This window comes from Shewanella decolorationis S12 (genome assembly GCF_000485795.1).
GTDB lineage: Bacteria > Pseudomonadota > Gammaproteobacteria > Enterobacterales > Shewanellaceae > Shewanella > Shewanella decolorationis.
The window spans coordinates 1-57,511 of sequence record NZ_AXZL01000072.1 but is presented as its reverse complement, the minus strand read 5'-3'; the positions used below and the strand labels follow the sequence as shown (position 1 = coordinate 57,511).

The 57,511-nt window shown below is 47.5% G+C and carries 55 protein-coding genes, 3 tRNA genes and 1 pseudogene (1 of these 59 cut by a window edge); 25 read left to right on the top strand and 34 right to left on the bottom strand.

Annotated features, from left to right (window positions below; translation table 11 throughout):
- Both SHD_RS21655 and ispB read right to left on the bottom strand, forming a co-directional pair.
- The gene (locus SHD_RS21655; RefSeq protein WP_152526558.1) for an IS3 family transposase occupies positions 1–240 on the bottom strand; it reaches 977 nt to the left of the window's first position. Within the gene, positions 1–240 belong to an annotated coding region that runs on past the window's edge; the region does not span the whole gene.
- A gap of 111 nt (positions 241–351) precedes the next feature.
- The gene (gene ispB / locus SHD_RS15400; RefSeq protein ID WP_039978538.1) at positions 352–1,323 is read right to left on the bottom strand and encodes an octaprenyl diphosphate synthase; all 972 of its coding nucleotides are present in this window, start codon (positions 1,321–1,323) and stop codon (positions 352–354) included.
- Positions 1,324–1,596: 273 nt separating this feature from the next.
- Between ispB and rplU the strand changes: the two genes are divergently transcribed.
- The 7 genes from rplU to SHD_RS15365 all read left to right on the top strand — a co-directional run bounded on the left by rplU (position 1,597) and on the right by SHD_RS15365 (position 5,938).
- A complete protein-coding gene (gene rplU, locus SHD_RS15395) occupies positions 1,597–1,908 on the top strand; it encodes a 50S ribosomal protein L21 (RefSeq protein WP_011073451.1) in 312 nt (103 codons plus the stop codon).
- A gap of 14 nt (positions 1,909–1,922) precedes the next feature.
- A complete protein-coding gene (rpmA, locus tag SHD_RS15390; RefSeq protein WP_007650346.1) occupies positions 1,923–2,177 on the top strand; it encodes a 50S ribosomal protein L27 in 255 nt (84 codons plus the stop codon).
- Positions 2,178–2,388: 211 nt separating this feature from the next.
- Positions 2,389–3,555, top strand: a complete 1,167-nt coding sequence (gene cgtA, locus SHD_RS15385) for an Obg family GTPase CgtA (protein WP_023267951.1) — start codon at positions 2,389–2,391, stop codon at positions 3,553–3,555.
- A gap of 27 nt (positions 3,556–3,582) precedes the next feature.
- Positions 3,583–4,344 carry a threonine/serine exporter family protein gene (locus SHD_RS15380; protein ID WP_023267950.1) on the top strand — a complete coding sequence of 254 codons (762 nt, stop codon included), beginning with the start codon at positions 3,583–3,585 and terminating at the stop codon, positions 4,342–4,344.
- Positions 4,341–4,814: a threonine/serine exporter family protein gene (locus SHD_RS15375; RefSeq protein WP_011621694.1), complete on the top strand. Its 474-nt coding sequence runs from the start codon at positions 4,341–4,343 to the stop codon at positions 4,812–4,814. Before SHD_RS15380 ends, SHD_RS15375 begins: the two co-directional genes overlap by 4 nt.
- A gap of 22 nt (positions 4,815–4,836) precedes the next feature.
- Positions 4,837–5,319, top strand: coding sequence for a type 3 dihydrofolate reductase (gene folA / locus SHD_RS15370; RefSeq protein WP_023267949.1), 483 nt, complete (start codon positions 4,837–4,839; stop codon positions 5,317–5,319).
- 202 nt (positions 5,320–5,521) lie between these two features.
- Complete coding sequence (locus SHD_RS15365; RefSeq protein WP_023267948.1) at positions 5,522–5,938, top strand: DUF3718 domain-containing protein; 417 nt, start codon at positions 5,522–5,524, stop codon at positions 5,936–5,938.
- A 97-nt stretch (positions 5,939–6,035) separates the two neighbouring features.
- On the opposite strand, the pseudogene SHD_RS22300 reads toward SHD_RS15365, so the two are convergent.
- The 8 genes and pseudogenes from SHD_RS22300 to lptD all read right to left on the bottom strand — a co-directional run.
- A pseudogene (locus SHD_RS22300) lies at positions 6,036–6,215 on the bottom strand (hypothetical protein); the annotation flags it as partial.
- A gap of 103 nt (positions 6,216–6,318) precedes the next feature.
- Complete coding sequence (locus tag SHD_RS15360) at positions 6,319–8,340, bottom strand: methyl-accepting chemotaxis protein (protein ID WP_023267947.1); 2,022 nt, start codon at positions 8,338–8,340, stop codon at positions 6,319–6,321.
- Positions 8,341–8,438: 98 nt separating this feature from the next.
- Positions 8,439–9,263 (bottom strand): symmetrical bis(5'-nucleosyl)-tetraphosphatase, encoded by an 825-nt coding sequence (locus SHD_RS15355; RefSeq protein ID WP_023267946.1) that lies wholly within the window; start codon positions 9,261–9,263, stop codon positions 8,439–8,441.
- Positions 9,264–9,284: 21 nt separating this feature from the next.
- On the bottom strand, positions 9,285–9,665 hold the full coding sequence (apaG, locus tag SHD_RS15350; RefSeq protein WP_023267945.1) for a Co2+/Mg2+ efflux protein ApaG: 381 nt from the start codon (positions 9,663–9,665) through the stop codon (positions 9,285–9,287).
- Positions 9,666–9,720: 55 nt separating this feature from the next.
- The gene (rsmA, locus tag SHD_RS15345) at positions 9,721–10,527 is read right to left on the bottom strand and encodes a 16S rRNA (adenine(1518)-N(6)/adenine(1519)-N(6))-dimethyltransferase RsmA (protein ID WP_011627022.1); all 807 of its coding nucleotides are present in this window, start codon (positions 10,525–10,527) and stop codon (positions 9,721–9,723) included.
- A 14-nt stretch (positions 10,528–10,541) separates the two neighbouring features.
- Entirely contained in the window at positions 10,542–11,528 is a 987-nt protein-coding gene (pdxA, locus tag SHD_RS15340) for a 4-hydroxythreonine-4-phosphate dehydrogenase PdxA (RefSeq protein ID WP_023267944.1), read from the bottom strand.
- A gap of 6 nt (positions 11,529–11,534) precedes the next feature.
- Positions 11,535–12,839, bottom strand: coding sequence for a peptidylprolyl isomerase SurA (gene surA, locus SHD_RS15335; RefSeq protein WP_023267943.1), 1,305 nt, complete (start codon positions 12,837–12,839; stop codon positions 11,535–11,537).
- Between the two features lie 219 nt (positions 12,840–13,058).
- Positions 13,059–15,356, bottom strand: coding sequence for an LPS assembly protein LptD (lptD, locus tag SHD_RS15330; RefSeq protein ID WP_023267942.1), 2,298 nt, complete (start codon positions 15,354–15,356; stop codon positions 13,059–13,061).
- A gap of 115 nt (positions 15,357–15,471) precedes the next feature.
- On the opposite strand from lptD, the gene SHD_RS15325 reads away from it, so the two are divergent.
- The 5 genes from SHD_RS15325 to SHD_RS15305 all read left to right on the top strand — a co-directional run bounded on the left by SHD_RS15325 (position 15,472) and on the right by SHD_RS15305 (position 19,806).
- Positions 15,472–16,563, top strand: a complete 1,092-nt coding sequence (locus tag SHD_RS15325; protein WP_023267941.1) for an aminoglycoside phosphotransferase family protein — start codon at positions 15,472–15,474, stop codon at positions 16,561–16,563.
- Positions 16,560–17,228 carry an N-acetylmuramate alpha-1-phosphate uridylyltransferase MurU gene (gene murU / locus SHD_RS15320; protein WP_023267940.1) on the top strand — a complete coding sequence of 223 codons (669 nt, stop codon included), beginning with the start codon at positions 16,560–16,562 and terminating at the stop codon, positions 17,226–17,228. The genes SHD_RS15325 and murU overlap by 4 nt, the downstream gene beginning before the upstream one ends.
- Before the next feature lie 89 nt (positions 17,229–17,317).
- Positions 17,318–18,106, top strand: coding sequence for a co-chaperone DjlA (gene djlA, locus SHD_RS15315; protein WP_023267939.1), 789 nt, complete (start codon positions 17,318–17,320; stop codon positions 18,104–18,106).
- Between the two features lie 55 nt (positions 18,107–18,161).
- On the top strand, positions 18,162–18,806 hold the full coding sequence (locus tag SHD_RS15310) for an outer membrane beta-barrel protein (protein ID WP_023267938.1): 645 nt from the start codon (positions 18,162–18,164) through the stop codon (positions 18,804–18,806).
- 46 nt (positions 18,807–18,852) lie between these two features.
- A complete protein-coding gene (locus tag SHD_RS15305; RefSeq protein ID WP_023267937.1) occupies positions 18,853–19,806 on the top strand; it encodes a D-2-hydroxyacid dehydrogenase in 954 nt (317 codons plus the stop codon).
- A gap of 395 nt (positions 19,807–20,201) precedes the next feature.
- On the opposite strand, the gene SHD_RS15300 is transcribed toward SHD_RS15305, so the two are convergent.
- The 5 genes from SHD_RS15300 to purT form a co-directional block, all read right to left on the bottom strand.
- Positions 20,202–21,236 (bottom strand): transposase, encoded by a 1,035-nt coding sequence (locus SHD_RS15300; protein WP_023267936.1) that lies wholly within the window; start codon positions 21,234–21,236, stop codon positions 20,202–20,204.
- A gap of 857 nt (positions 21,237–22,093) precedes the next feature.
- Complete coding sequence (locus SHD_RS15295; protein ID WP_039978521.1) at positions 22,094–22,540, bottom strand: hypothetical protein; 447 nt, start codon at positions 22,538–22,540, stop codon at positions 22,094–22,096.
- Positions 22,541–22,725: 185 nt separating this feature from the next.
- Entirely contained in the window at positions 22,726–25,023 is a 2,298-nt protein-coding gene (locus tag SHD_RS15290; protein ID WP_023267934.1) for a tetratricopeptide repeat protein, read from the bottom strand.
- Entirely contained in the window at positions 25,013–26,470 is a 1,458-nt protein-coding gene (locus tag SHD_RS15285; RefSeq protein WP_023267933.1) for a DUF3142 domain-containing protein, read from the bottom strand. The genes SHD_RS15290 and SHD_RS15285 overlap by 11 nt, the downstream gene beginning before the upstream one ends.
- A 238-nt stretch (positions 26,471–26,708) precedes the next feature.
- Positions 26,709–27,884 carry a formate-dependent phosphoribosylglycinamide formyltransferase gene (gene purT / locus SHD_RS15280; RefSeq protein WP_023267932.1) on the bottom strand — a complete coding sequence of 392 codons (1,176 nt, stop codon included), beginning with the start codon at positions 27,882–27,884 and terminating at the stop codon, positions 26,709–26,711.
- Positions 27,885–28,101: 217 nt separating this feature from the next.
- Between purT and SHD_RS15275 the strand changes: the two genes are divergently transcribed.
- The 4 genes from SHD_RS15275 (at position 28,102) to SHD_RS15260 (ending at position 32,374) form a co-directional block, all read left to right on the top strand.
- On the top strand, positions 28,102–29,589 hold the full coding sequence (locus tag SHD_RS15275) for an AAA family ATPase (protein WP_023267931.1): 1,488 nt from the start codon (positions 28,102–28,104) through the stop codon (positions 29,587–29,589).
- 229 nt (positions 29,590–29,818) lie between these two features.
- Positions 29,819–30,274, top strand: a complete 456-nt coding sequence (locus SHD_RS15270; RefSeq protein WP_039978520.1) for a hypothetical protein — start codon at positions 29,819–29,821, stop codon at positions 30,272–30,274.
- Positions 30,275–30,810: 536 nt separating this feature from the next.
- Positions 30,811–31,227: a DUF3302 domain-containing protein gene (locus SHD_RS15265; RefSeq protein ID WP_039978519.1), complete on the top strand. Its 417-nt coding sequence runs from the start codon at positions 30,811–30,813 to the stop codon at positions 31,225–31,227.
- Position 31,228: 1 nt separating this feature from the next.
- On the top strand, positions 31,229–32,374 hold the full coding sequence (locus tag SHD_RS15260) for an HlyD family secretion protein (protein WP_023267928.1): 1,146 nt from the start codon (positions 31,229–31,231) through the stop codon (positions 32,372–32,374).
- 123 nt (positions 32,375–32,497) lie between these two features.
- Here the strand turns inward: SHD_RS15260 and SHD_RS15255 are convergent, their stop codons facing one another.
- The 4 genes from SHD_RS15255 to cysP form a co-directional block, all read right to left on the bottom strand.
- Complete coding sequence (locus SHD_RS15255; RefSeq protein WP_023267927.1) at positions 32,498–33,628, bottom strand: sulfate/molybdate ABC transporter ATP-binding protein; 1,131 nt, start codon at positions 33,626–33,628, stop codon at positions 32,498–32,500.
- A complete protein-coding gene (gene cysW, locus SHD_RS15250) occupies positions 33,625–34,494 on the bottom strand; it encodes a sulfate ABC transporter permease subunit CysW (RefSeq protein WP_011627003.1) in 870 nt (289 codons plus the stop codon). The genes SHD_RS15255 and cysW overlap by 4 nt, the downstream gene beginning before the upstream one ends.
- Before the next feature lie 9 nt (positions 34,495–34,503).
- Positions 34,504–35,349, bottom strand: coding sequence for a sulfate/thiosulfate ABC transporter permease CysT (gene cysT, locus SHD_RS15245; RefSeq protein WP_023267926.1), 846 nt, complete (start codon positions 35,347–35,349; stop codon positions 34,504–34,506).
- Positions 35,350–35,532: 183 nt separating this feature from the next.
- Positions 35,533–36,540: a thiosulfate ABC transporter substrate-binding protein CysP gene (gene cysP / locus SHD_RS15240; protein ID WP_023267925.1), complete on the bottom strand. Its 1,008-nt coding sequence runs from the start codon at positions 36,538–36,540 to the stop codon at positions 35,533–35,535.
- Between the two features lie 206 nt (positions 36,541–36,746).
- Between cysP and cysM the strand changes: the two genes are divergently transcribed.
- A complete protein-coding gene (gene cysM / locus SHD_RS15235) occupies positions 36,747–37,625 on the top strand; it encodes a cysteine synthase CysM (RefSeq protein WP_039978518.1) in 879 nt (292 codons plus the stop codon).
- A 135-nt stretch (positions 37,626–37,760) separates the two neighbouring features.
- Here the strand turns inward: cysM and SHD_RS15230 are convergent, their stop codons facing one another.
- Positions 37,761–38,297, bottom strand: coding sequence for a DUF4136 domain-containing protein (locus SHD_RS15230; protein ID WP_023267923.1), 537 nt, complete (start codon positions 38,295–38,297; stop codon positions 37,761–37,763).
- A 157-nt stretch (positions 38,298–38,454) separates the two neighbouring features.
- Here SHD_RS15230 and SHD_RS15225 point away from each other — a divergent pair, with 157 nt between their 5' ends.
- The gene (locus SHD_RS15225) at positions 38,455–38,763 is read left to right on the top strand and encodes a DUF1289 domain-containing protein (RefSeq protein ID WP_023267922.1); all 309 of its coding nucleotides are present in this window, start codon (positions 38,455–38,457) and stop codon (positions 38,761–38,763) included.
- 28 nt (positions 38,764–38,791) lie between these two features.
- Here the strand turns inward: SHD_RS15225 and SHD_RS15220 are convergent, their stop codons facing one another.
- The 5 genes from SHD_RS15220 to SHD_RS15200 all read right to left on the bottom strand — a co-directional run bounded on the left by SHD_RS15220 (position 38,792) and on the right by SHD_RS15200 (position 42,648).
- Positions 38,792–40,060 carry an ATP-binding protein gene (locus SHD_RS15220; RefSeq protein WP_039978517.1) on the bottom strand — a complete coding sequence of 423 codons (1,269 nt, stop codon included), beginning with the start codon at positions 40,058–40,060 and terminating at the stop codon, positions 38,792–38,794.
- 8 nt (positions 40,061–40,068) lie between these two features.
- The gene (locus SHD_RS15215; RefSeq protein WP_011718006.1) at positions 40,069–40,782 is read right to left on the bottom strand and encodes a winged helix-turn-helix domain-containing protein; all 714 of its coding nucleotides are present in this window, start codon (positions 40,780–40,782) and stop codon (positions 40,069–40,071) included.
- Positions 40,782–41,174, bottom strand: coding sequence for a DUF3019 domain-containing protein (locus SHD_RS15210; RefSeq protein WP_161629215.1), 393 nt, complete (start codon positions 41,172–41,174; stop codon positions 40,782–40,784). Before SHD_RS15210 ends, SHD_RS15215 begins: the two co-directional genes overlap by 1 nt.
- Positions 41,175–41,200: 26 nt before the next feature.
- The gene (locus tag SHD_RS15205) at positions 41,201–42,064 is read right to left on the bottom strand and encodes a MipA/OmpV family protein (protein ID WP_039978515.1); all 864 of its coding nucleotides are present in this window, start codon (positions 42,062–42,064) and stop codon (positions 41,201–41,203) included.
- Between the two features lie 347 nt (positions 42,065–42,411).
- Positions 42,412–42,648 (bottom strand): hypothetical protein, encoded by a 237-nt coding sequence (locus SHD_RS15200; RefSeq protein WP_011718003.1) that lies wholly within the window; start codon positions 42,646–42,648, stop codon positions 42,412–42,414.
- A gap of 733 nt (positions 42,649–43,381) precedes the next feature.
- Here SHD_RS15200 and SHD_RS15195 point away from each other — a divergent pair.
- Positions 43,382–43,951 (top strand): acetate uptake transporter, encoded by a 570-nt coding sequence (locus SHD_RS15195; protein WP_011718002.1) that lies wholly within the window; start codon positions 43,382–43,384, stop codon positions 43,949–43,951.
- A gap of 80 nt (positions 43,952–44,031) precedes the next feature.
- On the opposite strand, the gene SHD_RS15190 is transcribed toward SHD_RS15195, so the two are convergent.
- The 3 genes from SHD_RS15190 to SHD_RS15180 form a co-directional block, all read right to left on the bottom strand.
- Positions 44,032–44,502 carry a YcxB family protein gene (locus SHD_RS15190; RefSeq protein ID WP_023267918.1) on the bottom strand — a complete coding sequence of 157 codons (471 nt, stop codon included), beginning with the start codon at positions 44,500–44,502 and terminating at the stop codon, positions 44,032–44,034.
- Between the two features lie 144 nt (positions 44,503–44,646).
- Positions 44,647–45,063 (bottom strand): VOC family protein, encoded by a 417-nt coding sequence (locus tag SHD_RS15185; protein WP_023267917.1) that lies wholly within the window; start codon positions 45,061–45,063, stop codon positions 44,647–44,649.
- A 50-nt stretch (positions 45,064–45,113) separates the two neighbouring features.
- Positions 45,114–45,728, bottom strand: coding sequence for an NADPH-dependent FMN reductase (locus SHD_RS15180; RefSeq protein WP_023267916.1), 615 nt, complete (start codon positions 45,726–45,728; stop codon positions 45,114–45,116).
- A 146-nt stretch (positions 45,729–45,874) separates the two neighbouring features.
- On the opposite strand from SHD_RS15180, the gene SHD_RS15175 reads away from it, so the two are divergent.
- Together SHD_RS15175 and SHD_RS15170 are read left to right on the top strand one after the other, a co-directional pair.
- Entirely contained in the window at positions 45,875–46,495 is a 621-nt protein-coding gene (locus SHD_RS15175; RefSeq protein WP_023267915.1) for a helix-turn-helix transcriptional regulator, read from the top strand.
- A 14-nt stretch (positions 46,496–46,509) separates the two neighbouring features.
- Positions 46,510–47,223, top strand: coding sequence for a pseudouridine synthase (locus tag SHD_RS15170; RefSeq protein WP_023267914.1), 714 nt, complete (start codon positions 46,510–46,512; stop codon positions 47,221–47,223).
- 341 nt (positions 47,224–47,564) lie between these two features.
- On the opposite strand, the gene SHD_RS15165 is transcribed toward SHD_RS15170, so the two are convergent.
- From SHD_RS15165 to SHD_RS15140, 5 genes are all read right to left on the bottom strand, one after another.
- A complete protein-coding gene (locus SHD_RS15165) occupies positions 47,565–49,190 on the bottom strand; it encodes a methyl-accepting chemotaxis protein (protein WP_023267913.1) in 1,626 nt (541 codons plus the stop codon).
- Between the two features lie 163 nt (positions 49,191–49,353).
- Positions 49,354–49,440: transfer RNA gene (locus SHD_RS15160), tRNA-Leu, on the bottom strand.
- A 44-nt stretch (positions 49,441–49,484) separates the two neighbouring features.
- Positions 49,485–49,571: transfer RNA gene (locus tag SHD_RS15155), tRNA-Leu, on the bottom strand.
- A 55-nt stretch (positions 49,572–49,626) separates the two neighbouring features.
- Positions 49,627–49,702: transfer RNA gene (locus tag SHD_RS15150), tRNA-Phe, on the bottom strand.
- 219 nt (positions 49,703–49,921) lie between these two features.
- The gene (locus tag SHD_RS15140) at positions 49,922–50,683 is read right to left on the bottom strand and encodes an outer membrane protein assembly factor BamD (RefSeq protein ID WP_039978513.1); all 762 of its coding nucleotides are present in this window, start codon (positions 50,681–50,683) and stop codon (positions 49,922–49,924) included.
- A 122-nt stretch (positions 50,684–50,805) separates the two neighbouring features.
- Between SHD_RS15140 and rluD the strand changes: the two genes are divergently transcribed.
- The 3 genes from rluD (at position 50,806) to clpB (ending at position 55,260) form a co-directional block, all read left to right on the top strand.
- A complete protein-coding gene (rluD, locus tag SHD_RS15135; protein WP_011623739.1) occupies positions 50,806–51,777 on the top strand; it encodes a 23S rRNA pseudouridine(1911/1915/1917) synthase RluD in 972 nt (323 codons plus the stop codon).
- Between the two features lie 3 nt (positions 51,778–51,780).
- Positions 51,781–52,569 carry a peptidoglycan editing factor PgeF gene (gene pgeF, locus SHD_RS15130; RefSeq protein ID WP_023267911.1) on the top strand — a complete coding sequence of 263 codons (789 nt, stop codon included), beginning with the start codon at positions 51,781–51,783 and terminating at the stop codon, positions 52,567–52,569.
- Positions 52,570–52,686: 117 nt separating this feature from the next.
- The gene (clpB, locus tag SHD_RS15125) at positions 52,687–55,260 is read left to right on the top strand and encodes an ATP-dependent chaperone ClpB (protein ID WP_023267910.1); all 2,574 of its coding nucleotides are present in this window, start codon (positions 52,687–52,689) and stop codon (positions 55,258–55,260) included.
- A gap of 182 nt (positions 55,261–55,442) precedes the next feature.
- Here clpB and SHD_RS15120 read toward each other — a convergent pair whose 3' ends face one another.
- Positions 55,443–55,907: a DUF4124 domain-containing protein gene (locus SHD_RS15120; RefSeq protein WP_039978512.1), complete on the bottom strand. Its 465-nt coding sequence runs from the start codon at positions 55,905–55,907 to the stop codon at positions 55,443–55,445.
- A gap of 91 nt (positions 55,908–55,998) precedes the next feature.
- On the opposite strand from SHD_RS15120, the gene pssA reads away from it, so the two are divergent.
- Entirely contained in the window at positions 55,999–56,817 is an 819-nt protein-coding gene (pssA, locus tag SHD_RS15115) for a CDP-diacylglycerol--serine O-phosphatidyltransferase (RefSeq protein WP_023267908.1), read from the top strand.
- Positions 56,818–57,511: the final 694 nt, after the last annotated feature.

Sequence of the window (57,511 nt, the reverse complement as noted above, 5' to 3'; positions counted from 1 at the left end):
GGGAGTGAGCGTGGTGGGTTCAGTCATCAACTGTCCTCGCCTTGATGTAGAGGGTGTCCCTTGGGACCAATCCAGTTTGCCATGCTTGCGTAACCACACTAGCACGGTAGAACAACCTTGAATACCGTACTTGTCTTGAGCCTGCTTATAGGTCAGTTCGCCTTTTTCCACTTGGTCGACAACTGCCAATTTAAAAGCGAGGGAATAATCGCGTTGAGTTCGTTTAATTGTTGAAGTCATTACACTCTCCAAAATGAGTTTGAAAAGTGTCAACGCTATTTAGGACTGGTCAACGTTAAAAATAAAAAGGCCTTGCTAAGCAAGGCCTTTTTATTGGTTTATCGCTGCCAATTAGTGGTTGCGGTCAACAGAGATTTTTGCCAGCGAAATTAATGCGGTTTTGAAGTCACTGTCGGGTAATACCGCCAATGCTGCAATCGCCTTGTTGGATTCTTCAATGGCTTTTTGCTGAGTGTAAGTGAGCGCGCCGCAGTGATGCAGAGCTGCAACAATTTTCTCAATGGCGTGGGTGCCATCACCTTGCTCAATCGCTTGACGAATGAGTTGCTGTTCTTCTTCTGTGCCATGGGCAATGGCATAAATCAGCGGTAAGGTTGGCTTACCTTCGGCGAGGTCATCACCGATGTTTTTACCTAACTCTTCACTGTCGGCGGTGTAGTCGAGCAAATCGTCGGTGAGCTGGAAGGCTGTACCTAAAAACTTACCATAGTCGCCCAATGCGGCTTCTTGCTCGGGTGTGGCGCCGGCTAATACGGCGGCCAGTAACGTGGCGGCTTCGAATAGCTTAGCGGTCTTACAATAAATCACCCGCATATAGCTTTCTTCGGTAGTATCTGGGTCATTACAGTTCATTAGCTGTAATACTTCGCCCTCAGCCAATACGTTGGTGGTGTCGGCTAATACACGTAATACGCGCATGCTGTCGAGTTCGGTCATCATTTGGAATGAGCGGGTATAAAGAAAATCACCCACTAATACACTGGCGCTGTTACCAAAAAGAGCATTGGCGGTTTCGCGGCCGCGTCTGAGGGTCGATTCATCGACCACATCATCGTGCAATAATGAAGCGGTATGAATAAATTCAATAATCGCGGCAAGCTTAAGGTGGGCTTCACCTTGGTAGTCGACGGCGCGTGCTGCGAGGACGGACAGTAAAGGACGAAGACGTTTACCACCACCATTAATAATGTAGAAACCTAACTGGTTTATCAGGGCGACATCTGACTCCAGCTGTTTATAGATCAGCTGATTGACTGCTTGCATATCAGTGTCAGCCAGTTGACGAATAGCGTTTAAATCCATAATAGACTCTGGTTGTGGGGCCATTACGTACCCGGCCTCTATTTTAGGCTCACGTGTTATATAGAATGAATTTTACCTAAAATTCCGACATATGACAGTACTCACACTACTAATGTGCGAGTTATTCCGGCCTTTTTTTATTCTTTCCTAATTAGGGCTTGCCAGATAAGGATTCTTCGCGTAAACTCCGCGCCCATTGTCAATAAAGTTTTTGTAGCACCCTGCCTCCCATAGTGTGAGCCAGCGTGTTAGAAATATCGGAGTAAAATAGCTATGTACGCTGTTTTTCAAAGTGGTGGTAAACAACACCGTGTAGCCCCAGGGCACACAGTTCGTTTAGAAAAATTAGAAGTTGCTACTGGTTCAACTGTTGAATTCGATCAAGTACTACTGATCGCTGACGGTGAAAAAGTGCACGTTGGTGCTCCTTTAGTAGCTGGCGGTAAAGTCGTTGCTGAAGTAGTAAGTCATGGTCGTGGCGAGAAAGTAACTATCGTTAAGTTCCGTCGTCGTAAGCACCACGACAAGAAGTTGGGCCACCGTCAGTGGTTCACCGAAGTTAAAATTACTGCTATCAACGCATAATAGGAGTCTAACTCATGGCACATAAAAAAGCTGGCGGTTCTACTCGTAACGGCCGTGATTCAGAAAGTAAACGTCTTGGTGTTAAGCGCTTTGGCGGTGAATCAGTTCTAGCTGGTAACATTATCGTTCGTCAACGTGGTACTAAATTCCACGCTGGTGTAAACGTGGGTATTGGTCGTGACCACACTCTGTTTGCTCTGACTGACGGTAAAGTAAAATTCGAAGTTAAAGGTCCTAATAACCGTAAGTTTATTAGCATCGAAGCTTAATTTTCGAGTCTAGCTTATACTGTAAAGCCCCGCCATTGGTGGGGCTTTCTGTTTTTATGCTTCTATTTACCTGCGTTTCTGGTGAGTTTGGTAAATCTTTATCAAATTGAGGGCGTTGGCTGGTAAGATTGGGAGCAAGTATCTCGAGTTTTTTGGCGACCGATGAAGTTAAACGGTATAATTCCTTCATTCAGTGATGCCAGGAGTAAGTATGAAGTTTGTCGATGAGGCAGTAATTAGGGTCGAAGCAGGCGACGGCGGTAGCGGTTGTGTGAGTTTCAGACGCGAAAAATATATCCCTGATGGTGGTCCTGATGGCGGTGATGGTGGCGATGGTGGCAGTGTCTATCTACAGGCCGATGAAAACCATAACACCCTGATTGAATACCGATTTGAACGTTTTCACATGGCTGAGCGCGGTGAAAACGGCCGTGGCCGTGACTGTACCGGCCATAGTGGTAAAGATTTGATTTTAAAAGTGCCTGTGGGTACGCGTGCCATTGATGATGAAACCGAAGAAGTCCTCGGCGATTTAACCACCCATGGCCAAAAGCTATTAGTGGCTAAAGGCGGATTCCACGGCTTAGGCAACACGCGCTTTAAGAGCAGTACTAACCGTGCGCCACGTCAAAAGACCTTAGGTACTCCGGGTGAAGTCCGTAGCCTGAAATTAGAGCTGCTGTTATTAGCCGACGTTGGCTTGCTGGGTATGCCTAACGCGGGTAAGTCGACCTTTATTCGTGCCGTATCACGTGCAACGCCAAAGGTTGCTGATTACCCCTTCACGACGTTAGTGCCTAACCTCGGTGTGGTTAACCCTCGCCCTGGTCAAAGCTTTGTGATCGCCGATATTCCTGGTTTGATCGAAGGCGCGGCAGAAGGCGCAGGTCTGGGTATTCGCTTCTTAAAGCACTTAGAACGTTGCCGTATTCTGTTACATATCATCGATATCGAGCCCATTGATGGCACAGATCCTGTGGATTCTGCCCGTGCGATCGTCGGTGAACTTGAAAAATATTCGCCAAAATTGGCGAGCAAGCCACGTTGGTTAGTCTTTAACAAGGCCGATTTGCTGCTCGAAGATGAGCTGAAAGAGAAAGTGGATCGCGTAGTTAAGGAACTAGGTTGGGAAGGTGAGGTTTATACCATTTCTGCCTATAGCCGCGATGGTACTAAAGAATTAGCGACCAAGCTGCTGGACTTCATCCAAAGTCTTCCACCGGAAGATAAAGATGCGAACCCAGATGCAGAGGTTGAGTTCAAGTGGGACAATTATCATCAAGCCAACATTGATGCGATCAATGAAGACTATGACGATGAATTCGACGATGACTTTGATGATGACGACTACGATGTAGAAGTGATCTACCAAAGATAATATCCCTATCTAAGTTTTGAGAGTCCCGTGTACGCAGATACTCAAAATGACATTACTCGGCAGGTTGTGCGTGTCGCACAACTGCTACTGGCCTACGGTGCTGAATCTGATTTAGTTGAAGAAATCAGTCAGCGCCTGGGTCAGGCCTTAGGATTGGCAAGTGTTGAGCTTTCCATCTCCTCTAATTCCCTCGTGTTAACCAGTTTAGTGCATGGTCGTTGTATCACGACGACGCGTCGGATCCGCGAGCATGGCATCAATATGACCATAGTCTGCGAGTTGCAGCGTATCTGTTTATTGACGGAAAAAGGGCTCTATGGTCCCAACGAAGTGCGTAAACGCCTAGCGCGGATTGAACCTAAGACCTACCCACCATATTTGGTTGTATTGATGATAGGTCTGTCCTGTGCAAGTTTCTGTCATCTATTTAATGGTGATGTCGCCGCATCAATCATCACTTTTTTTGCCTCAGCAGTCGGGATGTCGGTGCGCCTTGCGATCGCCAAGCGGCATTTTAATTTGCTGGTTAATTTTGCGGTGACGGCATTTGTCACCAGCTTATTGGCGCAGACGGGTTATGTGTTTAACTTGAGTGAGACTCCGCAGGCGGCCATGGCGGCCAGTGTGTTGATGCTGGTGCCGGGTTTTCCGATGATCAATGCGATTTCTGATATGGTCAAAGGCCATATGAACGTGGGGATTTCTCGCTGGGGTCATGCCACCTTGCTTACAGTGTCATCCGTTATTGGTATCACCATTGCGATGCAGCTAGGGGGGATCTTCCTATGATCGCCTTGTTGTGGACGCTATTACACGATGCCTTTTTCTCAGCAATTCCCGCTGTAGGCTTTGCCATGGTGTTTAACGTGCCGAAACGTTTCTTACCCTACTGCGCGCTTGCTGGCGCCATAGGGCACAGCTCACGCACGTTAATGCTGCAATTTGGCTTGCCTATCGAATGGGCAACCTTTGCCGCCGCGGCTCTAGTGGGGACTATCACTATCGGCTTTGCCAAGCGTCACCTCGCGCCGCCCTTGATGTATGCCGTTGCGGCGATTATCCCGATGATCCCTGGGACCTACGCTTTTAATACCGTAATAGCCCTAGTGCAATTAACGGCGCAGTCGCAGGTTAGCCAAGAGCTGACCGGACAAGTGATCAGTAACGGCTTAAAAACCGTGTTTATTTTAGGCGCGCTGTCGGTGGGCCTTGCTTTACCAAGTCTGCTGTATTTTAGAACCCGCCCTGTTATTCAATAAAAACAATACCAAAGGAGTGCCCATGCGCATTGCTATGATAGCCGCGATGGCAAACAATCGAGTTATTGGAAAAGACAATAAAATGCCATGGCATCTGCCCGAAGATTTACGCCACTTTAAAGCTATGACCTTAGGTAAACCTGTGGTAATGGGGCGTAAAACCTTCGAGTCCATCGGTCGCCCTTTACCTGGACGCCACAATATTGTGATTTCTCGCCAAGCGGATTTACAGATTGAAGGCGTGACCTGCGTGACCTCGTTCGAAGACGCTAAACTGGCTGCCGGTGATTGTGAAGAGTTGGTCGTTATCGGCGGTGGACAATTGTATCAGCAATTATTACCTCAAGCTGACAGGCTATACCTCACTCAAATTAATCTGGATGTTGAAGGAGATACCTTTTTCCCCTCATGGGATAGCGATAAATGGCTAGAAACAGAATCCTTAACTAGTATAAATGCTGATGGGTTAGAATATCGCTTTATCAATTTGACAAAAAAATGTTAAATTACGTTGTTCTGTTGTGTACCCTGTGCGTATGGATTGTCAATATGTCTAAGGTATTAGATCCGATAGGCCTGACTTAGTTGAGATAGCGGTATTTTACGGCTTTTTTACTGATGACTCCTAGGAGGCCGATATCTGCTAGAGATAGACGCAAACCATACAAAACATAATAAAACTATAAGAAAGTATTAAGGAGTATCGGATGCGTCTTATGCCCGTAGCTTTGGCTGCACTCATTGGATTTAGCTATGTTTCTGTGCCTACCACGGCGAAAGCTGCTGAAGCAGATCCACTGGTCGCAAGTATTTGTGATTACGTAAAAGCCAATGATAAAAACCGTCTACGTAAAAAACTAAAAGAAAGCCGTGTTAAATTACGCCAAGTGTACAGTGGGATTAGCTGTGATGGTCAAAGCTTATTGCGTACTGCCTATGCAGCAAATGCGAATGATGCGGGTGAGTTTGTGGCCAAGCGTTTATCTGTCAATGAACTCAGCGTACCAGAAGCCGATGGCATGACGATTCAAGCATGGGCTGAAGCGAATGGCCATGGCGCGAGTCCTATCACTGCTGCGGTGAAAGAGCGTTTAGGCGCAGCGGCTGGCGGTGAAGAAGAGTAATCATCTATTCCATCATTTTTAGTGTGTTTTTACACAGTAAAAGAATGATGCTTAAAATGCCGAACTGAGTTCGGCATTTTTTATAGGCGTCGTTTAGTTAGTTTTTGCCAAATATCCTGTATTGATATTGAGTTGGATGTTGATTGCCGAGTTCCTGTGTATTGCCACTGCTACCTGCTTTAATACCAATCGGATTAAATATCTGTTCATTCAGCGGGAGTTAAACGGGCTTTAGACAAGGCGAAGGCTTGAAGGCATAGTGGCGCTCTGTTGAAAGTCATAACTGCGGGATAGCTTAAAAGCCAAGCGAAAGCACAGGCATAAGCGCAAGCCAAAGAAAAGGGCCGCTATTGCGACCCTGTTTATACTTACGTGTTTGCTTACACTCTAAATTCACCAACAGAAGCTTGCAGCTCTTCGGCGAGCTTAGCGACTTGATGACTCGATTGCGCGGTTTGATCGGCGCCAATCGCAGTTTCTTCAGAAATTGCGGCAATATGCTCAAGCTTCTCAGATACTTGCTGGCTAACCAGATTTTGTTCCTGTGCAGCATGGGCAATGTGCGTGCCCGCATCGTAAGCTTTATGTACCGATTGGCTGATGGTCTCTAGGGCGAGATTAGCTTGCTCTGTCTTATCGACACAGGCATTGGCCTGGGCACGGCCCATATCCATGGCTGCTACGGCTTGCTGAGCCCCCTGTTGCAGCACCTCAATCATTTGCTGGATCTCGCGCGTCGAGACTTGGGTTCTAGATGCTAGGCTGCGCACTTCGTCTGCCACAACCGCGAAGCCTCGGCCTTGTTCACCAGCGCGTGCCGCTTCGATAGCCGCGTTTAATGCCAGTAGGTTAGTCTGCTCAGCAATACCGCGGATCACATCGAGAATTGAGCCGATAGATGCACTATCCGATTGTACCTTGTTGATCACTTGGCCAGCCTTAGCGACTTCGTCTGCGAGGGCTAAAATGGTGCGCTTATTCTCTTCGGCAATAGTGCGCATATGCTTGGCTTCTTGATCGGCCTGCTTGATCTGCGCCAGTGCATCATCTGCGCTCATCGAGACTTGTTGTGCACTAGAGCTTAATTCTGTTGTTGCCGTAGCGACTTGATCTACCTGATTCTTTTGCTCTTGAATCCCGGTCGTAGTTTGCGCAGTGATAGCCGATGTTTGTTCTGCTGCGGCGGCTAGCTGATTTGAACGATCTAAAATCCCAACGATTAAGCCGCGTAAGCTATCAACTAAACGATTGCAGTTTTTGGCGAGTTCGGCAAATTCATCGTGACCAGAGTCATCTAACTTATGGGTTAAATTGCCCGATGCGAGCACATTCAAAGCATTATTGACTTGGTTGAGTGAACGTTTTAAGGGCGTAACTACCGCAAAACTGATGATAACTGCGGCAACAATGGCAATCAGTACAACTATCATTGTGCGGATACTCGCGGCATCAATCTTGGCAATTGTCTCTTGGCTCATATTGGCCGCAACTGACTCGATGTTATCACTCACATCTTCCATATTGCGGTCGATAACTTTGACATCTTTCTCTATTATCGCCAATTGATTAGAGGCTGATAGGGCATGATTTAATTGGCTAGCTTTAAGTAGGACCATAGAATCTGGACCTTCGAGCAACGCGAGTACCTTTTTAATGTCCTCATTGACTGATGTTAAGGTATCCGCATCCACAATACCCTGCGCATGACGGTTAACGTATTCGAGCTTATTTTTGCTTTCACTAAGGATGTAATCGAGTTCCTTGGAAATGAGTTCGTGTTTACTCATTTCTTCGTTTGTCACCAAATCCGCAATAGTGGTGATGATATTTCCCATGCTGCTATCAATTGCGCTGGCTGAAGCAGCAAGACTCTGGGCATCAGGATTTTGACTATTCTCTAAATCGATAATATCGAGCAGTACCGATGAAGCATCATCAGCGGCATTTTCAAGTTTCTTCTTTAGGTTAATAAGCTGTTCTTGCTTGCTGAGGGCGGCTTCTCGTTCAGTGAGCATCGCGAGGCTGTCACGTTCAAAGGTTGAGAAACTACCGCTTAACTGGGAAATCAATGATGCTAAGTTGTCTTGTTTTTGAACTAGTTGATTGAGGTTGGTTATCTCATTTTTAAACTGAGTACCATGGTCGTTAAATACTTTTCGGATATCGGGAATAAGTTTGGATTTAGGGGCATGGTAGGCGATTAATACTTGACGTTGCTGTTCACTTAAGGATTCAGTCAAATGGTTGGTTGCCTTTAAGGCTGGAAGACTCAGCTCTTGCATCATTGCCGAACTATCTTTAAGGCTAATGTTCGTCAGGTACGAGGTAAATCCTAACAACACAAGTAAAAGCGTCACTATGCTAAACCCGCCAATGACTCGGGTGGCTACATTAACTTTCATAGGATACTCCGGTTATTATTATATTATTCCGAATGAAAAGATGATTAAAATTCAGGGCTTAGATGTACTGTCGTTTATCGACCAAACTCCGTGTTAGTTTAACTCTTTTTTAACCTTTTTTGGGTAATTTTTTGGTCTTTTTCAAGATGCCATAGGGTTAGATGTTCCCCCCAGCAACAGCCCGTATCTAATGCCTTTAGCTTAGGATCATTAACTTTACCCATCAATGCCGCCCAATGACCAAACACTAAGGTGTGACTTTCACGTAGCGCAGAAGTGAATTCAAACCAAGGCCGTAGCTGTGGATTAGTGCAATCCTCTGGCGGCTGTTTGCAGTCAAAGTCTAAATGACCATCGACATACAGATAGCGCATGCGGGTCAAAGCATTGATACAAAAGCGTAGGCGATTGATCCCTATAGCGCTTGGCTCCCAACGCTCGGCGGTATCGCTGTACATTTGGCTTATCAGCGCTTCGAGGTAATCGCTCTGTTTGAGGGCGTTGCTGACAAGTAAAGATTCTTGCCTTAATACCTCCAACGACCATTGTGGCGGCACACCGGCATGGGTCATGATGACTTTGTGCTCTGGTAATTCTCGCATTAACGGCTGTTGTCTGAGCCAGTCTATTAAACTCGTTATATCGGGCGCATTTAACAGTGGCGCGAGGTTATCGCTGGGTTTATCCCGCTTGAGTTTGCCGTGGAGGGCGAGTAAATGCAGATCGTGATTACCGAGGACGGTTTTGCCCGCATCACCTAAGGATTGAAAAAAACGCAGTGTAGCTAATGAATCTGGGCCTCTGGCGATCAGATCGCCAACCGCCCAGAGTTCATCGCGGGATGGATTAAAGTCGACTTTAGCAAGTAATCGTTGAAGTTCGGCAAAACAGCCTTGGACATCACCAACAAAATAATGGGCCACAATATCCTTTCTATAATTAAATCAATGTAATAAACCTGGGAGTGCTAAGCGGAAGGGCTTAATCGTTGCCTTAAAGTGCTCGCCTGATTCGCTGACCATACCATAAGTGCCATACATAATGCCAAGGGGGGTATCGAGCACTGTGCCGCTGGTATATTGGTAAGCGGTATTAGGGGGAATGGTTGGGGTTTCGCCGACAACACCTGCGCCTTGCACTTCACTGATTTTGCCGTTGGCGTCGGTAATAATCCAGTGGCGAGTTTCGAGCTTTGCGGCTTGCTCACCGAGGTTGATGATGGTGATAGTGTAGCTAAAGAGGTATTTCTGTTCCTCGGGTGAGGACTGTTGTTCAATGTATTCGGTTTTGACTTCGACTCGGATTGAGTCATCCAATGCGCTCATGCTGCTCCCTTTAATAAGATAGGGCACCCTAAAGTGCCCATCAAACTGATATTGCTTAAGCCTGCTTATCACACACCATATTCGCCATGGCGACATATTGCTCAACACTGATTTGCTCAGGGCGCAGGTTAGGGTCTATGCCTAGTTGTTCAAACTCTTCATCGCTTAACACTTGCTTAAGGTTGTTACGCAGTGTTTTACGGCGCATGTTAAAGGCTGTGGTGCACAGCTGGCGCAGTACATTCACATCCTTACAGGGGAATGGTTTTTCGGCATAGGGTAGCAAACGAACCACGGCAGAATCTACCTTTGGCGGTGGCGCAAAGCTATGGGGCGGCACTTCGAGCACGGGAACCACTTGGCAGAAGTACTGTGCCATCACAGTTAAGCGGCCATAGGCCTTGTTGCCAGGGCTTGCCGATAAACGCAGCACCACTTCTTTTTGCAGCATAAAGTGCATGGTTTCAATCTGCTCGGCAAATTCGAACAGATGAAACATCAAAGGGGTAGAAATGTTATAGGGTAAGTTACCAAATACTTTGAGTTTTTTACCCGGTACCACCAACTGGCTAAAGTCGAACTGCAGCGCATCGCCTTGGTGAATCGTGAGCTTATCCTTAAGTACAGGGTGATTCTGCAAGCGCTCAACCAGATCGCGGTCTAACTCGACAACGGTCAGATTATCTATCGCCGTGGCGACAGGTTCGGTTAAGGCGCCAAGGCCGGGGCCGATTTCGACCATCACATGGTCATTATCAGGGGCGATCGCACCCACAATGCGGTTAATCACATTGTCGTCGGTTAAGAAGTTTTGTCCGAAACGCTTTCTGGCCGTGTGGCCTAAATGTACTTTGCTACTCATTAATATCTAATCGTTTAGTTTTTTGAGGATAACTCAATGGCTTTATTCAAGGCGCAGACAAAACTGCCAATATCGGCTTTGCCAGTTCCCGCAAGATCGAGCGCCGTACCATGGTCAACCGAGGTACGGATATAAGGTAAACCTAAGGTAATGTTTACCGATTTGCCAAATCCCTGTGACTTTAGAACGGGTAAGCCTTGGTCATGGTACATGGCCAACACGACATCCGCGTCCTGTAAATATTTAGGTTGGAACAGGGTATCGGCGGGTAGAGGGCCGACAATGTTCATTTGATACTCTTCACGCAGTTCGTTCAGTGCCGGAATAATCACATCGATTTCTTCCCGGCCAAGATGGCCGTCTTCACCCGCGTGTGGGTTTAATCCACAGACATAAATTTTAGGGGAAGCAATGGCAAACTTACTGATAAGATCAGCGTGTAAAATCTTGATAATATGATGCAAACGCTGGCGCGTAATGGCTTTTGCTACATAGGCCAGAGGGATATGGGTGGTCACCAGTGCCACCTGTAAGCCTTGAGTCGCTAACATCATGACCACATCGGGGCAGTTGGCCTGATGGGCAAAAAACTCGGTATGGCCGCTAAAGGAAATCCCCGCTTGGTTGATGATCCCTTTATGGACTGGGCCAGTAACTACGGCATCAAACTCGCCGCTCATGTTTTTCTCACCCGCATAACGCAGCGTTTCAACTACATAGGCACTGTTTTGCTCATCGAGCTGGCCGCAAACGGCGTCGGTCACCAGTTTGAAAGGCGCGATGGTAAGTGTACCGGCCTCTTGGGGCCTTGGGGCTTGATCGGGCAAATAAGGGCGGAAAGTAACATGCAGGCCGAGTCGTTTAGCTCGGCTAGCTAATAATTCGGGATCCGCACAAACGACTAACTCAGCAGGCCAAGCCTGCTGAGCGAGTTGCACGACTAAATCGGGGCCGATACCCGCAGGTTCTCCGGGGGTGACGGCAATACGTTTAGTGGTCAATTTACCTTAACCTCGGTTTGACTCAGGCTGAAAGACTTCAATGTATGCGTCGGCACGCATTTCGTCTAGCCAGTTTTGCAGTTCTTCATTAAATTTGCGACGGAAGATCAGTTGGTGTGCACGGTTAGTATTAAATTGATCCGTGGCATCGGTTTTTCTGCGCTCTTCCAGCTGCGCGATATGCCAGCCGTGCGTAGTACGGAAAGGCTCACTGATTTGATCTTGGCTTAAGCTATTAAGAGTTTGCGCAAACTCAGGCACATAAATGCTTGGCTCTGCCCAACCCAGTTCACCGCCTTTAGTGGCTGAACCTGGATCTTCAGAGTATTGGCGCGCTAAATCTTCAAACTTGGCTTCGCCAGAGCGAATTTGCTTTAAGAACTGCTCTAACATGGCCTTAGCGCGGTCTTCCGACAGAATTGGCGATGGCTTGAGCAGGATATGACGCGCTCTGACTTCTTCAATTTCTTTGGTTTGTAAACCACGGGCATCCATGATCTTGATGATGTGGAAACCTGCGCCACTCTTGATTGGGCCGATAATATCGCCTTTCTTCGCGCCATTGATCACTTCGGCAAACAGCGTTGGCATCTCGTTGATGTTCATGTAATCCCAGATACCGCCTTCCAGTGCCTTAGGACCCGATGAAGAGGCGATGGCGGTGCGGCGGAAATCCTCACCACTCTTTAAGCGTTCGAGTACCGCGTTTGCGCGCTTGCTGGAGGCTTCCAGTTGTTCACTGCTTGGGTTGTTCGGTACGTCAATCAGGATATGGCCGATTTGGTATTCGACGTCCTTCATACCTTGCTCTTGGATCAGTTTTACCAGGCCGGTGATTTCCTGTGGTGACACTTGGATACGGCGTTGTACTTGGATACGTTGGATTTCACCTAGGGTGATTTCTTCACGCAGTTGCTCGCGGTACTGGCTGAAGCTTAAGCCTTCGCTCTCGATTTTTTGCTGCATTTGCGCCACGGTCATTTTTTGCTCGCGGGCAATGTTTTCAATTGCTTGGTCTAACTGTAAGTCACCGATATGCAGACCGATACGATCCGCCATCTGCAACTGTAAACGAGTGAGGATGAGTCGCTCGATAACCTGAGTACGCAGTGCACTGTCGGATGGCAACGATTGATTCGCGGCTCTCGCATTGGCTTTGACAGTGTCAATCATATTGGTGATTTCACTTTCGAGCACAATACCGTCGTTGATTTGAACGGCAACACGGTCGATAGGCTGAGGAGCGGCCATAGTAGGCTGGCTGATAGCGAGTGCAAATAAAGCAAAAATCAGATGTTTACTGGGTTTCATCCACAAAATCCTTGGCACGTTCTAAGGTCAAATTCGACGGCTTATTTAAGTTAACTTTACCATTTATATCGAAATTACAGTGAGTTGCCTAAATGTTCTTTTGTTAGTAACTCTAAAAGCGTGCGTTCCTAAACTCTTTTTGGGGGAGCGCACGGCTTTCATTAACCTGTTTGGACTCTCAGTCCTTGTTGAGGTTCAGCAATCTACCACAAATCTTTGCTAATTCCTCAGGTAAAGCGGTTTTCTGTAGTTAAACAGACCATCATTGAGCATATCTGATACGCCTAATGGGCCTGAACCACCGAGTCCTTTGATGACTAAATTCAAGTAAACGCCGCTTTCAAATTGCTCACGGTCATTGATTGCGGCCGAACCAATATTGTCATCGTAGTTGGTTTTAATGCGATAGTGATAACTGAGACGAATAGCATAACAGCATGATTCATATTGGAAACCTGTATAGGTTTCAACGCTGCGACTCTCGTTAAGGTCGTAGTACCAGTTACCGACAAAATACAGACTGTCGTTAATCGGCCATGCTCCACGCACACCCGCTTGGGAAATATTTACCAGATCGTTGGTGTTGGAGTTCAGCAGATCCGGTACATAACGATAACTGAGTTGTAAGAGCTTATTGACCTCAGGACGGAAGTCTAAGGTAACTTCGGTTTTCTTGTTATCACTGGTATTGGTATCGTACTGAATCGCAGCGCCTAAATACCAATCATGGCTTAAGCGAGTATCTAATTCGGCAGCTAATACTGATGTAGATTGATTTTGCTCGAAAATATTGTCTTCGTAACCTAGCTTACTGTCCTGTAGATAGAAGATTTGCCCAAGGCTGAACTTAGTCGCCTCTTGGTTGTGATCATCAAATAAACGGGTTGTGACACCAAGAGTAACTTGGTTAGCATCGGCGATACGGTCAAGGCCGGAGAAGCGGCGGTCACGGAACAGACCGAAGTAGTCGTCCTGTAACTGGGCGGTATCGTAAATGCCGATGCCACGCTGATCTTCATAACCGACGTATAAATATTGGAACTGAGGTTCGAGCGTCTGGCGGTAGTTTTGATCGAACAATTCGGTAAAACGCTCGAAGTTGATCTGACCATTAATTCGCACCTGCGGAATGGTGCGGCTGACAGTGTCGTCTAATTCATCGAATCCACTGTTGTTTTTTTCTTGCCAGTAGTTGGTCTGCATCAGTTTAACTTGGCTGGTTAACGAACCCGAAGGGCCATGGATTGGCAATGTTAAGCTAGGCGCCATATGCAAACGAGTAGCGGTATTGACATTGTCATCTTGGTGGGCAAAGTTTGTTAGCTCTGAATTGAAGCCAAAGTCCAAGTTATTCCAAAAGTCGGCGGCGCGGTAGTTAAAGTTTACCTGCGGCATCACTTGATAAGGTTTTTCGTCCTCACCGAGCACTTTAATATCTTGCACCCGGGTGCTGATATCCCAATCTCGTTCGAAGTAGCTGACTTCACCAATCCGCGATAATTGGTTATCGGTCGCGCGGTTGACATCAGATTTTAAGTCATTGAAATAGTTGTTATCTGACACCTCGGTAAAGTTAGCGAGTACCCGCCAGTTTTTATCGATGGCGCCTTGATGTTGCCAGTTATAAAGGTAACGGCTTGGGCTGCCGCTGATCATCTGATCGTTGCCCAGATATTCTAAATTCAAGCGGCCATTTTGAGCCTCACCCGCGAGATAACGAAACTCTGTCTTGGTGAATAAACCACGGTTAGACATATAGTTAGGTGTAAAGGTGAGATCGTATTCCGGCGCGATATTCCAATAATAGGGCGCGGAAACTTCAAAACCGTTAGTGGTGCTGGTGCTAAAGCTTGGGTAGAGGAAGCCGGTTTTACGTTTATCGGAAACTGGCACCGTCATATAAGGAATGTAGAACACCGGAATGTCGGCAACTCTTAGCTTAGCATTCCAAATCTCGCCCCATTCTTCTTCGCTGTTAATCTTAATTTTTTCTGCTTCGAGCAGCCAAGAAACATTGTCTGGCGGGCAAGTCGTGAAGTTAGTGTTGGTTAAGATCAGGTTGTTGTTGATGGTGATTTGCAGCTTTTCGGCATCACCGTGAACCTGTTGACCATGCAACCAATACTGTGCACCCTTTAGGGTCGCGCGATTGCTGCGCATTTGTGCCTGAAGTGAGTCGGCGGTAACAGTAAAATTACTGTCTTGGAAAACCAGGTTACCATTGGCATCAAACTGCTCGGTCGCTTGGTCGAGAATTGCCTCATCGGCGGCAATGTGCCTGTCGCCCTGGCTGAAGACTACATCACCGGTAAAAATGGCTTGTTTGCCCATCTCGGCGTTTGAACTGTCCGAAACGATACGAATTTTCTCTTTGTCAGCTGCACTCAGGCCGGGTTCAGATACGATACGAGGTACTGGCGGTTCAATGACGCATTGTGACGCTGAGGCTGTGGGAGATTCGTCTGCCAGGACAACTTGCGGTAACAGGCTCAAGGCCAGAAAGTAACGGATCTGCATCTTAGGTCAATAATAATGATTTCTTTGTCTGGACAAGTATCGACGGGGAAAGTTGCAAACTACAAGTGCAACGCAGCAAATAAATCTCTCAATTTCTTAGCTGTTTCCAAATTATATGCCAGCTATAATAAAGCAATTTTTCTATAAGAGCCATGAAATGACCTTATCCGACTCGAGATTTATTTCCCTTAATCAGTGGCTGAACTGTTATTTTTCCTATGATGTGACTCCAATTCTGATTTCCGGTGACGCCAGTTTTAGGCGCTATTTCCGGGTCACGGACCGCGATGCAAGCTACATTGTTGCCGATTCGCCGCCTACCTTAGTGCCTATCGCACCTTTTATCGCCCTTGCCAGTGCCTATGCGGCGGCGGGACTGACAGTTCCAAAAGTCATCGCCTCAGATGCCGAACAAGGCTTTATGCTACTGAGCGATCTTGGGGATACTCAGTTATTATCAGTGCTGACCGATGCGAATGTCGCGGACTATTACCGCTGCGCCTTGGCATTGTTGCCTCAGGTGGCCTCAGTGGTTGAAAGCCTTGACCCTGTTACTGGCACTACACAGCCATTGCCTTTGTACGATGAGGCGTTTGTGCGCCGTGAGTTGGGGATCTTTACCGAGTGGTTGTTAGAAAGACATTTACAGCTCGAACTTAGCGACGAGGAACGCTCACTGGTAGAGAAGAGCTTTGACCTCTTGGTGGAAAATGCCCTCGCGCAACCCAAAGTGGGCATGCACCGAGATTACCACAGCCGCAACTTGATGCTAAAAGAGGGCGAGTTGTGCGTGATTGATTTCCAAGATGCGGTGCTCGGGCCTGTAACCTACGATGCTGTGTCTTTACTGCGGGATTGCTATGTGCGTTGGCCGCCAACCATGGTGCAGGAATTAATGCAGCAGCATTATCATCAAGTGCTTGAGTTGGGGCAAATTCCCGCACAAACATCCTTTCCCCAGTATCAAACTTGGTTTGATTTAATGGGGCTGCAGCGCCATATCAAGGCCGCAGGGATTTTTGCGCGTTTACACTATAGGGATAACAAGCCCGCCTATATGGCCGATATTCCGTTAACCTTGTCGTACATTGTTGATATCGCCAGCCTTTATCCTGCGCTCACACCATTTTCCGCTTGGGTTCAATCGCGCATAGTGCCTGCGTTTACGCCCAAGGGAAAAGAGACTAAGCAGGGAGACAAGCAATGAAGGCGATGATCCTGGCGGCTGGCAGGGGAGAGCGTTTACGCCCTTTGACCGACAAGCTGCCCAAACCTTTAGTGCCCGTCTTAGGTAAACCGCTGATTGTGTACCATATTGAGAAGTTGGCCGCGGCGGGGATTGTCGATATTGTGATTAACCACGCTTGGCTTGGGCATAAGTTGGTCGAAACTTTAGGCGATGGTCATGCCTTTGGGGTCAAAATCCAATATAGCGCCGAAGCTACGGCCCTCGAAACCGGAGGCGGAATAAAACAGGCCTTATCTTTGCTGACTGACGGCGACTCGGATGCGCCGTTTTTAGTGCTCAATGGCGATGTATTTATCGATGCCTTGCCGACGATTGTCCCCTTAGCGGATACTGCTTTGGCGCATTTATGGTTGGTGCCGAATCCCGAGCAACATCCAAACGGTGACTTTGCCTTAGAGCAGGGTCTTGTACGTGAGCAGGGTGAGCAAAAATACACTTTCTCTGGGATGGGTTTATATCGCCCATCATTATTTAACGGCACGCCAGATGGTGCCTTTGCCCTTGGGCCTTTGCTGCGGGCTAAAATGGCCGATGGCTTGATCACTGGTGCACACTTTAATGGACTCTGGTGCGATGTCGGGACGATTGCACGTCTGCAAGCATTAGAGTCAGTGCTGGCGTAATGGCATATCGCCTAACGTTTAGCGCCCTGAGTGAACGGTTTCACTCGCCATGTCGATTGACTGAATAAATTATCAAATTGGGAATTAAGATGCGCCTTTGGGGTAAGTTTTTTGGATTTGTTATCGGGTTTATGTTTGGCCGTATTTTCGGTGCGCTACTGGGTTTATGGCTTGGGCATCTCTACGACAAACGCGCCGGTGGTGGTGCCAGTTTTAGTCAGATTTTAGGTCAGGCCAAGAATCGACAGGGGATATTCTTTAACACTACCTTCGCGGTGATGGGCCATGTGGCCAAGGCGTCGGGTCGTGTGACTGAAACCGATATCCGTATCGCGACTATGTTGATGGATCAGATGTGCTTAACAGGTGAAGCCCGTAAAGAGGCGCAGCAGGCGTTCCGTGAGGGTAAAGAGCCAGACTTTGACCTGCGTAGCAGCCTGCAAGCCTTTCGCGCCGTGACCCAAGGTCGCCAAGAGCTGGTGCAAATGTTTATCGAGATCCAAATTCAAACCGCCTTATCGGACGGTGAGCTCGATCCCGCTGAGCATGCAATCCTGATGACGGTGGCCCAAGAGTTAGGTTATGGTCGTGGGCAACTCGATGAATTACTTAAACGTTGGCAAGCGGAATACCGTTTCCACCAAACCTCTAATGGAAATAAAACCTCGATTACCGACGCCTACCATTTGCTCGGTATTAATGCCGAGGCGACGGATCAAGAGGTCAAGCGGGCCTATCGCAAGTTGATGAATGAACATCATCCCGATAAGTTAATCGCTAAGGGGTTACCACCCGAGATGATGGAAATTGCCAATCGTAAGGCGCAGGATATCCAAGCTGCGTACGACAGGGTGAAATCGGAGCGCGGCATGCGCTAACGCTTCGGTTAACGTTGTCGACGCAAGGAATAATAACGACAGATAAGGGATTAAGATGAAATACGTTAACCGATTAACTGTGATAGCTGGTTTATTACCTCTAACCCTCGCATTACCAACCTATGCCGAACCCGAGCTGTTTGTCGCCCCCTACGGTGGTTACAGCTTTGGCGGCAGCTCGTTCGATATCAATGAACTCGATGCTAACAAGGCTGAAACCAATAATAAGCAGAGTGTGGGTATCGAAGAGGCGAGCCATTACGGCATCATGTTAGGGATTGGTACTAACGATCCCGGCAATATTTACCTGCTCTACAGTCGCCAATCCTCCGAACTGAAAAGCGGCGGCCTGTTTACCCCAGACTTAGTCGCCTCCTTAGATGTGGACTATATCCACCTTGGCGGTACTTTATTCTTCCCAAGTGGCGATTTTCAGCCCTACATTACCGCCAGTGCCGGGGTAACTCGGATGATGCCCGATGATTGGTCAACGGAAACCCGCTTCTCCATGGGCATTGGTGGCGGCGCCGAATATCGCATGACGCAAAACTTCGCGCTGTTTGCTGACTTGCGAGGCTACGCGACCTTTATCGACAGTGACACCTCGCTTTTTTGTAATGAAGACCAATGCCTATGGCATGTAACGTCGGATGTGATGTGGCAAGTGCAAGCTAATCTTGGGGTCAAACTCAGTTTTTAATTCTCCAGCTTTATGGGCAAGGCGCAAACGCAGTTAAGAGGTAAAGATGAAAATAGTCGTACTCGATGGTGAAACCTTAAATCCTGGGGATTTAACTTGGCAAGCGGTCAGCGCATTAGGGGACTTTAGTTGTTTTGCCCGCACGCCTTCGGCCGAGATTATCCCCCGCGCTCAGGATGCCGAGATAGTGCTCACCAACAAGACGCCCCTCGATGCCAACACCTTAGCCCAACTGCCTAAGCTTAAATATATCGGCGTGCTCGCTACGGGTACCAACGTGGTGGATCTTGCCGCCGCAAAAGAGTTAGGCATAGTGGTCACCAACGTGCCCGCCTATGGCCCCGATGCCGTCGCGCAAATGGTGTTTGCCCATATTTTACATCACACGCAAGCCGTTGCGGCGCACCATCAAGCCGTTGCCGCAGGGCAATGGAGCAATTGCAGTGACTTTTGTTTCACCTTAATGCCGCTGCAATCCCTCAAAGGCAAAACCTTAGGCTTGATTGGTTATGGGGATATTGGCCAGCAGGTCGCTAAACTCGCCTTAGCTTTCGGTATGAAGGTGTTAGTCAATACCCGCACCGAACCCAGCAATTTACCCCAAGGCGTGAGTTGGACATCCCGTGATACGGTATTTAAAGAGTCCGATATTCTCTCGCTTCATTGTCCTCTCACTCCTGAAACGACCGAACTAATTAATGCCCAAACCCTCGAATTAATGAAGCCGCAGGCGCTACTGATCAACACCGCGCGCGGCGGCTTAATCGATGAGGCTGCGTTGGCGGCGGCATTAACGCAGGGCAAAGTCTTTGCCGGCGTCGATGTTCTCTCAACCGAACCACCGAGTGCGGATAATCCGCTACTCACTGCGCCGAATATCAGTATCAGCCCCCACAATGCCTGGGCAACCAAAGAAGCACGGCAGAACTTACTTAATATCGCGACGGCAAATCTCTGCGCCTATTTAGCTGGCGATAGAGTGAATTGGGTGAATCCATAAGGCTTGTGGGTTTGGCGGCTTTGATAAGAGATAATGCGTTTATTCCAAAGTCACTCCGTTGTGTGCTGAAGAGTGCAATACATGGAGTGGATAGTGCCGTTAACGGCATAAAATTGGGGGGAGACGATATTTAAGTGCTGAGTTATAGGTGAGCCATGGTATTCGCTCACCGACACGCAGCGAGTCCGTCCGTGGATGCTCGACCGCCCCGTCCATGGGGCGGACGGTCGTCTCGCAAATCGCCCATGGCTCACCTGTTTAGCATCGGCGTCGCATGTGAGTATTAACAAAGAAATACACCGCATGTTTTGGGACAAAAGCGTGCTATGTTTTGCGCGAAATTATCTCCATTTCGGATAAACAAAAATAATCCCAAACGCTGAGTCGTAACTAACTTAAGGATGTAACGCTTGGCTTGATGCTTTTCCTTTACACCATTTGCCGCTGTTATGCTGTTTTTTAAACGCGCACATGCTATCCCATCGACCACTTATGCCACTGTATTGACGTCGAAACTCTTTGGCTGATGTGAGCCACGCATCGGGCGCAATGCCTAATTCATTGAGTAGTTTCGGCCGTTGATTATCGATATAGCCTTTCTTATCAAGGCGGATGGCGCGGCCTGTCCAATCAATCAGTTCGAGATAATCGGCAAAATGAAACGGAATGCCCGCTTGCTCATTTAGGTGAGCTGCGCCATCGAATTGGACCAGAGCCTTGTGGGGAATATGAGCTTGATTAGTTGCGGAGTCAGTTTGTGGCGTTGAGATGGCTAATAAACGATTGGGTGAATCTAGCGAGTTAATTCGCTCCTGAATCGATGTAAAATCAGAGGATTGCAAAGAATCGGCAATGCCTGCTCGAATGGGGTTTAAATCGACATACATCATACACGCGAGCAGGGCTTGCTCATCTAGCAGCGCTTGCGACTTAAATCGGCCTTCCCAAAAGGCGCCCTTGCACTCATCCTCACGATTAGCCTTACGGGCAATTTCTTCGTTTAAACAACGCATAAACCAAGAAATACTGCTTAATCGTTCATGCCACTCGGTAATTAAGCCATCGAGCAACATGCGTTCACCTTCGATTAATGCATCACCATTCATATACTTAGTCGCGACTGCATGGCCTTTAGTGATTTGGCACCAACGGCTGATAATGTCTTTTTGCGTTAAGGATTTGGCCTTATCGACATCTATTTTAAGCACTAAATGATAGTGATTGCTCATCACCGCGTAAGCGCAAATATCCACACAAAATATCGCAGACAAGGCTTTGATTTTATCAACAATCCAGCCACGTCGATGCTCGTAACTACGTCCAGTGAGCTTATCCTCACCGCACAAAAAAGCCCTTCTAACACAGCGATTTATCACATGATAGAAGGGCGTTGCATTAGCATCAATTAGCTGTCTTCTGGCCGAAGTCATAGCAAACTCCACACAGACAAAATCAGGATAATTTAAAGCCTAGTAGAAGGGGCTGAAAAACACAAAAAGATATGGCTGTCCTTGCTATTTTTTTGCTATTTTTTTGCAGAACCTGCTGAATATCGCAACAGCAAATCTCAGCGCCTATTTAGCTGGCGAGCGAGTTAATTGTGTGAATCCCTAAGGTTTGTGGGTTAGAACGTTTCTTTTGATAAGAGATAATGCGTTTATTCCAAAGCTACTCTGTTGTGTGATGAAGAGTGTAATACATGGAGTGGATAGTGACGTTAAAGGGATAAATCTTGGAAATTTAACTCTTTAAGTGCTGAGTTATAGGTGAGTCATGGTATTCGCTCACCGACACGCAGCGAGTCCATCCTTGGATGCTCGACACCGCCCGTCTGATGTGAATGGATTCACAAATGCCGCGATGGCATGGATGCCAAAGAGCGGCCATGGGGCGGACGGTCGTCTCGCAAATCGCCCATGGCGCACGGTGATGCGATGAGTCTTGATTGCTCATTCTTATGGAGAACCCATTTTCACAGAGAATCTGAAGCTCTCTCAAAGAATCAACGTATATGTAGTCTTTTTCAAATCGACTCATGCTAGCTACGTATTTCCCGTCTTCATGTTTGTGGGGAGTGAGAACTATGCCTTCTTCTTTCCCTCGGGATACGATGTACTCCATTCAATTATTCCTATATTTACTTCTTACGTATAACTCTGGATGCCTAACGCCTTGCTTTGGGGCTGCCGAAGCGTAGCGTAGGCAGCCCCAGCGCGTAGCGCGACAACAGCCATTTGTTATGCATTGTTTGACGTATAATGACTCGCCATTGCACTTTGATAGTTCGTTATAACTTACCTATTTCTTTACGCCAAATAGCTCGCTCTTGTGCTTCGGTTAATTTCAATTTGGCGAAATACCTCGTCACAATAAAGGCAATAGGAATGGTGGATAAGGCAATAGCTTCATAGTTGTATAAAGTCATTACAGCAAAGCCATTGGTCAATAGTCCTATTACACCTATCATGTTTGCATATTTACTCTCATAGATTTTCCCAAACTTGCAGGCTAAATAACCAATCACTGCCGCAGGAACAAATAGCATCCAATAAAAGACTAGCCCATTCCAAACAAAGAGAATAAGCAAGGCTAAACCTAAGAAAACACCCAGTATTGCGCCGAAAAAGGCCTTTTTCGGTGATTGGTTTTTTACTAGTTCCTCATATGCGAGCTTTGCCTGCTCATCTATAAATTTACGATAAGATTCACTCTCAGCCTTTTCCTTGCGCGCCAATTTTTCTCTCCTTACAGATGTGTTAAAACTAATTACTAGGGCCATTTTGTTTAAAAATAACGGCTTTGTTGTGTATCGGAGCCATCATAGAGACTAACAACAAAATTTTAGTTTTATGCCCAAACTACCTGAATCCAGCCTCTTCGGGTTGTTTGGGCATATTTAACTTTTCATCTCAGTTGATTTTAGCTTTGATGGTTTTTTGCTCGGCGAGATCGTCTGCGTAGACCAATAAATCCGATCAAGGCTGCAGTGATAACCAGTGAGCCATAGGCCACGGGCTTTTTCAGTTTGTGGTAAATCGCATTCCACTTGGCGATTTGGTTGGCTTTTTCCCGTTCGACGGCGCGGTCAAAATCTGGGGTTTCACATTGCGTACCAAAATTCTCCGCCCAAGGCACAAAGGGACCATTGGCGACGTATTTTTTATAGTAGCGGCGGGCGAGTTCATCATCGCGATATAACACCCAACCTGTGGCTTGGCACAATAGCGCAGCATAGGCTTGGCTGTTGTGGGGCACGAGATCGGCTGCTTTGTTTGCCAACTCGGCGGCTTGGTAACGATAGTGGAAGCGTTTATCGGGAATCGCTTGGCTGGCACTGATGCGTTGCTGCTCTTTATCGCTGAGCTTATCCGCAGCATACCAATCCCTTAGGTCGAACATTCCTGCATATATCGAATAATCCGGTGCTAATTCAAAGCCTAAGATTTCCATCCCTTGATGACGCGCGAGTTCGGCGGCAGACCAATAGGCGCGGGCGCTCTCAATGCCCTTGCTACTCTTGGCTGCGGTCAGCGCCTTGCCATACTCCTGCACGTTGGCGTTGAGTGTGGGATTACTGAAATAAACAGGCGCCTCGGCAATCGCGCCTTCACGCAGTAAGCGGCGACCCAGTAAGTAACGCAGGCGGTTGTTGATTGGCTCGACACTGTCGTACCAATCGCTGTCCTTGGGATACTCGAAAGTCATTACCGGCACATGCTCATCGATAAACAGCTTAAGCTCGGCGGTAGTGAGCACGCGCTCGGCCACATAGGCGATATCCTGCCAATACTCATCACCACTGGCGAACAGTTGGCTGAGGGCGTCGATATATTCGCCCCGCTCAAGGGATAACACGCCCTGCTCGGCGCGAATACGGCAATAGGTGGCTTGCTGGGCATCGGCGTCGATGGCCTGTTGTTGAGTATCCTTAGCATTTAAGTGCTCAGTACCTGAAGTCGCATCGGTTGGAAAATGATGCACTGCTTGGGCATAGGCCTTAGCCGCTTGGGCTTGGTCCCCCTTTTGCAGCATAAGCTTCGCTGTGAGCCACCAAGTTAAGCCGCTCGGTTTGGCGAGTGCCAGCATGCGCTCGGCGCTGGCATAGTCACCCAATTGGTAGTAAATCGCCGCTAACTTATCGCCTTGGCTCAGTATTACACCATCGGTTGGGAATACGGTGAGGATTTCGGCAACCTTTTGGCCCATGTCCATCAGTTGTCCGTCGAAGGCGAAATCATTGGCACTGCTCTGCCAGTAAGCAATGAGCAATTGTTGCACACTCGGCTGCTGTAATAATGGTTTTAGCTCATTGATATTTTTAGACATTAAGCTGCGGCTTAACATCAGCAACGAGTCATAACCGCTACTGTCACCCTGCACCGACTGGGTGGCATAGAGTTCAATAACCTTATCTAAGGTGGCAGGATTTAAGGCTACATCTATTTTAGGCGGCTCATATTCCCCACGAGAGACTTCAATTTGAGCTTGGCCTTGATGTAGCAGAATATAAGCCTGCTCGCCAAGGCCGGCTAAGCTTAAGCGCAGCGGATCGGCGGCCCCTTGGGTCACCTCAGTTTGTAGTTGCTGCAAGTAAGCATTGGCTTGAACAAAATGGCTATTATCGCTGGCGGTTTTGCTCTTTATCAGCTCGATACGAGACAAGCTATACAGTGCCCACAGGCTGCGACCCGCGCGCTCACTCTCAGGTAGGGCGATGACTTTTTTAAAGTAATCGCTGGCTTTATCGTACTCTTTGGCATCAAACGCCATGGCGCCAAGGCTGTACCAGGTTAAGGCGGGCGCTAATGTCTCTTTTAACTGGGCGGCGATTTGCTCGGCCTCTGCCACGCTTTGCGCATCACGCAGACTATTGACTAACGCGAGCTGCGCCTCGGATAACTCGCTGTTTTCATAGGCGCGAGTCTGGGAAAGATAGCGACTATGCACCTCATCCCAGAGGTATTCCTGCGCAGCAGGCGCATCTTGAAACTGCCAAGCCAGTGGTTTTGCTAAACCGCTAAGTTGCTGGCTAAAACTGGTTTGCGGTAAATAGCTTAGGTTGTACTGCCTGTCTTGGGTTAATTGCAGCGGAAAGTCTGGCCCGCAGGCTAATAGCGCAGGGGAGAAGAAACTTAAGCCAATCAGGCTGGTTTGTTTTAATTTGGTTTTCCAGCGCGGAATAGCCTTCGCTGGCAATGAATTTGACTTATGGCGCATAAATTCCCTGTAAATATAATGACTCACAACGTGCCCAACCGATAACTCTACGCCCGTTTGGGCTTAGCTCGACCGCTGAGATTAAATTCGGCGCAAACTGCGAGGAGGCAGGCTCTGCTGCGCGTTCCGTTGAGGTGGCTTGCGGTAACTGCCACACTAATGTCCCTTGGGTTAATTTGGCTTGATAACCGTTTTGCGCATCATACCCGCTGCACGCCTGCGCCGCTAGGGACAACTGGCCCGGCAACTCGCCCGCAATATTGCCCTTATTGACTAACACTAATTGAAATAAGCTGGTTTTTGGTGCCTCACTAGGTGAGAGCCTGGGCTCAGTGTTTAAGATTTCTAGCTCAATCTGCGGGGCGAGTGCTTGCAGCTTGGCGACCGCAATCAGGGTCGAGAGTGGCCAAACCCGCTTATCGCCTTCGAGGGGTAATCGAAACCAAATCATTCCCTTAAGCTTGGGGTCGGTAAAGTTGTGCAGTTTTTTAACGAAGGACTGCAACACCTGTGGATCGGCCATCAGCTCTTGGCGCGCAAGATGCTGCGAAGATGCGGTATTTGCCGAAGGCATTCGCATTGGCACTTCACTCTCTACCCGATAACCCGATGCTGTGCTATACACCGCCGAGCCGTAGGATGGCAGGGCGATAAGATAGGGGACCTTAGCTAACTGTGACAGCTGCTCGACCCATTGCCAACCTTGCGCGGGGTCGAACAGCCCTAAACGTGGGTCACTGACACTGTGAATTTGCAGTACCAGCTCATCGATATTATCAAATAGCGGCGGAAACGCCGGGCTGCTCAACCAAGCGGGCAATGAGGTAATGCTGAGTTTAAGCGTGTGGGGTAATTGGCTTTTTAACTCACGTAAAAAAGCGTTATAGGCAGCGAGTTTACTGCTGGCGCTATCGTGGTCGATTTCAATTCCCGCAAGCTTGGTGCCCTTTGCCTGCCAGTCTTGAATGAGCGCGAGAATTTTTTGGAGAGCTTCGCGATTATTTAGGCGCGTTAGTTGGCCATCTAATCTTATTACCGCCACTTTAGGGCGTGGATCGGCCTGTAACCATTCATGGTTGACCCGCACTTCGAACCAGATATCCGTGCCATTGGGTTTGGGATGGGCTTGTAATGCCAAGATGCGCACGCCATTAAATGTGCTTTGGCTTTCGACCAAGGCGCTTTGATTGGCATCGCGCCATTGCCGCTGCCAGACATACACTTCTTGGCTTAATTCACGCTGGGCGACGGTGTCTGCCTTGCTGCTCGATGTATCTTGATTTGCTGGCTGACAGGCGCCAAGGGACACTGAGCCAAAGGATAACGCCAGTAACAGGGAAAAAGTGCGATGTATCGCTTGCAAGGATTTTGAGCGCTTGAGCTCAAAGTGCTTGGACTGAAAGCGCTTAGAGTGAAAGAGAGTGGAATAACGACTGCGTAAATCCATGGGATCAGAGTAAAAGCCTAGCGTGGGGCATGCCAAATAGAGGGCTACTATGCCTCAAAACCACCTTGGATTGCATCAGGCTTTTGCATTAGACGCGAAATCAATTTGAGTAGAAGTGAGTATGGCGGTTAACTTGGCTTAAATGCCTTAATAATGCGCCCAGTAATAGTGCTGGGCGCGGTGCTGATCACGGTACAGAACACTAAGTTGCCGGTGACAAGTCGTTATGCATTCATTCCTAGAAAATCACTTTTACCTTAGATGCGCTATCCAGTGCTTTGTTGACCGCGCTTTCGATATCTTTATCGCGGGCGAGGGCCACCCCTAAACGGCGACGACCATCGATTTCAGGCTTCGCAAATAATCTGAGCTGAGTATTCTCCGCTGCCAAGGCATCGGCAAGACCTTGATAGCGAATGTTTTTCGATTTGCCTTCCACCAATACGACCGCCGAAGCGCTGGGGCCATGTTGGTGGATATTCGGGATCGGCAGACCAAGAATCGCCCTAACATGCAGTGCAAACTCGGATAAATCTTGGCTAATTAAGGTGACTAAGCCGGTATCATGCGGACGAGGCGAGACTTCAGAGAAGTAGACATCGCTGCCCTTCACAAACAGCTCGACCCCAAATAAGCCGTAGCCGCCGAGGGCTTCCACCACTTTTTTGGCGATTGCTTGGGATTTTGCTAGTACGTCGTCCGACATGGCTTGAGGTTGCCATGACTCTCGGTAGTCGCCGTCTTCTTGTCTGTGGCCAATTGGTGCGCAGAAGTGGATGCCGTTAACCGCACTAATGGTTAATAGGGTGATTTCGTAATCGAAGGGGATAAAGCCTTCGACAATCACACGGCCACCGCCCGCACGGCCGCCTTCTTGGGCGTATTGCCAGGCTTTGGCGCTTTGGGCCGCATCACGGATAACACTTTGGCCCTTGCCCGATGAACTCATCACGGGTTTGACCACGCAGGGTACGCCAATCTTGCCAATGGCTTGATTAAACTCGGTTTCAGTGTCGCAGAAGAAATAGGGCGAGGTCGGCAGACCTAAGGTTTCGGCTGCGAGGCGACGAATACCTTCTCTGTCCATGGTCAGCTGAGTCGCACGTGCGGTCGGCACGACATTGAGGCCTTCGGTTTCCATCTCGACTAAGGTTTGAGTGGCGATGGCTTCAATTTCTGGGATCACTAAGTGGGGCTTTTCTAGCTCAATAATGGCGCGAAGGGCCTTGGCATCGAGCATATTGATCACATGGGAGCGATGGGCAATTTGCATGGCAGGGGCATTGGGATAACGATCGACGCCAATCACTTCAACGCCTAAGCGTTGTAACTCAATGGCGACTTCTTTACCTAGCTCACCGCAGCCAAGCAACATGGCGCGTCGAGCGCCCTCGGTGTAAGGAGTTCCTATCATGGTGTGGGTACCTTTTTATATTGGGATAATTGACGCCTTCGGACGTTCTTGGGCCATAGTCTACCCCGATTGGCGGCAAAGCATGAGACTGAAATTAACAACTGTGTTTTTGATCAAGCTATTTAAGGGTGATTAGTGCTTGGGTGTGGTAAAAATCCTGTTTGTAGCGGTGTTTTATGTTAACTTTTGGTTTCATAACGGATTATGGACTTAAGATATGCAAGACATTCGCGATTTGACCGCTGTACTACGTTCTAAAACGCCCATCGTGGTGATTGAAACCTATGAGGAATACCGTGTTGTAGACATGCTTAAGCGGGTGGCGAATGTGCTTTATCAGCCCTTATTTACTTGGAGTATTACCCAAGGGTTGACGCGGGTTGATAAGCCAATGCCTGCGCAGAAATTTAATACTGAACCTGGCGATATCTTGGGGCAGATTAAATCGACGACCCAGCAGGGGATTTATGTGCTCTGTGATTTTCATCCCTTTGTGATTGATGCGCCAAAGAATGTCCGTCTGCTGAAAGAAATCGCCCTCGAATACGATGCGCTGCAACACACGCTGGTGCTAGTGAGCCATGCCTTTGAGATCCCGCCCGAAATTAAGCGTTATTGCGCCTATTTTCAGCTCACTCTGCCGAGCACCTCGCAGCTGGAGAATTTGATTTACCTTGAAGTGGATAAGGTGCGCGGCCAAGGCATGCCGCTCACTGTGGATGATAAAGCCGTGGTTAAACTGGCGGAAAACCTGCGCGGTGTGACCTTAGATGATGCCAGACGATTGATACATAAGGCCATTGTGGATGATGGCGCCATTACCCATTCGGATGTGGACCTTATTAACAAAGCCAAATTCCAGCTGCTCGACCTCAACGGCATATTGCAATTTGAGTACGACACCAGTGATTTTTCCCAGATTGCCGGATTACATAATCTCAAAAAATGGTTAAAGCAGCGCGCGCCAGTGGCGCAGGTAACCACCGATGCCAAGGCCGCGGTACAACCCGATACTCCAAAGGGCGTGTTATTACTCGGGGTGCAGGGCAGTGGCAAGAGTCTTGCGGCCAAAGCGGTGGCGGGAGTGTGGCAACGCCCCTTGCTCAGGCTCGATATGGGCGCCTTATATAACAAGTACATAGGCGAAACTGAAAAGAACTTGCGTAACGCCCTCGAGCTGGCCGATATGATGTCGCCCTGTATCCTTTGGATTGATGAAATAGAGAAAGGCTTAAGCGGCAGTAGCAGTGATGAGGGCACTTCGACCCGCATTCTTGGCACACTGTTGACTTGGATGGCGGAGCGTAAGTCCGAGGTATTTGTGGTCGCCACCGCCAACGATATTCAAGCGCTGCCGCCCGAGCTGATGCGTAAGGGGCGAATGGATGAAATCTTTTTTGTTGATTTGCCCGACGAAGCCATCCGTAAGGCGATTTTCTTAATCCATTGCCAGCGCCGTGGTATCGATGTGACTCGGCTCGATCTTGCGCAGCTATCGCGGCATAGCCAAGGGTTTTCGGGAGCTGAAATCGAGCAGGCCGTGATCGCCGCCATGTACAGCGCCCGCAGTTTAGCGCGAGCGCTCGATCAAGACATGTTGTTAGAAGAACTGACAAAAACCAAACCGTTATCCATAGTGATGGGCGATAAGATTAATGCCCTCAGGCAATGGGCCGCAGGGCGCACAGTCAATGCCCATGAGTAGCAACTTAACACACGATGAGTGCTCGCGGCGTATTGGGCGGCTTAGCCTTATCCTCTTCGAAACCACTTTAAATGTCGTGCGTGTTTCGGATTAGATAATAGAGTTGGATATCAGCGCCGTCGATGTTAACTTACTGGTCGATATGGATGATTTTTCAGTTTTAATGGCAAGTTTTTAGCTTGAGTAATATTTGCCATTCCAGTCGTAGAGCATGATAAGCAGGGAAGAGATGAGTTTCGAGCAAGAGTTTACAGAAAAAGTCGGTGGCTACTTAGACAATCTCACCGATAAGTTACAGCCCGTTCTTAAGCAATTGATTGAGCATGACTATCCCCAAGAGGTAGTCACGCTGGCATTTGAGGTCTTTGCCGATAGTTTTTCATCCCAATTCCCGGTGCGGGTATTTTTTATGGATATCGATGGCAAGGCTGCATACGCCTCGCCAGTTAATCCTCATTTACTCGACATAGACCATGTTTATCCAGATGAATTTGAAGAGGAATATATCGAAAAGGATGAAGATCTTGACCCCTGGCAGATTGCAACAAACGCGCTTATTGAATGGTTCTCCAAGTGCTGGATTGCCGCGGGTGGCCAAAGCTTTAAATTAAACGCCAATATCGCTCCCCATGATAGCCACTATGAGTTCAATTTAGTCGAGTGTCAGTGGCAAGAACGATGCTAACTCGCTTGAAGTTAAATATTTTTACATTAAATACGTTTTAAATTAAACACTTGGGTTTTGTATTCTTGGGTTAATACTCAGAGTGAGCCATCATATTGTTATCCAGCCTTGGTGTGCTCGCCTCACCATCGGGTGTTTCCCCATAAAAACCTAAGCTGATATTAGCTTACTGCAAATCTTGTCTTTGCTTACGTTACGCGTTGCTTACTCACGCTAGCGCCTTCTCAAAACAAAAGGCCTAGGCCTAGGCTTTTGAGCTATCTTAGCCCAGCCGTTTGCTGCATTTGGCAAACAACAATCTCACCTTAGCTATCGCAATTCGTCGTTACTGATAGTGCATCTTTGGATGCCATTAGCCGCACCGAAATAAACAATTGTGTTTTTGATCAAGCTATTTAGATGGATTTGTTGCGAATTTGTTTTCATGGTGTAGATCTATATTGTGTCGCAAATTGAACGACACGGCGGGACAAAGCACGATTTTGGTATGGATGGTTTTACCGAAATTAAGATCGGGAAGGGAGTGGGAGCTGAACATGTTTTTGGATTATTTTGCCTTAGGCATTTTGTTTTTTGTCATAGTGGTGATCTTCTATGGCGTGATTGCCATCCACGATATCCCCTATGAAATTGCGAAAAAGCGCAATCATCCCCAGCAGGATGCATTGCATATCGCTGGCTGGGTCAGTTTATTCACGCTACATGCGATTTGGCCTTTTTTATGGATTTGGGCGACCTTGTATCGAGAGGACCGAGGCTGGGGATTTAGCACTGTGATGAAGCGCGAGCAGGCATTGGAGGATGATGTTAAAGCGTTAAGGGAAACGGTATTGGCCTTACAGGCAAAGCTTGAACAACTGGAATCGACAGCAGTGCCTGCGGTAAACAAGCCAATAGATGCGATAACCACAGAAGCTAGTGTGACCGAAACTAGCCCAAAAGCCGAGGTGTAACATGGATTTACTACTGATATTAACCTACGCCTCGATCTGTATTGTGATTTTTAAAGTGTTTAAGATCCCAATGAACAAATGGACAGTGCCAACCGCCGTATTAGGGGGCGTAGTGTTGATTGGGGCGCTATTGCTGATAATGAACTACAACCATCCCTATTCCCGTTTCGCGCGGGAATACTATGTGACCATTCCCATTACGCCAGCTGTGAAAGGTATAGTCACTTCTGTTGATGTCAAACCTAATACGCCGATTAAACAAGGGGATGTGTTGTTTCGCATCGATCCAACGCCCTATGAAGCTGTTGTTAAAACTAAAAAAGCGGCGTTGTTAGCAGCGGAGCAAGAGGTGCCACAACTTGAGGCAGCATTGGAAACCGCTAAGGCAAATGTGGCGAGAGTTGCCGCAGATAGAGATCGCAATAAGTCAGCCTATGATCGTTATGAACAAGGCCATCGTAAAGGTGGGGCTAACTCGCCTTTTACTGCACTGGAATTAGACAATAAACAACAATTGTATTTAGCCTCTGAAGCACAACTTACAGCGGCACGAGCCGAAGAGTTACGCGCACGTCTTGCCTATGAGTCCAATGTGGATGGGGTGAATTCTAAAGTTGCTGGACTACAGGGGGATCTTGAAAGCGCGCTCTATAATCTCGAGCAAACCGTAGTGCGGGCTCCGGCCGATGGTATTGTCACCCAAATGGCGCTGCGCCCAGGTGCGATGGCGGTGCCTTTACCTTTACGGCCGGTGATGAGTTTTATCCCCGACGAGCAGCGTTATTTTGCTGGCGCATTCTGGCAAAATTCCCTGCTGCGTTTGCAAGAAGGGGATGAGGCAGAAGTGGTATTAGATGCGGCGCCCGGGCAAGTGTTTAAGGGTAAAGTCGCTAAGGTTCTCCCCGCGATGGCTGAGGGGGAAATTCAGATGAATGGTACGCTGCAGTCGTCTAATCAACTGTTCCAAAGTGGTCGGGTTATCGTATTAATCGATATTGAAGATGACGCGATACGTCGCCAATTCCCGGCGGGCGTTGCGGGACAAGTGGCTGTGTATACAGAACATTTTCACCATGTCGCCGTGATGCGTAAAGTGCTGCTGCGGATGCAGGGCTGGTTAAACTATCTGTTCTTCGATGGGCACTAGCAGAGTTTTACGCTAACGACTTCGCTTAGAGCTGGTGTTAAGCTGCCAAGAGTGAATAAAAAAAGCGCTGACATGACTGTCAGCGCTTTTTTGTTATGTGCAGTAGACGAATGCTGGCTGCGATTAAATATCGAAGGCCAAGCTGCCCGGCGGGAGGAAGGGCCAGCTTTGACGCACAGGCGAGCCATCACCTTGTTCACCAAAGAAATAAGCCGTTCTTGGGGTGGCGTAGACCACACTGCCTTTTTGCAGTCCTAATTCTTGCAGATGGTGGTGGGTAAAGGTGGCTTCCCACAGTTCTTCACTCTGCCAGCCGATAGGCGCCAGTTCGACACGCACTTCTGCGCCCACCGGTGTTATTGCCACTATGGTAAAGGGAATATGGGCTTGGCTGTTGGGCTTATCCGCCAGTGCCAGCTCATGGCTACGCACATAGAGCGCGCCGTTTTGTTGCAGTGGCGCTTGTTCTGGCGGTACTAAGAAGGCGTCACCATTGGTCCAACGATTTTGTTGCCAGCTCGCTTCAAACCGATTGACGTTACCTAAGAAATCAAACACAAAGCGGCTATTGGGTTGGGCATACAACTCAATCGGAGTATTGACCTGCTCGATATTGCCGTTGCTCATCACCACCACTCTATCGGAAAGCTCTAAGGCTTCGTCCTGATCGTGGGTCACAAACACGCTAGTGAATTTCAGCTCATCGTGAAGACTGCGCAACCAGCGGCGCAGTTCTTTACGCACCTTGGCATCGAGGGCGCCAAAGGGCTCATCCAGTAACAGTACTTCGGGCTGAGTCGCTAAGGCGCGTGCCAAGGCGATACGCTGTTTTTGTCCGCCCGAAAGCTGCTCAGGGTAGCGCTGTGCTAGGTGGCCAAGTTGCACCATTTCGAGTAAATGGCTGACGCGCTTTTGGATTTCGGCCTTAGAAGGTCGCTGTTTTTTCGGAATGACTTCGAGCCCAAAGGCGACGTTGTCGGCGACCGTCATATGGCGGAACAGGGCGTAGTTTTGAAACACAAACCCGACTCTGCGATCGCGTACATGCACTTGGGTCACATCGCGATTACCGAAATGGATTTGGCCGCTATCCGCGCCCTCAAGGCCAGCAATAATTCGCAATAGGGTGGTTTTACCCGAGCCAGAAGGGCCGAGAAGACCTATCATCTCGCCTTCTTGAATATCCAGATTGAGCGGCGAGAGCGCCTGAAATTGGCCAAATTTTTTGGAAATATTAGTTAAACGAATACTCATAATGATTGGCTCTGCTCTTGGTTGTCATTGGCGGATAAGCTGCGTTGTTGGCGCCACTCTACTAAGGCTTTTAGCAGTAAGGTACATAGGGCGATCAAGGCAAGCAGTGACGCGCTCGCGAAGGCGGCTTCGGCCTGATAATCTTCGTAAAGTAATTGCACATGCAAAGGTAAGGTGTTGGTTTCACCGCGGATATTGCCTGATACTACGGCAACGGCACCAAACTCACCCACGGCTCTGGCATTGGTGAGGATCACCCCATAAATCAGCGCCCACTTGATATTGGGTAGCGTCACGCGGCGAAACAGTTGCCACCATGAAGCGCCAAGAATAACCGCGGCCTCTTCCTCCGATGCGCCCTGTTGTTGCATCAAGGGGATTAATTCTCGGGCAACAAAGGGACAGGTCACGAAAATGGTGACTAACAGAATCCCCGGCCAGGCAAACATGATTTGTAAATCGTGCTCAAATAGCCAAGCGCCGAGCCAGCCACTGTTGCCGTAAAGCAGTAGATAGAGCAAGCCCGCGACCACGGGCGATACGGCAAAGGGAATATCAATCAAGGTGATGAGTAACTTACGCCCCGGAAACTCAAAGCGCGTTACGCTCCAAGCGAGCAGCACCCCAAACACTAAGTTAATCGGCACGGTCAGCGCCGCGACCATAAGGGTTAGCCCAATGGCGTGGAGTGAGTCGGGTTGGCTCAGATGCTCGATATAACGTTCCCAACCACCAACGAAGGCCTGCTGAAAAATACTGACTAAGGGCAGTAGCAACAACACCATGGCCAAGAACACGGCTAGGGTGATTAGGCTCCATTTGATGAGAGGCGCTTCACCGACTCTTAAAGGTTTAAATGAGTTCATGGTGGCTCCTTATCGGCCGTGAATGCGGCGTAAATAACGCGCCTGCCACAGGTTAATCAGCAGTAGCAGCAACAGCGACGTCAGCAGCACGACGGAGGCAATGGCGCTGGCGCCAGCAAAATCAAATTCCTGTAGACGAACGAAAATCATCAGGGAGGTGATCTCACTGATGTAGGGCATATTACCTGCGATAAAAATCACGGCGCCAAACTCACCCAGACTGCGGGTAAAAGACAGCGCCGTACCGACCACTAAAGCAGGCCAGAGGGAAGGTAAAATCACCCGCCAAAACACGGCGCCATCGGTTGCGCCTAAGGTCATGCCTGCTTCTTCTTCCTCATGGGATAATTCTTCCAGTACTGGCTGGACTGTTCGCACCACGAAGGGAATGCTGGTGAAGATCATCGCAACCACAATCCCCAATGGCGTGTAGGCCACTTTGATGCCAATTTCGGCCAATAGGCTACCAATCTGACCATTTTCAGCATAGAGAGTGGCTAAGGTAATACCCGCGACGGCTGTGGGTAAGGCAAAGGGTAAATCGACTAAGGCGTCGAGGAGGCGTTTACCCGGAAACTCGTAACGCACCAACACCCAGGCGAGTAACAGACCGAAAAGGCAGTTAAACAGGGAGGCGGCCAGTGCAGATAAAATAGTGACTTTATAACTTGCCAGCACGCGGGGATCGGCAATCACGCCCCAATACTCGGCCCAGCTCATCTGGCTGGTTTGCATGATCAGGCCAGTGGTGGGGAGCAAGAGAATCAAGCTAACAAATAACAAAGACACACCTAGGCTGATACTAAACCCCGGCAAAACCCGCTTGTGGCGTAAGCGCCCATTATTAAATATCACTGAATAACCACCCGATAAGGTTAATGGAGTTCATCCAATATTATTATGCCATTAGCACGTTATTGCTCAATCGCGATAAAGACTACTTGTTATAGCAACTTTGTCCCTTGCCGCGATATAACCACAAAACCCGGGACATTGCCCGGGTTGTGGATTTGGTGATTTAACTACCCAAGCGGATGATCAACGTTTTAATAACTGATCCAGTTTGGCGCCATTGGCAAATTGAGTCTTCATCGCGTTGTCCCAGTTACCTATGATTTGCTCAACGGTCATTAACTCAACCGCTGGGAACTGTTTGGTAAATTCAGCAACCACTTTCTCGTTGTGAATGCGGTAGTTGAATCCGGCTAACAAACGTTGTGCTTCTTCGCTGTATAGATAGTTTAAATACTCGGTTGCTAGTTCTTGCGTGCCGTTACGCTTTGCGTTTTTCTCAACGACGGCAACAGGGAATTCCGCCAGAATCGAGGTTTTTGGCACGACAACTTGGTAATCATCGGCACCATATTGCTGACGAATATTGTTCACTTCAGATTCGAAGGTGATCAGCACATCGCCGATACCACGCTCAACAAACGACGTGGTTGCACCACGGCCGCCCGTATCAAATACGGCAACGTTACCGAGGAACTTCTTCAAAAACTCATCTAATGAGGCTTGATTATCTTTGCCATAGTTTTTCTGGGCATAACCTAAGGCTGCTAAGTAGGTGTAGCGAGCATTACCCGAGGTTTTTGGGTTCGGGAACACCAGCTTAACGTCATCTTTAGCTAAATCATTCCAGTCGCTGATTTGCTTTGGATTACCCTTACGCACCAAAAACGCGATGGTAGAGTAGTAAGGTGAGCTGGCATTCGGCAGCAGTTGTTGCCAGTTTTCTGGGATTAACTTGCCGCGGTCATGCAGAATTTGTACATCGGTGACTTGGTTAAAGGTCACGACATCGGCGGGTAAGCCCTGAAGAATCGAACGAGCCTGGGCGGAAGAACCCGCATGGGATTGCTTGATTTCAACGGTCTTGCCGGTTTGTTCTTGCCAATGTTTAGCAAAAACAGGGTTATAGGCATTGAATAATTCCCGCGCGATATCGTACGAGGAATTTAAGAGTGTCTGATCGGCGGCTGCCACATTGAGGGAGGTTCCCAGTAATAGGGTTCCCAGCAGGGCCTTAGTCAATTTTACTGGCATTTTGTACTCCTTAATCTGGCAACTGTGTCAGTGTATAGGAATAGAGTAATAGAAGATTTTATTTATAAAAAGCCATACAAATAGAACTTTTTTGAATAACTATGAGCGAATAATTGTATGCTTCAGGTGAGATTCATCGTGTTTGTTGTGGCTAACCCCCTTAAAATAACCCTATGCTGAATCGCTTTATCAAAAGGATCATCCAAGTGTCTGACTTTCCGACTATTGAAGCCTGTATTGGGCAAACTCCGCTGGTGCGTTTACAGCGGCTTGATTGTGGTAGCTCAACGGTATTGTTAAAGCTGGAGGGGAATAACCCTGCTGGCTCGGTAAAGGATCGTGCGGCGCTGAATATGATTATTCAGGCGGAGCTTCGCCAAGAGATTGCCCCCGGGGATACCCTGATTGAAGCCACCAGTGGCAATACGGGTATCGCCCTAGCCATGGCTGCGGCGATTAAAGGCTACAAGATGATCCTGATTATGCCGTCAAATTCGACCCAAGAGCGTAAGGATGCCATGCAGGCCTATGGCGCCGAATTGTTGCTGGTGGACAATATGGAAGCCGCGCGGGATTTGGCCTTAGATCTTCAGGCACAAGGCAAAGGTAAGGTGCTGGATCAGTTCAATAATCAAGATAACGCCAACGCCCATTTCCAGACCACTGGCCCTGAAATTTGGCAGCAGAGCCAAGGTAAGGTCACTCATTTTGTCTCCAGCATGGGTACCACTGGCACCATTATGGGGGTGTCGAAGTATTTAAAGAGTCGTAATCCCGATATCACCATTGTCGGTTTGCAACCCGCCGATGGTAGTTCGATTCCGGGGATCCGCCGCTGGCCGCAGGAATATCTACCGGGTATTTTCGATGCTGCCCGTGTCGATGCAGTGATGGATATTGAGGAGCAAGATGCGAAAGCCATGGCGAGAACCTTGGCCCGTGAAGAAGGTATTTGTGCTGGCGTGAGTTCTGGCGGTGCTGTGTTTGCGGCGCTCGAGATTGCGAGGCAGAATCAGGGGGCCGTTGTAGTTGCAATTGTGTGCGATAGGGGCGACCGTTATCTGTCATCTGGGTTATTTTCTTAAGCCGCGTTTTATCCACTGATCCTCGCATTTGGGATTTCTTATGCAATAAAAATGGGCGTGTATCGCCCATTTTTATCACTTATTGCTTAAGCACTCATAGTTTCAAGCATCGCTTAAATCATAATGGCCCAATGATTATGGCTGCGGTGGAAACTGCGCCAAAATCCGGCTAACGGCTTTGGCTGTGTCTTGAGCTTTTTTATCGCCGCCTCCATCAAAATCGAAACTATCGGTGCCGCGCCAAATCAGCTTATTGGTTTTAGTGTCGATAATATCAATTTGAATGGTTTGAATTTTTGCCGTGTCACTGCCAAGCGGCACGCCGACGCTTGTGCCTATACCAATACCGCCAGAACGGCCAAAACTGCCCGTGCCTAAGCCTATTGATAGGCCTGAGTCTTTGGTCTTATCTTGGGTCAGTAAGCCATAGGCAACTTTAAAATCGGGGGAAGAGGCATTTTCAGTAAAGCCTTTTTGGCTTAACTGTTGGGTGATTTCGGTTTGAATGCGCTGGGCGCTGAGTGGGTCGTCGCTGGGCTGTGGAGCGAGCTGGGCGAAGCTCTGTAATGTCTTAAAGTCGTAATTGATATCGTAATCGTTTTTCGGCTTACTGCTGCAGGCGCCAACTAAAACTAAAGCAACAAACAGACTGGCGATATTTTTGTATCCCATGATGACACTCCAATTTGTACAAACTCTGTTCAATGTGCCTTGATTAACAGTAAGACTGCAAGTAATTTAGTGAAAAGTGTTTAATTTTTGTATTGTTTTACTTGTGTATCTAAGGTCACGCACTTTAGATGCTTAACTGGTAGAGTTGCTCAACATCATGGAACAGTTAGCCTTTTTCGAAATACCTAGCCCCTGCATCGGTGTGTGCCAAACCGATGCCCGCGGCTATTGCAAAGGTTGCCTGCGTAATCGTGAGGAGCGATTCAATTGGTTGCATTTTACCGATGCCCAAAAGCATGATGTGATCCGTTTATGCCACCAACGTAAACGTCGGCGGCAGTTGGCCTTATATAAAGCCCGTCAGCAAGCACTTGAGCAGGAGAGGGCGGCACTTAATCCACAACTCGATTTTGAGCCGCAAGACGCAGCCGAATTAGACCTTGGGGATTTTGATTTCGAGGAGTAATCTTATTTTAAGAACATGATTAAAGGCGTTAAATTTCCCGCTTCTTCGGCCAGCTTAAGGTAAAACGCGTTTGAGTGGGATTGCTACTGACGCTCACTTCGCCCTGATGACGCTGCATAATTCGTTTGATAATCGCCAGACCTAAGCCATGACCCTTGTTACCATTTTGCACCGATTGGCTGCGGTAAAAGGGCTCAAACACCATAGGTAAATCCACCTCGGGAATAGGCTCTCCATCATTGCTCACACTCAACGTCACCCTTTGCGGGGTTTGGCTGACTTCAATTAAGATTTGATGGCGAGCAAAGCGCTGGGCGTTGGTCAGCAGGTTTTGCAGTGCGCGTTCAATCAGTGCGGGTTCGCCGACCAAGGGGAGAGTCGTCATCTCCGCCTGTAAGCTGATGGGGGTATCACTTAAGCTGCTTAAGCGTTTGATGCTCTGGTTAACTAAGCTGAGCAGATCGTATTCGTCCAAAGGTGTGCCTTCGCGCTGAGCCTCTAGACTGGCGTAAGTCAGCAGTTCCTGCAGCAGGTTTTCCATTTCCTTAATATCGAGCTGCATCTCATTGAGAAAATCCTGACGCTTTTGCTCGTCGGAATCGGGCTGGCAGTACATGGGCATTAGGGCGAGGGCGAATTTCAGCCGCGCGAGTGGGGTGCGGATCTCATGGGAAACCGCATTGGATAAATGCTTTTGGTTTTCGATTAACGCGCTTATATGGCGCGCCATTTCATTAAAAGTGTTCGCTAAGGGTTTAACCTGTGAGCGGTTGGAGAGGCTAATGCGTGTATCCCATTTAGCTTCGCCAAAATCCTTGGTGGCCTTACGTAAGATGCTTAAATCCCGCGACAGCGGGCCGACCCAAATCAGCGCAACTAACGCTAACGAGAGATAGAAAAACAGCGTAAACAGATTCCGCAGTGAGGCTCTTGGGTCTATCTCTATGGGGCCTGCCATTAACACTTGCTCGCCAACCTGAATAAACTGGAATTGTTCGCCTTCGCTGGTTGTGGTGGTGACCACATGGTTAGGAGTGAGCTGTTGATCTTTGGCTAGCGCGATTTGATCTGGGCTGAGTAGATTGAGAGGCAGCTGAGCATGGCTCGGTAATGCCTCAAGGTAGGCTTTACGGCTGTCCTCTGGCAGCTGAGTTAGCAACTGGGCTAACGCAACCAGAGGAGCGTCTAACGCATTATTTTCATCCACATTTTTCTGCCACAGGCTGTCCAGTGTCCAACCTATGCCTAGAAAACTGAGGCTTAGCAGTAAATATAAGCTGATAAAGAGACGTTTCACGGCTGCTCTTAGTTGTTCCAAGCCTCAGGGGCGAAGAGGTAGCCCTGTCCCCAGACGGTTTTAATTCTGAAAGGGGTCTCAATATTGTCGTTGAGCTTTTTACGCAGCCTTGAAATGCGCACATCTATCTTTCTGTCTTTACCATCAAAATCTATGTTAAGCAGTAATTGATAGATGTACTGACGGCTCAGCACTTGTCCCGCCTGCGAGGCCAGTAACCAGAGGAGTTCAAACTCATGGCTGGTGAGGTCGACTTCTTTATTGTCGAGGCGGATAGCATGAGTATGGGGATCGATACTCAGCTTACCAAAGGTCAAGCAGTGGGATTCGGCCTGCGGCGGTTGGTTTTGGCGGCGCAATAGGTTGTTGATACGGGCAACCAGCAGCGCAGGGTCGACGGGTTTCACCACATAGTCGTCGGCACCGAGTTCTAAGCCTTTGATCTGATCTTCGCTCGACCCAAGGGCACTCATCAGCAGTATAGGGCCTGCAAAGTAATCGGGCAGCTTTTCACACAGGCTAAGGCCATCTAGGCCTGGCAACATAATGTCTAGCAGTATGATATCGGGCTTGTAGTTGATTAAGCGGGTTAAGACTGTGTCACCGCGGCGCTCGACTTCAACGTGCATACCGTGTGATTTCAAATAATCTACAATTAAATTCGCAAGACGGACATCGTCTTCAACCAATAACACTCTGTGGGGTGATTGTGGATTCGTCATTAAAATAAACTCCAAGGGTTACGGTAACGTCTGCGCACCTGAGGTTGCGAGGTTGACGTAATTTTTAATTTGGCTCCAGCCAGTGTTTGATTGGTTTCTTTACTGACTAAAACAAAGTGAATGTCACTTAATGTACTGACATTCATCGTAATTTCATGTTGCTCAGGAGACTCGCTGCACCATTTAGGGTAGGCATTGTTATCGGACAAAATACAGACTAGCTCGTTCTTGGCGAGTCGCCACTGTAATTCAATACGGATCTCACAGGCTTGGTTTTCATCCCCAGTGATACAGATTTCGGGGGTGAGTTTTAAGGTTGACTCTTCATTAGATGCAGCAAGTGCATTACGGGGCCCCATCAAGCTAACGCTTAGGCCCAATACGCACAGCATCCTAATACGAAGAGGAGTCACTAGTATCAGAACCTATACGCTGCGCCAATAAAATATGTGCTGCTATAGTCTTGATCGAGCAAGGGACTGGCGGCAATTTCATCTGCAAGTTGTGTGTAGCGGAACGCAAACAGCAGATCCCAGTTATCAGTTAAAATATAACGGGCTGTCATTTCTATCCCTTTGTTCCAACCTGCATCTGCATGATAATGCTTGCTCCAATAATCATTTTCACTCGGGCGAACGCCATAGTAGTAACCGACCACATTGGTACTTTTCCAATCGAATACGAGTGACATATCCATCACCCAGCGTGTTAGGTGCCAGCCATAGGTCCATTTGATTTGTGCTTCAGAACCTTGGTGTACATTAAACATATCATGGGTATAGGCTAATCTCACTACTCCTAGAGGGCTATAAATAAAGGCTTCGACGCCGCCAAGCATGGTAAAATTTCGCGATTCTAAGGAGTTAAATACTGGGTCCGGCTCACTGCTAAGGGCTGTATTGGCTGAGAGAAGTCTGGCTTCTTCCTGTGAACTGCGTTTTAGGAAGATATTGGACGGATCCCAACGGTAAAAGTAGGCTCTATCTAAGCTATAACTGGTGACTAAGTTTAAGCTGAAGTACTTCTGCTCGGTTAAACTGTAGCCCAAGTTGCCATTATCAAAAAACCAATGCTCACCATAGTAGGCTACGGTGGGAATAAAGAAGACCGGGATATCATCAAAATCCCGCAATGGATTCGTCTTTTGCCCCCAGCCGATCGCCACCCCTAAATCCCAGTTACGCATTTCAATGCATTCATCTTTAGTGACGCACGGCTCCTTCGCCATTCCTATTGAAGGTAGGCTAAGTGCGGCGAGTAAGATAAACAGTGTTCGATACATGATTTTGCGTTCAGATGTAATGTCGGTCGGTAATGGTCAACAGATTAGCATTTTATGCTTAAATCCACAGTGCTTTCACCTGAAGGGATGCAAAATGATACAGATATCATATAAATAGCTGATATGTAGATTACGCAATCAGTTGAAAGACAAAATAAAAATTTTAAATGCCGTTGCTTAACACTTTTAACGGAGTTTGATTTTTGTGTTTTATATGTTGTGGCTTTAGGTGTTTGTGGTTAATGACTTTGTTGTGACGGATAAAAATGCCATTCAAGATTTGAATGGCATAGATAGTGTGAGCTAAAACCCCATGGAGCCATAGGCTAAAGGAAGTAAAAAATCGATCAGTTAAGCTCTTTGACGGTTTGATAACCCATTTCTGTCAGTTGGTCATTCACGCAGTCGAGCACATATTGTTTAAGCTCGGCATTTTCGACCTGATCTTCCGAGGCCATTTGTTGGCACACTTCAGTCAGTTGGGCGATATCATTTGCTGGGGCAGGAGGAAGTGTCGATTCATCGGCAAAGGTTGCGAAACTCATTAGTGCCGACAGTGTGATAACAGCTGATAAGGTTTTCATTTTATTTCCTTTAGTTATTGATAGTTAACAACAGCCTAACTGGTTTCCCATCATGCCGCTGTGTCAACAGATAGCAATCTATCACTGCTATTATTTTTTAGATATAAATAATTTTTCGCTAATTTGGTGAGTTATTTTTGTCAGCAATACTTGGCGGTTTTATCTTCGGCTTTCTGGACGTTGAATGCTGATGTGATCGCCCGCCTTGTCAAGGCAGAGGGATCTGCACAGTATTGCATTTAAGTTATTCCGCTAAGGTCAGGCATCTTCCATTAAGACTCTCTAAAAGATCTTTAGTTTCATCGTCTAAAGCCTGTAAATGTTATGAATTTGTCTAAAGTTAGACTTATATCAACTTTGCTAGAATTATTGGATGAAGTTAATATTTTTAAGGCTTTAACCCTATAACGAATAACAGCTTTTTTGGTTGAAGAAATCGGAAGTTTGAACTTTAGCAAAATTCCGCGCTAAATCTGATTTACAGCACTTTTTATATTGTTATTTTGTAGCTATTTGAATCTTATAAGGTTAATTTTTGAACATCATGTTTTGTTATTATTTATTTTTATTAAGATTTTGATTTATATAGTATATATTTCTTTTTTAAATGATATTAACGTTTTGGTTGTACTCAGGTTGGTTGTTATCTAAAATTCGCCGCTTTTTATAAAACGATAAGTATCTAGCCTGTTTCTAGATATTCATATTAACGTATTTATTTTGGGGACTTCCTGTGTCGACAAAACTGGCGAATCCTGCTCCATTAGGCTTAATGGGCTTTGGTATGACGACTATCCTGCTGAACATTCACAATGCGGGCTATTTTCCGATTGATGCAATGATCTTAGCGATGGGCATTTTCTATGGCGGACTCGGCCAAATCATTGTCGGCATTATGTGTTTTATGCGGGGTGATACCTTTGGGACAACCGCATTTACCTCCTACGGTTTATTTTGGCTAACCTTAGTCGGACTGATTTTAATGCCTAATGCCGGAATTGCGGCGAGCCCAACCCACTTTATGGGATGGTATTTAACCCTGTGGGGGATCTTTACTGCTTTTATGTTCGTCGGTTCGCTACGCTACCCGAGAGCGAAACAGTTTGTGTTTGCCTCGCTCACGATTTTGTTCTTCCTGTTGGCGGCAAGAGATTTCACTGGCAGCGCCTTGATTGGCACTATTGCGGGTTTTGAAGGGATTATCTGTGGCGCGAGTGCGATTTACTTTGCGATGGCACAAGTGCTCAACAATGAATATGGCCGCACAATTTTGCCGATTGGTGAGTTAAAAGCAAAGGCTTAAGCGTCATTATTGATGTTGAGTATTTAACAATAAGGCTGAATGATTCAGCCTTATTGTTTTTGAAAGCCTGTGCGGTTAGGTTAGATTTTTGCCTTAATAAACGCGCAACAGGCCTCATCTAAACTGCGATTCGACAGATAACTGGTGCCGGTTTTATGGGTGATCAGAAACCCCTTTTCCGTTGGCACAATACGGTAAATATCCGTCCAAAGGATTTGGCTTTTAACATATTGCGATTGGGTGCTAATCCCTTGCTCATCGACAATCAGTGTGACTTCATTATTGGCGGCCTTACTCATCATCTGCCGCATCAACCACCAGGCTTTGTTGTATTTCACATTTAACGCTTCAATCACCCCGAGCCCGACAAAGAAATAGGCCAGATAGAGGCTGACATCCGCAAAAATCAGTGCAATACCAATGAGTCCAAACCCCATGGCCTTATAGTAAGGTTTGAGCGTGGGATCGGGTTTAACTGACTGGGTATAACACTCGTCAAAATGCGCTTTATCTAAGATATAAGTAGTGGAATAACAATAAGGTGTTGTCATCGAGTTATCTAATATTGGAAAGCCTGATTGTGCGTTAGTTTAGCGATTTAGCCTGTCAATGTAACGATTTTTAGGCTTGTATCGATCGGAAGAACTGGCGCGGAATACTGGGGTTATGTATCCCGTCGCCAATAACCTTATGGCTTAATAACGATTGCGTTCGTTGGGCAGATCGCTGAGATACTCTACAAACTCGACCTCAAAGCCATGGGCATCGAAGAAGTAGATATTGCGCCGGAAAGGATCTTCCATGCCGTCTTTGGCTATCGGAAAACCGGCTTGGGTTAGTCTTGCTATCACGGCATCTAAATCACTCACCACAAAGGCAAAATGGGCTAAGCCAATTTGATGGCCCGTTAAGTCGCGGTTTTCGCCCTCACCGTTATCGCTAAAGGCAATGTACTGATAATCATCACCAAAGTGGATCCAATTGCGGGGCTTGCCGTACCAAGTCCCTTTATCTCCGCCACGGACGCGCCAATGGGGGAAGGCTGCTTGATAAAAAGTGAGTGCTTTAGGGATGTCGTCAACGACTAGGTTGATGTGTTCTAAATAGATCATAATGCGTTCCTTGTAATGATTTTAGTCAGAGTGATAAACATCCAAGCTGCTTACATACCGTAGCAGTATTCCTGCTGCTTGGGATAGGGTTGATGAATATGGCGTTGGCGTATCGGCGCTAACGCTTGGGCATATTGATGCAACATAAACAGGCTGTATTGCACTCTTTCCCTGAGGTCGATATCCCGCGTTCCTTGGGGCGTAGCGTTGAGTACATTCTCGACATTACGGATGATCAAATGATCGGGAATCGGCACTAATTTATTGTTTTTGAGTGCATTCATTTTGACTTCCACAATGGGGTAGGCGCCGCTAATGCCGCTGCAAACTGAAATCAACAACACTGGCTTATGGGCAGTTTCCTGACGGCTACACATCAATAGGAAGTTTTTAAGCAGTGGCGAGGCCATTCCTCCCCATTCGGGCGTAATCAAAACCAGGGCATCCGCAGCATCTACTCTTTGTTCAATCTCAGGCCAATGCTCGCCCTTGTTGTCTTCTTCACCGTCCCAAAATGGCAGATTAAACTGGCAAAGCTCTAAGTGATGGATAGCGTCGTAACCAACACTATGGGGTGATAAAAAACTGGTTTCGGCTATGTATCGCGCGACTTTAGCACTTTGTGAGTGGGCTCTTTGGCTGCTGCTGATGATGAGTAAGTTCATTATGTAAACCTATTTGTTTATAAATTATTTATAAGGTAATTACTTTATTTAATCTTGTAAAGGATAAAATAAATAAAAAACTTTATTTATTCTGTTAAAAGGTGGGCGATTGAGGGATAATGCGAGGTGAAGAGCGGAGAGCGCATATGAAAACCACTGATAAGATTATTCAATTACTCAAGTTGCACGGTCCTTTAACTGCAAAGACCCTAGCGGAAGAGCTCGCCCTGACGACTATGGGGGTTCGGCAGCATTTGCAGGCCTTAGAGGATGCGGGTGATGTCGATATTGAAGATAGAGTCGAAGGCCGTGGACGCCCAACCCGATATTGGGGATTAACGGAGCAGAGTCGGACTCACTTTGCCGATCGTCACAGTGAGCTTAGTTTGCAATTGATTGATTCCGTTAAAATGATATTTGGCGATCAAGGCCTAGATAAACTGATTGAGCATAGGGAGCAAACGGCCTTGCAGCAGTATCGCAGTGCGATGCAAGGCATGACGGATATAGCCAGTCGTTTAACGAAACTGGTGGAACTGCGTACCCTCGAAGGCTATATGGCGACGCAGGAACAAGCCGATGGAGTGTTCTGGTTGCTTGAGAATCACTGCCCAATTTGCAGCGCAGCAACTAAGTGCCAAAACTTTTGCCGCTCCGAACTGCAACAGTTCCAGCAATTATTTGCCGATATCGCCACTGTGAGCCGTGAAGAGCATATCATCGACGGCGCCCGTCGCTGCGCCTATCGCATTGCATCTTTATCTTAGCGCTGGGTGGGGTTATGCAATCAAAACGTGGTCGTCTCGACAGATACCTTGCCGTTAAGCTGCAAATTCATCGTAAAGCCGTGCGAGAACTCTTGCTGGCGGATCGAGTGTATGTGGATGGCGCGCCTGCAAAAGCGCTCGATCTGCTGGTGGATGAATTTTCCCATATAGTGTTTGATGGGCAAGTCTTACAGGCCAATAAGCCCGTTTATCTAATGCTGCACAAGCCTGTTGGCGTAGTGAGTGCCACCAAAGACACAGAGCATCGAACAGTGATTGATTTACTCGACGGTGATGCTCGCCATGAGCTGCATATTGCTGGGCGATTAGATTTAAACTCCTCGGGTTTATTGCTGCTAACCAATGATAGCCGTTGGTCCGAGGCGCTCATGTCACCCGACCAAAAGGTGGACAAAGTGTATCGGGTGACCCTATCGAATCCTTTGAACGAGGAGTATATCGCGGCATTCGCCCAAGGGATGTATTTTGGCTTTGAAGATATCACTACACAGCCAGCAAAGCTGACTATCCTCGACACTCATATTGCAGAAGTCACGCTAAGGGAAGGAAAGTATCATCAAATCAAACGGATGTTTGGTCGGTTCCGTAATCCTGTGGTGGGATTGCATCGACTTTCTATCGGTGAGATTACCCTGGATGAAGGCTTAAAGCCGGGTGAGAGTCGCACGTTAACTGCGCAGGAAGTGGCGTCCATTGGGCAGAGATGATTGTAAGTCAAATGACTAAATCGGATTATTATATTCTTTACTCATGATGTCGCGCTGACGTTTAGAGATTCAATGTTGTTCGTTTAGGCAAGCAGATACTCGCGAAACGAAAAATGATGTCACTCTACTCAAATCAAAATCATTAGGGCTTGCCAGACGAACCCTTCGGGCAGCATTTGGCTGAGTTTACTACTGCGTCATAGCCTATTTATGTTGTGACTAACTGTGCACTTGGATAAACACCTGCCTTATTACTGTGACATTAATCCTGAAATTTCGACAGTCCCACGTTAATTTGACTGGATTTAAACGGCATGCAGAGCTGCATGCCGTTGTTTGGATTAAAGCTTAAATGCACTTACTTGATTTCGCATACTGTTAGCCAATTTGGTTAAATTGAGTACAGAGTCACTTAGATCAAGGGCCGAGCGCGTAGAGTAATCCGCAATATCGCTAATGGCGATAATGCTGCGGTTGATGCTCTCGGCTACACTGCTTTGCTCTTCGGCCGCGGTTGCTATATGAGTGTTGAGTTCAGCAATGTTATCCACGGAAGTCACAATTTCTTTTAAGGCTTGCCCAGCTTGATTGGCTTTATTGTTAGCATCATCAACTTGATTAATACCTACTTCCATTGCATTCACCGCTTCTTTTACACCTTGTTGCAAGGTGGCAATCATCGCTTCGATTTCTTGGGTCGATTTTTGGGTGCGCTGCGCTAATGTCCTGACTTCGTCGGCAACAACGGCAAAGCCACGGCCTTGCTCACCCGCGCGGGCAGCTTCAATCGCCGCATTTAATGCCAGTAGATTGGTTTGCTCGGCAATGCTTTTGATTACATCTAACACCCGGCCAATGTTTTGACTTTCATTGGATAAGAAACCTATCACTTGAGCTGTTTTTTGAATTTGTTCAGAAAGCTGCGACATACTGCTAATTGAGTCCATAACAATACGGTTACCATTTGCCGCATAGGTATCGGCATCTCTGGCTGAATCGGCTGCGGCAGAAGTGCTTTGAGCCACTTCTGCAACAGTTGCAGTCATCTCATTCATTGCAGTGGCAGTTTGTTCCGTTTCGGCCTGCTGTTGCTGCATGCGCTTATTGGTTTCTTGAGTAAAACTGTTGAGTTCAGTGGCTGAGCTATTCACTGTGTTTGCGGCTTCAGCAATTGAGTGCAAAATGCCCCGCAAATGCTCAATAACTTGAGTTAGGCTTGATGAAATAAGCCCAAGTTCATCATTATTAAAAGTGCGAAACTTAACGGTCAGATCTGAGTCTTCACGAATTGTTTTAAGATTACGAACAATATCATTGATTGGATTCATCACACTGCGATTGACCCAAAGCCCAATTACTATACTGATAAGCATTGCCAAGCCTGCAAGGGTGGCAAAGATAGCAATTGAGGAGCGATAGATTTCGTTTGCAGCTTCTTTTTCATGGCCGGCAATGGTGATTTGTAGATCGATAAGTTCTGATATTTTGCCACTGATCGGATCTATTGCTTGGTAAAGAGGCAATATTTTGTCATTGAGTTGATGGGCTGTCCCACCATTCACTCCTTTTAAAAACGTAACTAACTGATCAATTTGCTCATTAGCTGGCGTAAATAAAAACTCGGCTTGGTTGGCGAGTTGCGATTCTTCCTTAGTGAGATCGGTCGCGAGATATTTCTGCCAGCGTTGATTAACTGTGGATTTTGCACTTTGAAGGGCTGTGATTGCCTGTGAAGCGGTAAAGCCTCCCGCATTAGCCTTATTAATTGCATCAATCACATCGACAGCGTATTTATCTGCAATGACTTTAAGATCATCTAAAGGAACAACTCTGTCGTTATAGATACGTTCGACGCCGTATTCGATTTTTCCCATCATATTGATGGCGATAAAACCAATAACGAGCAGCATCATAAGTGGCACAAGTATGCCGATGAACATCTTTTGCTTTATTTGAAGACCATTCATATGGATTTCCTCAGTGTACCAAGGGAGTCCTTAAGGCAGAGCTCGAGCTATCCTTATGATGAGTCTGTATGAATAGTTATAGCAAAGATGCTAAAAGAGGTAGGTTGTTTAAGAAAATTAAATTCCAGATACAAAAAAACCTCGCTAAGCGAGGTTTAAATGTTGGTACAGATGAGAGGACTTGAACCTCCACGCCCGCAAGGGCACTAGCACCTGAAGCTAGCGTGTCTACCAATTCCACCACATCTGCATTGGTATCCGACATTGTGTCGAATGTTAATTTGAATCGCAATTTGGTACAGGTGAGAGGACTTGAACCTCCACGCCCGCAAGGGCACTAGCACCTGAAGCTAGCGTGTCTACCAATTCCACCACACCTGCACTGTACTTTATTGCGATTCTTTAATACTGGTCGCTAAGGCAACCAATTTAAAGATGGTGCCCGAACCCGGAATCGAACCAGGGACACGAGGATTTTCAATCCTCTGCTCTACCGACTGAGCTATTCGGGCGACGGGCGCAATTTAAAGGCTTTTCGGCTTTTGAGTCAACTGATTTTTACGAAATAATGCAAAAAGTAGTGCGGTTGGATAAGTTTTACACGAATAGCGTATTTATTGACTCTTGCCCATATGAAAAGGAACTTGGCGCGCTGCAGAACCTAAAAGGGAAGGGGCATCAAACGGTGAACTTAAGATAAAAAAATGCCCCTTATAAAGGGGCATTTACGCTTAGTTCGATAAGATTTCGTTGTTTGGGAAGTTAGCTTGCATTACCATGAGCACGTTTTGCTTCAGTTGGTTCTGACCTAACTCGCCATAAGCTTCTGCCATAATCTCCAGTGCACGTTCCGTTGAAGGAGTGCCGGGATATGTTTCCAACACAGATTGAGCACGGACGGCCGCAGCACTCCAAGCGTTCATTTTGATATAATACTCAGCAACTTGAATGGAATATTTTGCTAGACGGTTTTTCAGCGACAACATGCGTTTTTGCGCATCAGCAGCATATTTGCTGTTGGGATAGGTTTTGATTAAACGATCAAAATCCTTAAAGGCATCTTGGGCATTTTTAGGATCGCGGTCGGTTCTATCGATATTCAACATATCGTGGAACAGATAGCTGTCAGCCTGCATATTGACGAGTCCACGCATATAGTAGACATAGTCGATATTGGGATGGGTTGGGTTTAAACGGATGAATCTGTCAATGTTGGCAATGCCAGAGGCAACATCGTCCATTTTGTAATAGGCATAAATCAGATCTAACTGAACCTGAGTTTTATGTGGTCCGAAGGGAAAGCGTGAGTCTAACGCTTCCAATGAACGGACGGCTTTAGAGTAATTGCCAAGTTCCATGGAGGTTCTTGCCTGAGAATAGAGCACATCAGGTGAGGTTTTGGCGGCAATATCGTTATCTTCAGGACTGCTGCTACAGGCTGATAACGCTAGCGAAAATAGGACTAAGGTTAAGCCTTTGGAGAATTTATACATACTTGAATTCAATTCTTTATAAGTTGTAGTTAAGAATTTTTCCATTTCACGATAAAATAGAAAGCATTCGATTGTAACAGATAGCACACATTTTTTGACCCCAAAATGGGGATACGGTTCCTATGACACAAGAGATTAATCTAAAAAGCGAGATTTCGGCAACACAAACTGGCCTGAGATTGGATCAAGCACTGGCTGAGTTGTTCCCAGATTACTCGCGCACGCGCATCAAGGAATGGATCCTATCTGATGCAGTCTATGTTGATGGTGTGATGGTAAACAAGCCGCGCGAAAAGGTATTCGAGCTGCAGCGCATTGAAATTAATGCCACGCTTGAAGAAGAAGTGCATGCGGCCGCGCAAGCCATTGAGCTGGATATTGTCTATGAAGACGACGATATTTTAGTGATCAATAAACAAGCGGGCTTAGTGGTTCACCCCGGTGCAGGCAATGCCGACGGTACTTTGATGAACGCATTGTTGCACCATTGCCCTAATATCGAGCACGTGCCACGTGCGGGTATTGTGCATCGTTTGGATAAAGACACCACGGGTTTGATGGTTGTGGCCAAAACGGTTGAAGCCCAAACCCATTTAGTGGCTGCATTGCAAGCCCGTGAAATCACCCGTGAGTATGAGGCGATTGTCCTCGGTACTATGACGGCGGGCGGTACTGTCGATGAGCCTATTGGTCGTCATCCGACAAAACGTACCCATATGGCGGTGCATCATTCGGGTAAACCTGCGGTGACCCATTACCGTGTGGCGGAAAAATTCCGTAATCACACCCGTTTAAGATTGCGTTTAGAATCGGGCCGTACTCACCAAATCCGCGTGCATATGGCATATATTGGCCATGTGTTGGTGGGCGATCCTGTTTATGGCGGCCGTCCAAAACCACCCAAGGCTGCAAGTCCTGAGTTTTTCGAGATCCTGAAAAACTTTAAACGCCAAGCACTGCATGCGGTGCGTCTAGAGTTAGCGCATCCTGTGACTTGTGAAATCATGAGCTGGACCGCGCCTATCCCTGAAGACATGGTGATTCTGACCAAAGCGCTGCGTCAAGACACCTTAGAACACCCAGTCGAGTACTAAGCTATGCTGCTTCACGATTGGCCTGTACCGGATAATGTGGCAATTGCGATCACAGACCGCCACGGCGGTGTGAGTCTCGCGCCTTACGACAGCCTGAACTTAGGGCTGCATGTGGGGGATGCGCCGCAGCAGGTATTGGCTAATCGTGGCATTTTGGCAAAACTGCTAGGGCTTGCGACTGAGCCTGTGTGGTTGGAGCAAGTCCATGGCACTCAGGTGGTTGATTTAGCCGATATCGCCCCAATCAATCTTGCCCAAGAAGCTCAATCAGAGAGTGTAGCCGCGCAAGATACGCCACCTTTGGTGGCCGATGCCAGTTATAGCAATCTCGCTGGGCGGGTTTGTGTGGTGATGACCGCCGACTGTTTGCCAGTACTTCTGTGCAACCAGCAAGGTACAGAGGTCGCCGCTGCCCATGCTGGCTGGCGCGGACTCTGTGATGGGGTGATTGAGGCGAGTGTGGCAAAATTTGCCTCTGAGCCGAGTGAGCTGATTGCCTATTTAGGGCCAGCCATTGGGCCTACGACTTTTGAGGTTGGCGCCGAGGTGCGCGCAGCCTTTATTGCAACAGATCCTAACGCCGCAAACTGTTTTGTTGCTCAATATCAGGCAACTAAGCCGGACAAATACCTCGCCGATATTATCGGATTAGCCAAATTACGCTTAAAGCAACTTGGCATTACTCAGGTTTACAGCGCCGATATTTGCACCGTCTCTAGCCCTGATTATTTTTCTTATCGCCGCGATAAAATTACTGGCCGCATGGCGTCATTGATCTGGCTTAAGTCTTAGGTTTATTCCCCTACAAATTGTATTAATTTCCCGCCGTCTTGCTTGAAATCGGTTAAATAGCCCCCATCTTTTAACTAACAAAATGTTATACCTCATTTGTGAGTTTTAGGAGGCTGTATGCGACTCGATCGTATGACCAATAAATTTCAGCTTGCCATCTCAGATGCCCAGTCGCTCGCGCTCGGGCGTGATCATCAGTTTATCGAACCGTTACATTTGATGATGGCGCTGCTCAACCAGGATTCTGGTTCTATCCATCCTTTATTAACCCAAGCAGGCATTCGGGTGAGTGCGCTGCGCTCGCTCTTGAGCCAAGAGCTTGAGCGTCTTCCCCAAGTTGAAGGGACTGGCGGCGATGTGCAATTATCCCAAGGTTTAATTCGCCTATTAAACCTGTGCGACAAGTTGGCGCAAAAGCGCAAAGATAAATATATCTCCAGTGAGTTGTTTGTCTTAGCGGCACTCGAAGGCAGCGATGCCTTAGCACAATGCTTAAAGAAATCCGGCGCCACCAAAGAGCTGCTCGAGCAAACCATTGAGCAAGTGCGCGGTGGTCAAAATGTGGATGATCCTAACGCGGAAGACCAACGCCAAGCGCTTAAAAAATTTACCGTTGATCTCACCGAGCGTGCCGAGCAGGGCAAACTCGACCCTGTGATTGGCCGTGACGATGAAATCCGCCGCACCATTCAAGTGTTGCAACGTCGTAGTAAAAACAACCCTGTGCTGATTGGTGAACCAGGCGTGGGTAAAACCGCGATTGTTGAAGGCCTCGCACAGCGAATTGTGAACGGTGAAGTGCCTGAAGGGATTAAAAATAAACGCGTTTTATCCTTAGACATGGGCGCACTGATTGCGGGCGCTAAATATCGTGGCGAGTTTGAAGAGCGTTTAAAAGCAGTGCTTAACGAGCTGGCGCAGGAAGAAGGCCAAGTGATCCTCTTTATCGACGAGCTGCACACTATGGTGGGCGCGGGTAAAGGCGACGGCGCCATGGATGCGGGCAATATGTTAAAGCCTGCGTTGGCCCGTGGCGATCTTCATTGTGTGGGTGCGACCACTCTCGACGAATATCGTCAATATATTGAAAAGGATGCCGCCCTTGAGCGCCGCTTCCAAAAAGTATTAGTGGATGAGCCTAGCGTTGAAGATACCATCGCGATTTTGCGTGGTCTCAAAGAGCGTTACGAGCTGCATCACCATGTGGAAATTACCGATCCGGCTATTGTAGCGGCGGCAACTATGTCGCACCGCTATGTGTCAGACCGTAAATTACCCGATAAAGCCATCGACTTGATTGACGAGGCGGCATCGAGCATCCGTATGCAGATGGATTCTAAGCCTGAATCCCTCGACAGATTGGAGCGTCGTGCTATCCAGTTGAAACTGGAAGAGCAGGCATTAGCCAAAGAAAACGATGAGGCGAGCCGCCGTCGACTCGACCATTTACGCGTCGAGTTGCATGAGGTTGAGGCTAAGGCGTCGGAGCTTAACGAAATATGGCGTACCGAAAAAGCAGCGCTAGCAGGGACTCAGCATATTAAAGCCGATCTTGAACAAGCGCGGATGGATTTAGAAGTGGCGCGCCGCGCGGGCGATCTAACCCGTATGTCCGAGCTGCAATATGGCCGTATTCCAGAGCTTGAAAAGCAACTGGACTTAGCATCGCAAGCCGAAATGCAGGATATGACGTTGCTACGCAATAAAGTCACTGACTTAGAAATCGCCGAAGTGCTATCAAAGGCGACGGGGATTCCGGTTTCTAAGATGCTTGAAGGCGAGCGTGAAAAGCTGTTGCAAATGGAAGTGGCACTGCATGAGCGGGTAATTGGCCAAAACGAAGCCGTGGATGCGGTCGCCAATGCGATTCGCCGTAGCCGCGCAGGGCTTGCCGATCCGAATCGTCCTATTGGTTCGTTCCTGTTCTTAGGACCAACCGGTGTGGGTAAAACTGAGCTGTGTAAGTCGTTGGCTAAGTTCCTCTTCGATACGGAATCGGCCTTAGTGCGCATCGACATGTCTGAATTTATGGAGAAACACGCAGTTTCCCGTTTAGTTGGGGCGCCTCCAGGCTATGTCGGCTATGAAGAGGGCGGTTACTTAACTGAAGCGGTGCGTCGTAAGCCTTATTCGGTGATTTTGCTCGATGAGGTGGAAAAGGCTCACCCAGACGTGTTCAACATTTTGCTGCAGGTGCTGGATGATGGCCGCTTAACCGATGGTCAAGGTCGTACCGTCGACTTTAGAAATACGGTGATCATCATGACCTCAAACTTAGGCTCTGACATTATCCAAGAAGGATTTGGTCACCTAAGTTACAGCGAAATGAAGAGCGCGGTGATGAATGTGGTAACCCATAGCTTTAGACCCGAGTTTTTAAACCGGATCGACGAGTCTGTGGTATTCCATCCCTTGGATGCGGAAAATATCAAGCATATTGCTTCTATCCAAATTGCTTCATTGCGTAAGCGTTTGGCAGAGAAAGACTATACGCTGGAGATCACCGACGAGGCATTATCGTTAATCGCCGAAATTGGTTTCGACCCAGTTTATGGCGCAAGACCGCTGAAACGTGCCTTGCAGCAGGAGATGGAAAACCCATTAGCGCAAAAACTACTGCGTGGCGATTTACTGCCCGGCAAACCTATCAAGGTTAGTTGCGCCGATGGTGAGTTGGTATTCGAGCAATAATTTACGCGGATGGTTAACGTGCTAAATGCTGCTTAACCTAAATAAAAAACCGAAGTCCAATACTTCGGTTTTTTTATATCTATATGCTACAGATATATTGTTCGATAACCCTAAAAGAGTGACAAGCGATAGCGTGGCGTTATTATCAAGGTTTCAGTCCAACCAATGACAAATGCTAGGCGCTATTTCTTATCGCAAAACAGTTTTATCCGCTGCTGATTCTCGCTAATTGCCGCTTGGCGTTCTTCTTCTGTCATCGCGACAGGTTCTTTATTACCTTCTGCTTGGCGGGTGAGTTTAGTATGAGTCGTTAGCACATCTAAATTATGTTTTGCGTTTTCACAAATCGCTTCGGCTTGCTTAGTGTCTTGCGCTTTAATTAGCGCCGCCGATTTTTCGGGCTCAGACATTTTAGGAGGCTCTTCATTTTTAACGGGAGCGATATAGCCAACCTTACCTGGCTCGATATCTTCGCTATAAAGTTGCTGCGTTTTGGGGTGGTCCTGCCCCGGTGGCTGCTGACTGTAATGGGTGACACCATTCTCATCGACCCAAGTGTAAATCACGCCTGCCAATACGGGTTGAGTGAGCATCATTAAGCATGCAATACGTAGAAGCATGGCGCTAAACGTTTCTTTTTTTAACATAAAAATCATCCCTAAGGGGCATCATCGACATGAGAGTAAAATATGCTATCTTGAAGCCTACTTCCATTTCAGTTCATAGCTTTATAAGTGTATGCAAAATTCTTCGAATCAAACAGTAAAGAATAAAGGTATCTATTTACTGCCGAATTTATTCACCACCGCAGGCTTGTTTTCCGGTTTCTATGCTGTGATTGCCTCTATGAATGCCAACTTTGAAGCGGCTGCGATTGCGATTTTTGTGGCCATGATTTGCGATGGCTTAGACGGCAGAGTTGCAAGGTTAACAAATACGCAAAGTGACTTTGGTGCCGAGTATGACAGTATGGCAGACATGGTGTCCTTTGGTATGGCGCCCGCGTTACTCGCCTATAATTGGGCGCTTGCGGATTTAGGCAAGGTCGGTTGGCTCGCTGCATTTATCTATTGTGCTGGCGCAGCACTAAGGCTTGCTCGTTTTAATACTCAAGTCGGCGTGGCAGATAAGCGTTACTTTCAAGGTTTAGCGAGTCCTGCGGCAGCGGCCGTCATTGCAGGTAGCATTTGGCTTGGCAATCAATATAACCTTGATGGTAAGGATATCAGTTGGATAGCCGGATTGATTACGGCCACCACGGGATTATTAATGGTGAGTAATTTCCGTTATCACTCATTTAAGGAAATTGACTGGCGCGGCAAAGTGAATTTTATTGCTATCTTATTTGTGGTTGGCGTGTTTGTGGTGGTTTCGGTGCAACCAGCATTAATTCTCTGTATTGGTTTTTACCTCTATGCCATCTCGGGGCCAGTGATCACTATTCGTACCGTGAGAAAACTAAAAGTGGCACACATTGTTGGCGATGGAGAGCATGAAAAGGAGCTGGACGCGGGAGAGGGCACCAAGAGTTCTACAAATTCTGCGGATAATCCTTAGGCCGACAGTTATTACATTCACAAGCTTTTATTCCATGAGTTGGTTCTTCGGTTCAAGAGTTGCCATTCGTTACCCTTGAACCGTTTTCTTAATCCGACATATATACATCTATATATGTAAAAGTTTTAAAGCCTCCTTTCTTAAGGCTATTCAGTCTATAGAATTTCCTGCACATTCATGCTGCATATGCCAAACTTATCAACCCGAGTGACAAAGATTGCAGCATATTTATCCGATACCTGCCGTTTTGCTGGTTATTTGCTCACTTGACGTGATTTGTTAAAAAAGCCCTTGCACAAAAAGTTCTGCTGCCTATAATGCGCATCCACTGACACGGCAGACAGCTAAAGCGAGCGCGGTATCAGTGCGAATCGAATGCAAAATGTGCACTTGATTCGAAAGCGACAAGAAGTTTGCAAAAACGCCTTGACGCGACACGGGAAATGCGTAGAATACGCAGCCCTGACCCGCTGAGCGGTAACGCGAAAGCCGAGGTCAAATGCTCTTTAACAATCTAAACAAGAAATCTGTGTGGACACTCACAGGTGTTGAGTTAATCGGAATTACTCTGCCGTTTGGCGAGTAATCAAAGAATTAAATCGATGAATGAGTGTTCATAGCAATATGTACAACGACTTATTAAGTTAAGTCGATTCAGAATTCATTGAGTCGTTTCTTCGGAAACAAAAAACTT

Excerpts from the sequence above, each read along its gene's own strand:
- ispB (WP_039978538.1), bottom strand. The coding sequence starts at position 1,323 with ATGGATTTAAACGCTATTCGTCAACTGGCTGACACTGATATGCAAGCA.
- rplU (WP_011073451.1), top strand. The coding sequence starts at position 1,597 with ATGTACGCTGTTTTTCAAAGTGGTGGTAAACAACACCGTGTAGCCCCA.
- rpmA (WP_007650346.1), top strand. The coding sequence starts at position 1,923 with ATGGCACATAAAAAAGCTGGCGGTTCTACTCGTAACGGCCGTGATTCA.
- cgtA (WP_023267951.1), top strand. The coding sequence starts at position 2,389 with ATGAAGTTTGTCGATGAGGCAGTAATTAGGGTCGAAGCAGGCGACGGC.
- SHD_RS15375 (WP_011621694.1), top strand. The coding sequence starts at position 4,341 with ATGATCGCCTTGTTGTGGACGCTATTACACGATGCCTTTTTCTCAGCA.
- folA (WP_023267949.1), top strand. The coding sequence starts at position 4,837 with ATGCGCATTGCTATGATAGCCGCGATGGCAAACAATCGAGTTATTGGA.
- SHD_RS15365 (WP_023267948.1), top strand. The coding sequence starts at position 5,522 with ATGCGTCTTATGCCCGTAGCTTTGGCTGCACTCATTGGATTTAGCTAT.
- SHD_RS15360 (WP_023267947.1), bottom strand. The coding sequence starts at position 8,340 with ATGAAAGTTAATGTAGCCACCCGAGTCATTGGCGGGTTTAGCATAGTG.
- apaG (WP_023267945.1), bottom strand. The coding sequence starts at position 9,665 with ATGAGCGCATTGGATGACTCAATCCGAGTCGAAGTCAAAACCGAATAC.
- rsmA (WP_011627022.1), bottom strand. The coding sequence starts at position 10,527 with ATGAGTAGCAAAGTACATTTAGGCCACACGGCCAGAAAGCGTTTCGGA.
- surA (WP_023267943.1), bottom strand. The coding sequence starts at position 12,839 with ATGAAACCCAGTAAACATCTGATTTTTGCTTTATTTGCACTCGCTATC.
- lptD (WP_023267942.1), bottom strand. The coding sequence starts at position 15,356 with ATGCAGATCCGTTACTTTCTGGCCTTGAGCCTGTTACCGCAAGTTGTC.
- SHD_RS15325 (WP_023267941.1), top strand. The coding sequence starts at position 15,472 with ATGCCAGCTATAATAAAGCAATTTTTCTATAAGAGCCATGAAATGACC.
- murU (WP_023267940.1), top strand. The coding sequence starts at position 16,560 with ATGAAGGCGATGATCCTGGCGGCTGGCAGGGGAGAGCGTTTACGCCCT.
- djlA (WP_023267939.1), top strand. The coding sequence starts at position 17,318 with ATGCGCCTTTGGGGTAAGTTTTTTGGATTTGTTATCGGGTTTATGTTT.
- SHD_RS15310 (WP_023267938.1), top strand. The coding sequence starts at position 18,162 with ATGAAATACGTTAACCGATTAACTGTGATAGCTGGTTTATTACCTCTA.
- SHD_RS15305 (WP_023267937.1), top strand. The coding sequence starts at position 18,853 with ATGAAAATAGTCGTACTCGATGGTGAAACCTTAAATCCTGGGGATTTA.
- SHD_RS15300 (WP_023267936.1), bottom strand. The coding sequence starts at position 21,236 with ATGACTTCGGCCAGAAGACAGCTAATTGATGCTAATGCAACGCCCTTC.
- SHD_RS15290 (WP_023267934.1), bottom strand. The coding sequence starts at position 25,023 with ATGCGCCATAAGTCAAATTCATTGCCAGCGAAGGCTATTCCGCGCTGG.
- SHD_RS15285 (WP_023267933.1), bottom strand. The coding sequence starts at position 26,470 with ATGGATTTACGCAGTCGTTATTCCACTCTCTTTCACTCTAAGCGCTTT.
- purT (WP_023267932.1), bottom strand. The coding sequence starts at position 27,884 with ATGATAGGAACTCCTTACACCGAGGGCGCTCGACGCGCCATGTTGCTT.
- SHD_RS15275 (WP_023267931.1), top strand. The coding sequence starts at position 28,102 with ATGCAAGACATTCGCGATTTGACCGCTGTACTACGTTCTAAAACGCCC.
- SHD_RS15270 (WP_039978520.1), top strand. The coding sequence starts at position 29,819 with ATGAGTTTCGAGCAAGAGTTTACAGAAAAAGTCGGTGGCTACTTAGAC.
- SHD_RS15265 (WP_039978519.1), top strand. The coding sequence starts at position 30,811 with ATGTTTTTGGATTATTTTGCCTTAGGCATTTTGTTTTTTGTCATAGTG.
- SHD_RS15260 (WP_023267928.1), top strand. The coding sequence starts at position 31,229 with ATGGATTTACTACTGATATTAACCTACGCCTCGATCTGTATTGTGATT.
- SHD_RS15255 (WP_023267927.1), bottom strand. The coding sequence starts at position 33,628 with ATGAGTATTCGTTTAACTAATATTTCCAAAAAATTTGGCCAATTTCAG.
- cysW (WP_011627003.1), bottom strand. The coding sequence starts at position 34,494 with ATGAACTCATTTAAACCTTTAAGAGTCGGTGAAGCGCCTCTCATCAAA.
- cysP (WP_023267925.1), bottom strand. The coding sequence starts at position 36,540 with ATGCCAGTAAAATTGACTAAGGCCCTGCTGGGAACCCTATTACTGGGA.
- SHD_RS15230 (WP_023267923.1), bottom strand. The coding sequence starts at position 38,297 with ATGGGATACAAAAATATCGCCAGTCTGTTTGTTGCTTTAGTTTTAGTT.
- SHD_RS15225 (WP_023267922.1), top strand. The coding sequence starts at position 38,455 with ATGGAACAGTTAGCCTTTTTCGAAATACCTAGCCCCTGCATCGGTGTG.
- SHD_RS15215 (WP_011718006.1), bottom strand. The coding sequence starts at position 40,782 with ATGACGAATCCACAATCACCCCACAGAGTGTTATTGGTTGAAGACGAT.
- SHD_RS15210 (WP_161629215.1), bottom strand. The coding sequence starts at position 41,174 with ATGCTGTGCGTATTGGGCCTAAGCGTTAGCTTGATGGGGCCCCGTAAT.
- SHD_RS15205 (WP_039978515.1), bottom strand. The coding sequence starts at position 42,064 with ATGTATCGAACACTGTTTATCTTACTCGCCGCACTTAGCCTACCTTCA.
- SHD_RS15200 (WP_011718003.1), bottom strand. The coding sequence starts at position 42,648 with ATGAAAACCTTATCAGCTGTTATCACACTGTCGGCACTAATGAGTTTC.
- SHD_RS15190 (WP_023267918.1), bottom strand. The coding sequence starts at position 44,502 with ATGACAACACCTTATTGTTATTCCACTACTTATATCTTAGATAAAGCG.
- SHD_RS15185 (WP_023267917.1), bottom strand. The coding sequence starts at position 45,063 with ATGATCTATTTAGAACACATCAACCTAGTCGTTGACGACATCCCTAAA.
- SHD_RS15180 (WP_023267916.1), bottom strand. The coding sequence starts at position 45,728 with ATGAACTTACTCATCATCAGCAGCAGCCAAAGAGCCCACTCACAAAGT.
- SHD_RS15175 (WP_023267915.1), top strand. The coding sequence starts at position 45,875 with ATGAAAACCACTGATAAGATTATTCAATTACTCAAGTTGCACGGTCCT.
- SHD_RS15170 (WP_023267914.1), top strand. The coding sequence starts at position 46,510 with ATGCAATCAAAACGTGGTCGTCTCGACAGATACCTTGCCGTTAAGCTG.
- SHD_RS15165 (WP_023267913.1), bottom strand. The coding sequence starts at position 49,190 with ATGAATGGTCTTCAAATAAAGCAAAAGATGTTCATCGGCATACTTGTG.
- SHD_RS15140 (WP_039978513.1), bottom strand. The coding sequence starts at position 50,683 with ATGTATAAATTCTCCAAAGGCTTAACCTTAGTCCTATTTTCGCTAGCG.
- rluD (WP_011623739.1), top strand. The coding sequence starts at position 50,806 with ATGACACAAGAGATTAATCTAAAAAGCGAGATTTCGGCAACACAAACT.
- pgeF (WP_023267911.1), top strand. The coding sequence starts at position 51,781 with ATGCTGCTTCACGATTGGCCTGTACCGGATAATGTGGCAATTGCGATC.
- clpB (WP_023267910.1), top strand. The coding sequence starts at position 52,687 with ATGCGACTCGATCGTATGACCAATAAATTTCAGCTTGCCATCTCAGAT.
- SHD_RS15120 (WP_039978512.1), bottom strand. The coding sequence starts at position 55,907 with ATGTTAAAAAAAGAAACGTTTAGCGCCATGCTTCTACGTATTGCATGC.
- pssA (WP_023267908.1), top strand. The coding sequence starts at position 55,999 with ATGCAAAATTCTTCGAATCAAACAGTAAAGAATAAAGGTATCTATTTA.